At 50.8% G+C, this 57,671-nt stretch carries 40 protein-coding genes and 2 tRNA genes (2 of these 42 only partly in view); 18 read left to right on the forward strand and 24 right to left on the reverse strand.

Features of this window, described 5'->3' with window-relative positions:
* The 3 genes in view from ATL17_RS01290 to ATL17_RS01300 are tightly spaced (each overlapping or abutting the next) and all read right to left on the reverse strand, a layout consistent with a single transcriptional unit that may run on beyond the window.
* Window positions 1-6,688, reverse strand: the 5' portion of a protein-coding gene (locus tag ATL17_RS01290; RefSeq protein ID WP_133570973.1) for a non-ribosomal peptide synthetase. 3,539 nt of this gene lie to the left of the window's left edge; only the first 6,688 of its 10,227 coding nucleotides appear in the window; the start codon lies at window positions 6,686-6,688; the stop codon falls past the left edge of the window.
* On the reverse strand, window positions 6,685-13,062 hold the full coding sequence (locus tag ATL17_RS01295) for a non-ribosomal peptide synthetase (RefSeq protein WP_133570974.1): 6,378 nt from the start codon (window positions 13,060-13,062) through the stop codon (window positions 6,685-6,687). The genes ATL17_RS01290 and ATL17_RS01295 overlap by 4 nt, the downstream gene beginning before the upstream one ends.
* Window positions 13,062-17,942: a non-ribosomal peptide synthetase gene (locus tag ATL17_RS01300; protein WP_133570975.1), complete on the reverse strand. Its 4,881-nt coding sequence runs from the start codon at window positions 17,940-17,942 to the stop codon at window positions 13,062-13,064. The genes ATL17_RS01295 and ATL17_RS01300 overlap by 1 nt, the downstream gene beginning before the upstream one ends.
* A 619-nt stretch (window positions 17,943-18,561) precedes the next feature.
* Here ATL17_RS01300 and ATL17_RS01305 point away from each other — a divergent pair.
* The 3 genes from ATL17_RS01305 to ATL17_RS01315 are packed head-to-tail and all read left to right on the forward strand — an operon-like array spanning window position 18,562 to window position 21,464.
* Window positions 18,562-19,806, forward strand: a complete 1,245-nt coding sequence (locus tag ATL17_RS01305) for an MFS transporter (protein WP_166638851.1) — start codon at window positions 18,562-18,564, stop codon at window positions 19,804-19,806.
* A complete protein-coding gene (locus ATL17_RS01310) occupies window positions 19,793-20,815 on the forward strand; it encodes a GSCFA domain-containing protein (protein WP_166638852.1) in 1,023 nt (340 codons plus the stop codon). The genes ATL17_RS01305 and ATL17_RS01310 overlap by 14 nt, the downstream gene beginning before the upstream one ends.
* Window positions 20,802-21,464 carry a hypothetical protein gene (locus tag ATL17_RS01315; protein WP_133570978.1) on the forward strand — a complete coding sequence of 221 codons (663 nt, stop codon included), beginning with the start codon at window positions 20,802-20,804 and terminating at the stop codon, window positions 21,462-21,464. The genes ATL17_RS01310 and ATL17_RS01315 overlap by 14 nt, the downstream gene beginning before the upstream one ends.
* Here the strand turns inward: ATL17_RS01315 and ATL17_RS01320 are convergent.
* From ATL17_RS01320 to ATL17_RS17040, 6 genes are all read right to left on the reverse strand, one after another.
* On the reverse strand, window positions 21,461-22,336 hold the full coding sequence (locus tag ATL17_RS01320) for a TauD/TfdA dioxygenase family protein (protein WP_027835361.1): 876 nt from the start codon (window positions 22,334-22,336) through the stop codon (window positions 21,461-21,463). The genes ATL17_RS01315 and ATL17_RS01320 overlap by 4 nt on opposite strands.
* A gap of 39 nt (window positions 22,337-22,375) precedes the next feature.
* The gene (locus ATL17_RS01325) at window positions 22,376-23,032 is read right to left on the reverse strand and encodes a hypothetical protein (protein ID WP_133570979.1); all 657 of its coding nucleotides are present in this window, start codon (window positions 23,030-23,032) and stop codon (window positions 22,376-22,378) included.
* A 78-nt stretch (window positions 23,033-23,110) separates the two neighbouring features.
* On the reverse strand, window positions 23,111-23,815 hold the full coding sequence (locus tag ATL17_RS01330) for a 4'-phosphopantetheinyl transferase family protein (protein WP_166638853.1): 705 nt from the start codon (window positions 23,813-23,815) through the stop codon (window positions 23,111-23,113).
* Window positions 23,802-24,566, reverse strand: coding sequence for a thioesterase II family protein (locus ATL17_RS01335; RefSeq protein ID WP_133570981.1), 765 nt, complete (start codon window positions 24,564-24,566; stop codon window positions 23,802-23,804). Before ATL17_RS01335 ends, ATL17_RS01330 begins: the two co-directional genes overlap by 14 nt.
* A 141-nt stretch (window positions 24,567-24,707) precedes the next feature.
* Window positions 24,708-24,783: transfer RNA gene (locus tag ATL17_RS01340), tRNA-Lys, on the reverse strand.
* A gap of 92 nt (window positions 24,784-24,875) precedes the next feature.
* A complete protein-coding gene (locus tag ATL17_RS17040; RefSeq protein WP_246028609.1) occupies window positions 24,876-25,799 on the reverse strand; it encodes a hypothetical protein in 924 nt (307 codons plus the stop codon).
* Between the two features lie 137 nt (window positions 25,800-25,936).
* On the opposite strand from ATL17_RS17040, the gene glmU reads away from it, so the two are divergent.
* From glmU to ATL17_RS01365, 3 genes are all read left to right on the forward strand, one after another.
* Window positions 25,937-27,274: a bifunctional UDP-N-acetylglucosamine diphosphorylase/glucosamine-1-phosphate N-acetyltransferase GlmU gene (glmU, locus tag ATL17_RS01355; RefSeq protein WP_133570984.1), complete on the forward strand. Its 1,338-nt coding sequence runs from the start codon at window positions 25,937-25,939 to the stop codon at window positions 27,272-27,274.
* A 9-nt stretch (window positions 27,275-27,283) separates the two neighbouring features.
* Window positions 27,284-29,110 carry a glutamine--fructose-6-phosphate transaminase (isomerizing) gene (gene glmS, locus ATL17_RS01360; RefSeq protein WP_133570985.1) on the forward strand — a complete coding sequence of 609 codons (1,827 nt, stop codon included), beginning with the start codon at window positions 27,284-27,286 and terminating at the stop codon, window positions 29,108-29,110.
* Between the two features lie 78 nt (window positions 29,111-29,188).
* Window positions 29,189-29,923, forward strand: coding sequence for a DUF502 domain-containing protein (locus ATL17_RS01365; protein ID WP_133572160.1), 735 nt, complete (start codon window positions 29,189-29,191; stop codon window positions 29,921-29,923).
* A 5-nt stretch (window positions 29,924-29,928) separates the two neighbouring features.
* On the opposite strand, the gene recG is transcribed toward ATL17_RS01365, so the two are convergent.
* On the reverse strand, window positions 29,929-32,037 hold the full coding sequence (gene recG / locus ATL17_RS01370) for an ATP-dependent DNA helicase RecG (RefSeq protein ID WP_246028610.1): 2,109 nt from the start codon (window positions 32,035-32,037) through the stop codon (window positions 29,929-29,931).
* A 148-nt stretch (window positions 32,038-32,185) separates the two neighbouring features.
* On the opposite strand from recG, the gene ATL17_RS01375 reads away from it, so the two are divergent.
* The 3 genes from ATL17_RS01375 to ATL17_RS01385 all read left to right on the forward strand — a co-directional run bounded on the left by ATL17_RS01375 (window position 32,186) and on the right by ATL17_RS01385 (window position 36,802).
* Complete coding sequence (locus ATL17_RS01375) at window positions 32,186-32,491, forward strand: FAD assembly factor SdhE (protein ID WP_133570987.1); 306 nt, start codon at window positions 32,186-32,188, stop codon at window positions 32,489-32,491.
* A 2-nt stretch (window positions 32,492-32,493) separates the two neighbouring features.
* Window positions 32,494-35,985 carry a transcription-repair coupling factor gene (gene mfd, locus ATL17_RS01380; RefSeq protein ID WP_133570988.1) on the forward strand — a complete coding sequence of 1,164 codons (3,492 nt, stop codon included), beginning with the start codon at window positions 32,494-32,496 and terminating at the stop codon, window positions 35,983-35,985.
* 163 nt (window positions 35,986-36,148) lie between these two features.
* Window positions 36,149-36,802: an invasion associated locus B family protein gene (locus ATL17_RS01385; RefSeq protein ID WP_133570989.1), complete on the forward strand. Its 654-nt coding sequence runs from the start codon at window positions 36,149-36,151 to the stop codon at window positions 36,800-36,802.
* 57 nt (window positions 36,803-36,859) lie between these two features.
* Here ATL17_RS01385 and ATL17_RS01390 read toward each other — a convergent pair whose 3' ends face one another.
* Window positions 36,860-38,032, reverse strand: coding sequence for an FAD-dependent monooxygenase (locus ATL17_RS01390; RefSeq protein WP_133570990.1), 1,173 nt, complete (start codon window positions 38,030-38,032; stop codon window positions 36,860-36,862).
* A gap of 165 nt (window positions 38,033-38,197) precedes the next feature.
* Here ATL17_RS01390 and ATL17_RS01395 point away from each other — a divergent pair, with 165 nt between their 5' ends.
* Both ATL17_RS01395 and ATL17_RS01400 read left to right on the forward strand, forming a co-directional pair.
* Complete coding sequence (locus ATL17_RS01395; RefSeq protein WP_133570991.1) at window positions 38,198-39,166, forward strand: quinone oxidoreductase family protein; 969 nt, start codon at window positions 38,198-38,200, stop codon at window positions 39,164-39,166.
* A gap of 70 nt (window positions 39,167-39,236) precedes the next feature.
* A tRNA-Ser gene (locus ATL17_RS01400) sits at window positions 39,237-39,327 on the forward strand.
* Window positions 39,328-39,536: 209 nt separating this feature from the next.
* Here the strand turns inward: ATL17_RS01400 and ATL17_RS01405 are convergent.
* The 6 genes from ATL17_RS01405 to ATL17_RS01430 form a co-directional block, all read right to left on the reverse strand.
* A complete protein-coding gene (locus ATL17_RS01405) occupies window positions 39,537-40,808 on the reverse strand; it encodes a hypothetical protein (protein WP_133570992.1) in 1,272 nt (423 codons plus the stop codon).
* Between the two features lie 109 nt (window positions 40,809-40,917).
* Entirely contained in the window at window positions 40,918-42,090 is a 1,173-nt protein-coding gene (locus ATL17_RS01410) for a serine hydrolase domain-containing protein (protein WP_166638856.1), read from the reverse strand.
* Window positions 42,091-42,157: 67 nt separating this feature from the next.
* Entirely contained in the window at window positions 42,158-42,466 is a 309-nt protein-coding gene (locus tag ATL17_RS01415; RefSeq protein WP_166638857.1) for an ArsR/SmtB family transcription factor, read from the reverse strand.
* Entirely contained in the window at window positions 42,463-42,882 is a 420-nt protein-coding gene (locus ATL17_RS01420) for a helix-turn-helix domain-containing protein (RefSeq protein ID WP_208111095.1), read from the reverse strand. The genes ATL17_RS01415 and ATL17_RS01420 overlap by 4 nt, the downstream gene beginning before the upstream one ends.
* A gap of 57 nt (window positions 42,883-42,939) precedes the next feature.
* Window positions 42,940-43,566: a Pr6Pr family membrane protein gene (locus tag ATL17_RS01425; RefSeq protein ID WP_133570995.1), complete on the reverse strand. Its 627-nt coding sequence runs from the start codon at window positions 43,564-43,566 to the stop codon at window positions 42,940-42,942.
* Between the two features lie 50 nt (window positions 43,567-43,616).
* Entirely contained in the window at window positions 43,617-45,143 is a 1,527-nt protein-coding gene (locus ATL17_RS01430) for a cryptochrome/photolyase family protein (RefSeq protein WP_133570996.1), read from the reverse strand.
* A 175-nt stretch (window positions 45,144-45,318) separates the two neighbouring features.
* Here ATL17_RS01430 and ATL17_RS01435 point away from each other — a divergent pair, with 175 nt between their 5' ends.
* From ATL17_RS01435 to folD, 5 genes are read left to right on the forward strand one after another with little or no spacing between them, the layout of a single operon-like run.
* On the forward strand, window positions 45,319-46,995 hold the full coding sequence (locus ATL17_RS01435; RefSeq protein ID WP_133570997.1) for a formate--tetrahydrofolate ligase: 1,677 nt from the start codon (window positions 45,319-45,321) through the stop codon (window positions 46,993-46,995).
* A gap of 7 nt (window positions 46,996-47,002) precedes the next feature.
* Complete coding sequence (locus ATL17_RS01440) at window positions 47,003-47,707, forward strand: 5-oxoprolinase subunit B family protein (protein WP_166638858.1); 705 nt, start codon at window positions 47,003-47,005, stop codon at window positions 47,705-47,707.
* On the forward strand, window positions 47,700-48,608 hold the full coding sequence (locus ATL17_RS01445) for a 5-oxoprolinase subunit C family protein (protein WP_133570999.1): 909 nt from the start codon (window positions 47,700-47,702) through the stop codon (window positions 48,606-48,608). Before ATL17_RS01440 ends, ATL17_RS01445 begins: the two co-directional genes overlap by 8 nt.
* The gene (locus ATL17_RS01450) at window positions 48,605-49,381 is read left to right on the forward strand and encodes a 5-oxoprolinase subunit PxpA (protein WP_133571000.1); all 777 of its coding nucleotides are present in this window, start codon (window positions 48,605-48,607) and stop codon (window positions 49,379-49,381) included. The genes ATL17_RS01445 and ATL17_RS01450 overlap by 4 nt, the downstream gene beginning before the upstream one ends.
* Complete coding sequence (gene folD, locus ATL17_RS01455; protein WP_133572162.1) at window positions 49,381-50,283, forward strand: bifunctional methylenetetrahydrofolate dehydrogenase/methenyltetrahydrofolate cyclohydrolase FolD; 903 nt, start codon at window positions 49,381-49,383, stop codon at window positions 50,281-50,283. The genes ATL17_RS01450 and folD overlap by 1 nt, the downstream gene beginning before the upstream one ends.
* Window positions 50,284-50,315: 32 nt before the next feature.
* Here the strand turns inward: folD and ATL17_RS01460 are convergent, their stop codons facing one another.
* Window positions 50,316-50,690, reverse strand: a complete 375-nt coding sequence (locus tag ATL17_RS01460; protein WP_133571001.1) for a hypothetical protein — start codon at window positions 50,688-50,690, stop codon at window positions 50,316-50,318.
* Window positions 50,691-50,794: 104 nt separating this feature from the next.
* Between ATL17_RS01460 and ATL17_RS01465 the strand changes: the two genes are divergently transcribed.
* Window positions 50,795-51,346 carry a TetR/AcrR family transcriptional regulator gene (locus tag ATL17_RS01465; RefSeq protein WP_246028611.1) on the forward strand — a complete coding sequence of 184 codons (552 nt, stop codon included), beginning with the start codon at window positions 50,795-50,797 and terminating at the stop codon, window positions 51,344-51,346.
* Here ATL17_RS01465 and ATL17_RS01470 read toward each other — a convergent pair.
* The 6 genes from ATL17_RS01470 to bmt are packed head-to-tail and all read right to left on the reverse strand — an operon-like array spanning window position 51,343 to window position 56,956.
* Window positions 51,343-53,376, reverse strand: coding sequence for an ASKHA domain-containing protein (locus ATL17_RS01470; RefSeq protein WP_133571003.1), 2,034 nt, complete (start codon window positions 53,374-53,376; stop codon window positions 51,343-51,345). The two genes, ATL17_RS01465 and ATL17_RS01470, sit on opposite strands and share 4 nt — an antisense overlap.
* A 9-nt stretch (window positions 53,377-53,385) precedes the next feature.
* Window positions 53,386-54,303, reverse strand: coding sequence for a dihydropteroate synthase (locus ATL17_RS01475; protein WP_133571004.1), 918 nt, complete (start codon window positions 54,301-54,303; stop codon window positions 53,386-53,388).
* A gap of 9 nt (window positions 54,304-54,312) precedes the next feature.
* The gene (locus ATL17_RS01480) at window positions 54,313-54,609 is read right to left on the reverse strand and encodes a virulence factor (RefSeq protein ID WP_133571005.1); all 297 of its coding nucleotides are present in this window, start codon (window positions 54,607-54,609) and stop codon (window positions 54,313-54,315) included.
* A gap of 1 nt (window position 54,610) precedes the next feature.
* Window positions 54,611-55,243, reverse strand: coding sequence for a DUF1638 domain-containing protein (locus ATL17_RS01485; protein ID WP_246028612.1), 633 nt, complete (start codon window positions 55,241-55,243; stop codon window positions 54,611-54,613).
* Window positions 55,244-55,930, reverse strand: a complete 687-nt coding sequence (locus ATL17_RS01490) for a corrinoid protein (protein WP_133571007.1) — start codon at window positions 55,928-55,930, stop codon at window positions 55,244-55,246.
* 27 nt (window positions 55,931-55,957) lie between these two features.
* A complete protein-coding gene (gene bmt, locus ATL17_RS01495) occupies window positions 55,958-56,956 on the reverse strand; it encodes a betaine--homocysteine S-methyltransferase (RefSeq protein ID WP_133571008.1) in 999 nt (332 codons plus the stop codon).
* 242 nt (window positions 56,957-57,198) lie between these two features.
* On the opposite strand from bmt, the gene ATL17_RS01500 reads away from it, so the two are divergent.
* Window positions 57,199-57,671 carry the beginning of a septal ring lytic transglycosylase RlpA family protein gene (locus ATL17_RS01500; protein WP_208111098.1) on the forward strand. The gene runs 655 nt beyond the window's last position, so the window shows 473 of its 1,128 coding nt (coding positions 1-473); its start codon is at window positions 57,199-57,201; the stop codon falls past the right edge of the window.

The following is a 57,671-nucleotide window of genomic DNA, read 5'->3' on the forward strand; positions in this document are numbered from 1 at the left end:
AAACCTGATGCGACAAACGATTACGGTTCGCATCTAACGCGCGCTCTTGCGCTTCTGATCCCTGATCCGAAATGTCGTGAACAGCAATCTTATAGGCCGGAACCTTTGCCAAAATCTGCTGCTGCCCATCATCGGTGAAGATGGCTCGCAACATGTCATGGCGGGCAATCACCTTGTTCAGCGCGTCTTCAAACCGCTCGACATCGAAGTTCCGAATACGCAGTTCATTGTAGGAGTGAGCGCCAACGCCACCCAAATCAAATTCATCATTACGGCCAACAAGATAGGCTTGCTGAATATCGCCGAGCGGGAAGGGCGCGTAACGATTATCTGGATCTGGGGTAAGCGTAATCTGCGTTGAAACAATGCCTTTGTTCGCTTGCCGATCAATATGCGCAGCCAAATCCTCAAGTAAAGAATGTCCCATCAAATCAGATAGTTTCAGATCGATCTCGAAATGCTGATTGATGCGGAAAACAAGTTTGGCCGCCAACAATGAATGGCCACCCAAGGCGAAGAAATCATCATTCGCGCCAATTTCATTAACGCCCAGCACAGCCGACCAAATTTTGCCTAGCGCTGTTTCAGTTTCTGTCCGCAACGGCGTCTTGTCGGCGGTCGTCTCTTGCCAATTCGGCGCGGGTAGCGCCTTGCGGTCAATTTTACCGCTCGAATTCAGCGGCATTTTATCGAGGTGTTGCCACGCAGTTGGCACCATATATTCAGGCAGTTTTTCTTTCGCCAGCGCCCGCAATTCCTCTGCGGAAATGGCACCTGTGAAATAGGCAGCCAGCGCCAATGGGCCATTGGGCCGTGGACGCGCCAGCACCACACAATCTCGCACATTGGGGTGCGCACGTAGCGCAGTTTCAATCTCTCCCGGTTCCACCCGGAAACCGCGTATTTTCACCTGATCGTCAGCGCGTCCCAAATAATGAAGCACGCCATCTTCATCGCGCCACACCAAGTCGCCGCTCTTGAACATCTTCGCGCCTTCGCGTGGCGAAAATGGATCATCTAGAAAACGTTCAGCGGTGAGGTCGGGCCGATTGAGATAACCCAGCGCCACATTATTGCCGCCCAAATAGAGTTCGCCTACAACACCATCTGGCACAGGATTTTGGACCTCATCCAAAATATAAAGATTGGTGTTGGCAATCGGTTTCCCGATAGGTGAAACATGCGGCCAATCGCTGATGCTGTCCAATGGCAAACGATGGTGGGTCACCACATGGGTTTCTGTTGGACCATAATGATTGTTCAACGCATATTTGCCGAGCTTTGGCAGGTTCTGACGCACGGCATCGGTGATTTTCAGTGCTTCACCAGCAGTGATAAATTCACACCCGCCAAACTCATCTAAATCGCCACATGTCTCCGCAATAATATGCAGCACCGCAACAGGCAAAAACGCCCGGTCAATTTTCTGCGCGGCAATAAAGCCAGCCAAATTCGCAACGTCTTTCGCTATGTCTTGCGAAATCAGCACCACGGACGACCCAGCGCACAACGATGTGAAAATCTCCTGCATCGACACGTCGAATGTCAGCGATGCAAACTGCAGCACGCGTCTCGGCGTGATCCCATCGGTAAACTGCCAGTTGATCACATTGTCCAGCGTGCGGTGCGATTGAACCACGCCTTTCGGTGTCCCCGTGGTACCTGATGTGTAGAGTACATAGGCAGGGTCCAGCGGAGAGGGCACCGCATCTTCAAAATCCACAGGCGCTTCAGAATCCAGCAAACCTTGCAGATCCACCTGATGGACCTGAACATTAGCATCAATCGAAGCATTGGTCGCTTTTGCGTCAGATGACAAGATCAACTGAGCTTGCGCGTCGCGCAAAATAAAATCAAGTCGGTCGCGCGGATGCGACGGATCGAGCGGCATAATCGCGCCGCCAGCTTTCAATATAGCGAAGATCGAGATGACGGTTTCAATCGACCGGTCTGCCCAAATCCCCACTGGCTGATCAAATCTGTAACCTGCATCAAGCAGATCGTGGGTCAAACGATTGGCACAATGCTCCAATTCGTCAAAGCTCAGCTGACGACCATCTTTCTCAATCGCCATTTCGTTGGCATGCGCCGCACAAACGGCTTTAAAACGCGGCAATGTGCGCAACGCTTCATCATAGTCCGAAACAGGTTGCAGCCATCTTTCAAGATCAGCCTGCGCGCGTTCCTTCGGCGCAAGTCCAATCTGGACCAACTCTGCGTTCGGTTGCTGCACAAACGCCGTTAAGATATGTTCGAAATATCGCGCGTATTTCAGAATTGTTTGGCGGGAAAACAAACTGGTCGCAAACTGCAAACTGCCCGCAATATAGTCATCAAATTCCGTCGCTTCCAACAGTAAGTCGAACTTCGCATTATCGAGTTGCAGTGGCATGGGCTCAAAGTCTGATGGGCACGTTTCACCAGATGCACCGCGCGCATTTTCCCAAGCCAGCATGTTTTGGAAAATTGGGCTATAGCTCCGCGAACGCGCAGGGTTCAAGCGTTCCACAACATGATTAAACGGAATATCCGCACGCTGCTGCCCCTCTTGCAAGGTCTCAGAAGCCAGCTTAATCAACGCCGACGGCGTAGCAATTTCAGTTTGGTCCAGACGCAATGCGAGCGTGTTGACGAAAAAGCCAATAATATCTTCAACTTCTTTCGGCTTACGATTGGCAGTCGGCACGCCGGTGACCACATCTTTTTCGCCAGAAAGCTTGGCCAGCATGTAGCTCCACGCGGAAAGGGCAACGCTAAACACCGTGGTGGCGTTTTGCTGGGCGAAGGCACGCAATTGCGTCAGCAATTCTCCTTCAATCTTCACCGGAACGCTATCGCCTCTAAAGTCTTGCACCGCCGGGCGCTGATGATCTGTTGGCAGCGGCAAAAGCGATGGCGCGTTGGCCAACTGTTTTGCCCAATAATCAGCCTGCTCGGTGCGTTTTTCCTCGGTCAAATTCTCCCGCTGCCACGCAACAAAGTCGCTATATTGCAAATCCAGCGGCGCGAGCATATTGGCACTGCCGCGCTTGAACGTCGCGTAAAGTTCGGAAAATTCACGCGCAAAAATATCCATCGACCAGCCATCAGAAATGATGTGGTTCATCGTCACCAAAAGAAGGTCTTGACCATCTTGGTTCCTGATCAAACAGGCACGAAGTAGAGGAGCTTCCTGCAGATCAAATGGACGCGCAATTTCCGCAGCTATTTCTGCACCAATTTGGTCCACCGCTGATGAAATTTCTCTCCAATTAAGCGGCGGGGCCGACATATGAATTTCAAGTTGCGGCGCCCCATCTACCGAAACAAATGAAGTGCGCAGCGCTTCATGGCGCTCCAATAAAGCCGTCAAAGCTTGCTTAATCGCAGCCACATCTGCGTCTGATGTCAGCTGCCACCCCATTGGCATATTATAGGCCGCATTTTGCTCCACATCTTGCGCCAGCAACCACAGGGATTCCTGCCCGAAGGACGGTGGCATATGTGTCACATGTTTGCGTTTTGTCAGCTTCGGCCCAGAAGCATTTGGCTGCTGCACCGTAGCAGCAAACTCTGCCAAAGTCGGATGCGCAAAAACCTGCGTCCCATCCACCTCTAGACCCAACATTTCACCTGCCTTAAGCGCCATGCGCACCGCGAGCATAGAATGGCCGCCACGTTCAAAGAAGTTGTCATGCCTGCCAATGGGCGCACCGCCCAAAAATTCGTGCCAGATGACGGCCAGTTTTTCTTCAATGTCGCCAATAGGTGCTGCGTATTCCTGATTTATCTCAGGTTGCGGAAGGCGGTCGCGATCAATCTTGCCGTTGGTGGTCAGCGGGAAGCTGTCCATCGGCACCAGATGTGTAGGCACCATAAAATCGGGTAATGCAGCCCGCAGATGCGACGCCAGCGCGTCCATATCAGACTGCCCAACCACATAGGCAACCAGTTGCCCATTTCGCTCGCAAACAAAGACTTGCTTGGCCTCGAAACCTAAAATGGCATGTTCCAACTCGCTAGGGTCAATACGATAACCGCGGACTTTAATCTGCTGATCTATCCGCCCAAGAAACTCAATTTGGCCGTCTGCATTTAAACGCCCTAAATCGCCCGTGCGAAACAAAATTTCGCCGTTCGCCTGCCGAACAAATTTGGTTTCAGTCAATTCATCTTGCTGCCAATAACCGCCAGCCAAACATTTGCCCTGTATGCAGATTTCACCCTCCGCACCCTGGGGCAATACATTCAAATTCGGCCCGCAGATCAAGGCGGTGTTTACCCCAATTGGCGCACCAATCGGCAAGCTGCTCGCACCGTCTTCAATTTGACGCACGTCAAAATAAAGCGCATCAACCACCGTTTCGGTCAGCCCATAGGCGTGCACAATTCGGCAGCTTGCAGGGCATATCGCACGCAGACGAAGCGCATGATCCAGCGGCCAATGGTCAGAACCACATAGGATCAGTCGAAACTGACTAAAGCAGTCGCGAGCCAAGTCTTCAACTTCTGTCAAACTGTCCAAAACAGCTGGCACAAAGTCTGCTGCGTTAATGCCTTCACTCTTAATCAGCCCTGCCAACCCGATAGGATCAGACAATGTGTCCTTAGGGCACAAAACCAATTTGCCGCCAAAGCATAAAGTACGGAAGAAATCAGCAATGGCGACATCAAACCCAAAGCTGGCCATCTGCAGCACATTCATGTGCGCATCAAACCCAAACTCGCACCGCCAATTCTGTGCCATTTGCGCCAAGGCATCATGGCGCACAAAGACGCCTTTCGGCGTGCCAGTGGAGCCAGATGTATAGATGATATAGGCCAATTGATCCTGCAACGCCTCAGCAGCAGGCAAATCAAGTCCACCAGGATCAACACACTCAGCAAATTGCACCATGGGCACATCAACAAAAGCAGATGAATCTGCATCACCCGCAATGACAGCTTTCGCATTACAATCCTGCACAATGAAGGCCTTGCGGGCTTCAGGATAGTAATATTCAATCGGCACAAAGCAGGCGCCAATTTTCAAAATGGCCTGTGCCGCAATAAACATTTCCGATGATCGCGGCAGACAAATCGCAACCCGATCGCCAACGGAAATGCCTTTAGCCCGCAACAAATTTGCCATCTGATTGGCACGATGCTCAAATTCCGCATATGTAATGGAACGTTCACCGTCTCGCACAGCAATTTGATCAGGTCGATTTTCGGCTTGCTGAGCAACCAATTCATGCACCAATGGCGCATTATCTTCAGTTTGGCCCAACCCCATTAAGCGAGAAGGTTTGGCAAACAAACTTGCCGATATATAGGCAAACTCATCACCAGCATGCTCAACCAGCTGCTCCAAGATGTGCTGATAGCGATTAGAAAGCGCCTGAACCTCATCAGGTGAAAACAGCGCCGTCGCAAATTCAAATTCGCCTTTTATCTGATTGCCCCGCAGCACCAGATCCAAAGTCAGGTCTAATTGCGCTGTCTGGCCGCCAAGTGAGTTTGGGGTAGCCACACAATCACCAAACTTTAACCTGCCATCATCATCAGATTGCGCCCAAGAAAACATGGTTTGAAATAGAGGGCTATGCGATGGATGTCGCGGCGGATTTACAGTCTCAATAATCTGGTCAAACTGTATATTTTGGTGGTTCTGCGCCTCCAAAAACACAGACTGAACCTGCCGCACCAATTGGTCGGCTGATTGATCAAACAGATTGCCAAAGCGCAGCGGCAATGAATTGACCAGCGGGCCAAAACTATTGCGCAGTTCCGGCAAATTGCGCAGCGAAACCGGGGTACCTGTGACAACATCATATTGATGGGCCTGCGTTTGCAGTAAAATCACCCATGCGGCGACGGCAGTTGTAAAATCAGAGACACTAGCCTGGCGTGAAAAGGATTGAACCTTCGCGGTGACGTCCGCGTCGAGCGTAAACGCCTGCGTTTGCCCCTCAAATTCAGCCACCTTGGGTCGCTTCTTTTCAGAGGTTGGAGTAGAGAGCGCAGGGCAGTTCGCCAGATTTTGTTGCCAGAATTGCTTTTCACGCGCCAGTTGAGTTTTTACAATTTTGTCCTGCTCCCATGCAGCAAAGTCGGCATAAGGCAAGGCATCAACTTTTGCAGGCGCTTGAGCACCAGCAACAAGCGCGCTGTACTCACCAGCAACGTCTTGCAGCATAAAGCCCAAACTATCGCGGTCAGCCACTGTATGGTGCGCCAACACAAGCAAAATATGGTCATGATCGCCAACGCTAAACAGATGCGCCTTCACCAACCCACAGTGGCCCAAATCCATCGGTGCGGCGACAGCTTTGCTGATCTGCTTGTCGCGCTGAGCAATGCTTTCCGCACGTTCAAAACTCAGCGGGAAGGGCGTACCAACCGCCCCAATATGTTGCACCAATCCATCGCTCGTCATGTCGAATGACGTGCGCACCGCTTCATGGCGGTCAGAAAAAGCATGGAAGGCTTGAGTTAGAAGCTTCTGATCTATTTGCCCGTCCAACCGCAACATGGCCTGCAAAACATAAGCTGCACTTGCATCTTCGCCCTGAGAGAGCAACCAGAACATCTTTTGCGCAGCAGAAGCAGGCAATGGCTGTCCATCGCGCGGCAAACGAGGAATGCCGGCATTGGCCTTCACCTGCTTCAAACGATCGCGCGAAAACCGTGACTTTTTTGATGGTGCTGAAATTGTTTGCCCACTCATTGTGTCGTCCCGTCCAATTGATCTTGCAGGTAAAATTCTTCGATATATTCCGCCAGACTGGCGATGGTCGGCCGTTCAAAGATCACCTTCACATCCACATGCTCTTCCAGCATTTCGCGCAAAATGGTGATCACCCGAATGGCCAACATGGAATGACCGCCAATGGTGAAAAAGTTCGCATGACGACCAATATTTTCCAGCCCCAAAATATCGGTCCAAATCTCCGCCAAAGTGGCTTCAACTTCACCCTGCGGCGGCTCATCCGAAGGCGCGGGCACCGTGCCAATCTCAAGCTCTGCCAGTGCGCGCCGATCAATCTTGCCATTGGGGGTAAGCGGAAATTGTTCAAGCTGAATAATTAAGGAGGGCACCATATAGTCCGGCAGCACCTGCGCCAGCTCAGCGCTCAAAGCACTTGGCTCTCCATTGGAAACAAAGGCGATCAGCCGATTGTCACGCAGTTGGCACACAGCATGCTGCACCCCAAGTGCGTTTAACCGCGCCTCAATCTCCCCAAGTTCAACACGATAACCGCGCACCTTCACCTGACTATCGGTGCGCCCCACAAAGGCCAGTGTGCCGTCCGGCTGCTGCTGAACCAAATCACCTGTCCTATATAGCCGCTGTGTAGAACCCGGAATTTGAACAAAAGCCTTTTGCGTCAACTCACCTGCATGCAGATAGCCAAAAGCGAGCGCATCGCCGCCAATATAAAGTTCGCCCTTGTACCCCGCAGTCACAGGGCGCTGATTTTGATCCAGTACATACAACGAGATATTTTGCAGCGGCGTGCCAATGGACACGGTGCCATCAGTTTCTTCGCCGCTAAATTCATAAGCGCTCGCCCAAACAGTGGCCTCTGTCGGGCCATACACATTGGTCAATTTCGCGTTAGGGAAGGTCGATTTTGCCGCGTGAAATAGTGCCGTTGAGCTTGCTTCTCCACCGCAAAGGACATGCCGGACACCAGCAAGATGCCTATTCTGATCCACCAGTAGCGACAGCATAGATGGCACCATCTGCAAAAAGCTAACGCCTTCTGCCTCCACCAACTCAGCAATAGATACCGCATCAAGTTCTTGCCCCGGCGCGGTGAGAACGACACGCGCACCAAGACGCAGCGGCGCAAGAATTTCCGTCACCGCAATATCGAAACTAAGTGAGGTTACCTGCAAAACGCGATCATCGCGCGTCATCTCAAATTGCGTGGCAATTGCGTCGAGATAATTGCACAGGCTCTGATGTCCAACTTCCACGCCTTTAGGCACTCCAGTTGAACCCGACGTATAAATGACATATGCCGCATCGGTGGCAATTTGCACAGGCGTTTGCACATTTGATGCCGAATAAAACTGCTGATCCCGAAGCGAAAATTGATCAGCGAATAAGCCACTATTGACCTCTTCGGTAATGATCAAATGCAGGCGCGCATTCTCCACAATCTGCGCCAATCGCGCAGCCGGATAACCCGGATCGAGCGGCAAATACGCTGCGCCAAGCTTATGAACAGCAAGGATCGCCTCAATCATGCGCGGTCCACGCGCGACATGAATTCCCACCAAGCTACCAGAGCCAACCCCATGAGAGGCTAGATTCTTCGCCAATTGGTCCGCTGCCGCATTTAACTCAGCATAGCTGATGCTTTGGCCTTCAAAGCGAATGGCCGTTGCGTCGCCATCTATTTGTACCCAATGGGCAAACCGCTCGATAAATGAGGTCGCATTGATGTCGGCTTTGGGCCCAACGAGGGCGGGGTCCAACTTCGCTAGCGGCAATAATTGATCAAGTGACGCTTGCGGTTCTCCCACCGCTTTTTCGAGAAAATCAATAAAACCGTCGGCTAGCTTTTGAATTCGCGCTGCGTTAAAAATATCAGTCGCATAATTGATATTGAAGCTGATCACATCACCGCGCCGAACGCCCACTGACAAATCAAATTTAGCCTCAGTCTCAACCGGATCAATCATCCGCATTTGAGCGGCGCCCAAATTAATAGGGCCGCTTTCGCTATTGTCCTGCACCATCATAATTTGGAAAATCGGACTATGTGCGAAGCTGCGTTCAGGTTGAAGACGGTCAACCAGCTTTTCAAATGGCAGCGATTGGTGCGCCATATCTTCTTGAAATTGAGAATGGGTGGCATGCAGAAAATCATTGAAAGAAGTGGAAAAATCAGGTTGCACCCGCAACGCGACAGAATTGACAAAATTGCCAATCACGGCCTCAAACGCGTCACGCTCACGGTTTGCTACAGCCGTACCGATCACAATGTCAGCTTGCCCTTGCACATTGCAGAGATAGGCCGCGAAAGCGTTAAACAGGGCGGAAAATTCTGTCACACCAAGTTGCGCAGCGAGAGCGTCAAGCTTGCTCGAGACCTCCTCATTCAGTGCGGCGGAAATCGTTTGCCCCTTATGCGAAGGCTGCGCAGGCCGCGGCGCATCCAATGGCAGTTGATGCAATTGCGGCGCGTCTTCCAACCGATCTAACCAATAAGCAAGATCCTGGTCGCCATCATAATGTTCATGCTGCCAAACCGCGATATCCGCAAAATTCAAACTGGCGACAGCTTTTGGTTGGGAGCCGCCAAAAAACGCCTGAAGCTGGTCAAAGAAAATACCAACAGACGTGCCATCAAACGCAATATGGTGCACCGCAATAAACAAACGCGATTTATGATCATTCAAAATAGCCAGCGCCGCCCGGAAAACCTGCCCCGAAGACAAGTCAAATGGCGCGTTTAAAATCTGATCTTCAAAATCAGTCAATTGCGATGGAATATCTTGGCTCTGGCGCAAATCTGAAACGCTTAGAACGCCAGCTTTAAAGGGCACTACTTGCTGATAGGCTTGATCAGATTTTTGCAGATAGGCAGTCCGCAAAATCGGATTTTGTTCGACAAACTGATCAAAAAATATCGCTAATTTTTCAACATCAATTTCGCCATCAATCTCAAACACCAAGGGTATGGTGTAGAACCGACCATGGGCATCAATCTGGTCAATTGCCCACATGCGTTCCTGAGAAAAGGAAAGGGGCAATGGTTGCGACAAATCTTGCCGTGCAATTGCAATCGGCACCGCGCCAACATTCGTTTGCTTGGCATCCAATGCTGAGGCGATCGCCTCAATGGTTAGATTTCTGATCACATCGCGCAGTGCGAGCTGACTGCCAAAATACTGATTGACCTGATTGAGCATCTTGATGGCCAGAAGCGAATAACCGCCAAGAGCAAAAAAGCTGGCGCGTACGTCAACCACATCGCGATCTAGCAGCTTGCACCATAACGCGCACAAATCTTGCTCAGCCTGATTGCGCGGCGCGGTGCCTTGTTGCACCTCTTGGGTAATATCCGGTGCGGGTAGGGCTTTCCGGTTAATTTTGCCACTGCTGGTCAGAGGCACGTCATCCAGCACAATATAGTGCGCGGGCATAAAGCTCGGTGGCAAATGCTCAGCAAGAAAATTAGCCAAAACGCCACTTGCTTGCCCCGATTCTAGCGACGTTTGAACATAAGCCAGCAATTGCTTGCTGCCATCTGGCAGGGCATTTGCAACAACCGCTGCTTGGCTCACGGCTTCATGCTGCAGGAGCGCAGTTTCAACTTCTTCCAGTTCAATGCGCACACCGTTGATTTTAACTTGGAAGTCACGGCGACCAACAATTTTGATCGTTCCGTCAGCACAACGCTTCGCCACATCACCCGTGGCATAAGTCCGCACAGTCCGCCCACCAACATTAAGCTGACCAAATCGTTCTGCCGTCAGCATTTCATTGTTAAGATAATGCAGGCCTACTTGCGCGCCCGACAAAACCAATTCGCCTTCGCAATGCGCAGGACAAGGGTTGCCATATGCATCAAGCACATGAGCGCCAGTGTTCGGCAGCGGCTGGCCAACATGCACTTCATCACCGTCGCAAAGCGTGGCCGCCAAAACATAGCCAGTGCATTCACACGGGCCGTAAATATTGATCAGATTTAGGTCTCGATTGGCGGCAAACAGTTTAGATTTAAGCTGGTCAGAAAGGGCTTCACCGCCAGAAATGATGGTCTGTTGCGCCTTAGGGCGCCAGCCATCATCAAGCAGAAATTGCCAAGTGGTTGGTGTGGCGAACAAATAATCAACGGCCAGCCGCTCTTGATCTTGGTTCAGCAGTTTTCCGTCACGAAACCGCGTTGGTTCGAACAGCGCAATGGATCCGCCAAAGGCCAGCGCAACATAAATCTCAAAAAGATGGGCATCAAAAGTGAGGGTGGACGCCACGCCGAAACATTGTTCGGAGGCAAAACCAAACCGTTCTTGGCTGGCAAAAATCAAATTGGTCAGTGCACTGGCGGGCAACGCCGCGCCCTTCGGTTTGCCAGTCGAACCTGACGTAAACACAAACATCGCTGGCATTTCACTGTGCCACCCATCGCCAGTTCGGTTTGGGTTTTTCGCTTCAATGCGCCCATCAGGCTCAACGCAAATAAGTTGTGCGAACTCGGCACATTGCCGTGCGGTGCCAATCAAATGCGTGCATTCCGTATCCTGAATAATCTGCTCATTGCGTGTTGCCGGATTATTGCTATCCAGCACCACATAGGCACCACCGATTTTCTGCACGGCGATCAAAGCAATCAGATTGTCGGCTTCATCGCCAATAAAAACGCCCACGCGACTGCCGACTTGCACACCATTCGCGATCAGTTGAGCTACCAGCCCATTGGCACGCGCGTTCAAGTCGACATAACTCAGCTGTTGAACAGCACCATCTTTGCTGAGCCAAGCGCAAGCCTTAGCGTCTGGTGTTTTCTCAACCTGCTTTTCAAACAGATCGGCAAAACCTAGCTCAAGCGGATAGGGGACCGATATGCTGTTGAGTGCATCCCAGTTTTCCTGAACTTCAGGCGCAGCCAGCGCCACATTGGCGAGCTTCTGGTCAGGTTCGCTTGCCAAACGATCCAAGGCATAAGCATATGTTTTAGCGATAGATTCAACGGTTTTCTGCTCAAAAAGCTTGTCAGCATAAAGCCAATTGGCAACCAGACCACCGTCAGACGTGCCAGTCAAATGCAATTCAATTTCAAATCCAAGATGATGCGCGTCGAGATCAATTTTTTCGCCTTTTTTCCCATCCAATGTAGGACAAGATTCGGCTTCCTCCGCGAGAGAAAAGATCAATTGGGTGAGGGGGGTAAAACTCGCTTCACCTGCAAAGCCAAGCTGTTCAATAATCTGCTCAAAATGCAAATCTTGATGGGCCTGCGCGGCCAAATTACTGTTGTGCACCCGGTTAACGAACTCGCGAAAACTTAACTGATGATCCGCCTGCACCCGCAGCGGCACCATATTGGCGAAAAAGCCAATCAGATTATCAAGCTTTGCACCCTGTCGGCCCGCCACCGGCGTGCCGATCACGCAATCTTCCGTCTGGCTATATCGCGCCACCACCACATAAAACGCAGCCAACATCACCGAATATAGGCTGCATTCGCACGCACGGGCCAAATCGCGCAATCTTTCCAAAGTTGCACGATCAACTGGCATGGATAAAAGCCGACCAGAAAAACTCGCCCGAGACGGACGTGCATGGTCAGGCTTGATGGTGTTGAGAATTGACGCACCGTCCAGTTGCTCGCGCCAAAACATGCGGCTTTTTTTCGACCAATCTTTGCCGCCTTGCCACCGCGCAAAATCCCCATATTGAAAAGGAATGTCCGGCAAGTTCTGACCTTCGTCGGCGTTGTAAAAAGCCGCCAGTTCTTTGTAAAAACAATCGAACGACCATCCATCAAACACCAAATGGTGAAAGGCAAAAAACAGATAGCTCGTATCTTGCTGCTTTTGCAGTCCAGCGTAGCAAACCGTGCCCTTGCCAATATCCAACGGCACGGCCATTTGCTTTGCGATCCAGCTGTCAAAGTCTACTTCTTCTTGAACATCAAAAGCGAATTCCACATCAGCAATGGGCGTTTGCATTGCTTCGCCTGCATCATCAATCGAAAACTTTGATCGCAAGATTGTGTGTCGATCCAAGATCGCGTTGAGCGCCCGTTTCAGCCTTGTGGCGTCCAACTGCCCATCAAAGCGATAGGCGGCGCGCATCACATATGTATCTTGCAGATCAAACGCTGTTTCTTGATAAAAAACACGTCGCTGCGTTTGGGATAAAGGCGCGGCAGAAGTCGGGTCACCAGCTTGCGGGCCGCCATTTTTCTGTGCGGGCGCTCGTTCTTCAAAAAAAGCAATCAAGTCCGATTTGCGACCCATAATGGCTTGGCGTAAATCATCGCTTGGCGGCTGAGTGCGCGCGCGAAACTTGAGTTTCCCAGCTTCCACATAAAGCTGAATGCCTTCCGCCTTGGCTTGCCGCAAAAGCTCAAGAACCATCAGAACTCACCATCAAATTGATAGTCAGCTTTTGGTTCGGCGAGGCTGCCCTTTATCAGATCAATATATTCCGCCAAATCCTGCACAGTCGCATGGTCGAAAAAGTCATTCACTTTAAGTTCGACATTAAACTGATCGCGAATGGGTCCAATCAACCGAATGGCCAAAAGCGAATGTCCACCCACTGTGAAGAAATTATCGGCAATGCTGAGTTTTTCGACATTTAGCGCCGCACACCAAAGTGCATGCAAATCTGTTTCAGTTTGCGTTTCTGGCGCAACATATTGAGCGGCATGGGCAATTGATTCTGGCAGCGCTTTAACGTCCACCTTGCCCTGTGGTGTCAGTGGTAGGCGATCCAACACGATGATCGTGTTGGGCACCATATATTTCGGCAACACCTTGGCAAGTTGTGCTTTCAAATGACGTGTTAGCTTGTCTTCATCAACGCTGCTCGTCACAGTCACATAAGCGCAAAGCGCGCTGTTTTTCACCGCAACCGCAGCCTGCGCCACATCAGAATGGCTTTGCAAACTGCTCACAATTTCTGCAGGCGCAATCCGGTAGCCGCGCAGTTGAATTTCGTCATCAATACGACCCAAAAATTCCAACTGCGCATCATGGCGCCAACGTACTTTGTCGCCAGTCCGATAAAATCTTTCATTCGGCCAATCCGCCAATTGCACAAAGGATTTGGCGGTTTCTTCCGGCAGATTAAGGTAACCCTTGGCAATGCCAGTACCACCGATCACTAATTCTCCAGGTGCGCCAACCGGGCATAGCCGTTCATCATCCATCACCAAGGCACTTGTGTAAGCCGCTGGTCGACCAATGGGCGGCGCCTCAGGCCCATTGCGCGGCACTTCATAAAACGTGGCATCAATGGTAGTTTCTGTCGGGCCATAAAGATTGAGCAGTTTCGCACTAAATCCGTCAGGCAAACGTACTGCTGACAGGCGGTCACCGCCCGCGGCCAAAACCTTCAAACTATCCGGCCAAGTTACATCGCTGTTGAATGCTTCTTCCAGTAGTCCAGTCGGCAAACAGGCCACACTGACCAGTTGCTCCCGCATCAATTGCATCAAACCGCCCAAATCATCACGTTCCTGATCCGCAATCAGTGAAACGCTGCCACCTGCGAGCAGCAGAGGCCAAATTTCGCCGTGATATGCATCGAAACCCGTGTGAGAAAGGCTAACACCGCGCGATTGCGCATCAAGCTCCATAATCGACATGAGATGAGCGCATTCGTCCAACAAGCTATTCGCGTATATCTCCACGCCCTTAGGCTGTCCGGTAGAGCCTGATGTGTAATTCACATAAGCCAAATGCCCATCTTGCAACGGACGCTCGTAAAAGCTTGTGTCTGATGCACTCGCCTCATTGATCTCCACACAGTCGAAAGACTGTGCTTGCGGCGGAAACGCATTGTCCCAAAGCACAATGCTTGGTGCGCTGTCGCGCAACATATGTTCAATGCGGGCATCGGGCAGGGAGGGATCGAGGCAAACAATAGTTCCCTGAAGTTTTTGCACCGCAACCATCGCCACAATTTGCGCCATGCCCCGCGCCGCATAAATCGCCACGCGATCATTCGGCTGCACCTTGTGTTCGAGTGTTGCCGCAAGAGCATCAGAACGCTCATCCAATTGGCGATAGCTCATCACCTCATGGCCAGCCCTCAAAGCAATATGGTCGCCTTGGGATTTAAGCTTCGCGTTGAGCGCTTCGACAAGGCTCTTGCCATCAAGTTGCGCACGAACAGGCGCCGGCACATCATAGCCCCGTCCCCAATCAAACAACAGAACATCTCTTTGTTCTGTCGTCAGGCTCGGCACGTCAGCAATGGTCATATCCCGCGTTTCACACAGGGCCAAAAACACCTGTTTAAAGCTCTCAACAAAATGACGAATTTCATCAGCATGATAAATATCGCTGCGATATTCCCAGAGAAACGAGACCATGTCATTGTCTGTGAAATGCTTGTCGCGGTTCACCACCAAACAGTCCAAATCAAACTTGGTGGTTTTGGAAATCACCGTTTCATCTTTGCGCCAGCGCAGCCCGTCAATTTCATCCACATCAATCGGCGCATCATGGAAGCCAAGCAAAACATTGAATAGTGGATTCTGCCCGCCAAACCGATCTGGGTTAAGCGCCTCAACCACAGCACCAAAAGGCATTTCCTGGTTGGCATAGGCAGCATCAATTGTCTTTTGCGTTTGTTGAACAAATGAAAGCGCGTCTTGATCAGGATCAATTTTGGCACGAAGCACCAGCGTGTTCACCAACATGCCGAGGATTGATTGGCTGTTCAGCCAATTTCGGTTAGCAAATGGCGCACCAAAAACAATGTCTTGCTCGCCTGAATATTGCCAGAGCACCAAGTTGAGCACCGCTGAGGTGAAGCCAAAAGGCGTTACACCAATTTCGCGGCACATGTCCTCACATCTTGCCCACTCAGCGCGGGTGAAATCGATGCGCTCATAACCGCCTTCAAAGCCCAATCGCGTTGACTTCTTACCAAATATCGGCACCGCACGTGGCGCATCTGCAAGTTGCTCAACCCAATAGGCCTTTTGCCGCTCCGCATCTAGTGAGGCGAGCCATTCGGTTTGTGTGAGCAAAAAGTCCGAATATTGCGGCACATCTGCGGGCGCAAATTCGTAATCGGGCGAAGCAAAATGATGATACCAACCCATTAATTCTGCGGTGAATTCTGAGCCGCCCCATCCATCATGCACAATATGATGTTCCTGATGCAGCAGAGCATAGTGCTGATCAGAAAATTTGATCAATGCAAACCGTGCCAGTGGCAGTTTGCTCAAATCAAAAATACCCGGCAGCACTTCTGCAAATGTCTGCTTGATAAAATCCTGGCGCGCATCTGCTGAAACATGCGTGGCATCGATGCTCGGATATTCAACCTGATGATGCGGCAAAATCTGCTGAACCGGTTCACCCTGATCTTCGAAAAAGACTGTGCGATAAATCTCGTGCCGATCAAAAATCTTCTGCGCCGCGTTCAGCATCGCTTCAGGATTAAACGCGCCTTCAAAGTGATGTACAGCTTCAGCGAGATAGGCTTTGCTGGTCGGGTCTTGGTTGAACATATACCAAGCCGCATTTTGCTGCTGCGACAGCGGCAAAACATCTGTGTCACGTTGGTTCAGCTCAATCTGTACAATATCGGTCGCATCGCGCTCCAGCAGATCAATCAATTCGGCAAGTGTCGGCGCTTTCCGAAAGTCGCCAACTGCAACCTTACGGCCAGTTAGCTTCGATAGTTTGGCCAACAGCCGCATCGCGCCAACTGAATCGCCACCAAGCTGGAAAAAATCTTGATCCAACTCGACATGCTCGCGTCCAACTTCATGCAAGAAAGCCGCACGCGCCACACTTTCCAAATCATCGTCTGAATACACAATTTCAGCATCAGCAGTCGCAAGCGCCGCCAGAGCTTTGCGATCAACTTTGTGATTCAATGTATAAGGCAAGCGATCCAAAAAATTGAAATATTTAGGGAAATGAGACTCGGGCAGCCGCTTAGACAATACGTCTTTCAACTGCGGCGTTAACTCATTCTCGGCGGCATCCGCCACCACGAACGCCACAAGATGACGGTCACTGCTATTGTCGCCAACAGCAATCACAGCCGCCTCACGCACCTCGTTTTGCTCCAACAACACAGTTTCAATGGCGCTGGTCTCAACGCGCGCACCGCGAATTTTCGCTTGAAAGTCTGTCCGGCCAACAAACTTGAAATTACCATCTGGAACTACTTGAACTTCATCGCCCGTAAAATATCGAACGATGCCATCTTCGCCTTCGATAAAGCGTTCAGCGGTTTGCTCCGGCGCGCCCATATAGCCTTTCGCTAGCCCAAAACCACTAATCACCAATTCAAGGCTTTTCGGGTCTTGCGACAATTGGATATGCTTAAGTGGAGCGCCCAAACTGATCGGCAAGTTCGGTTCAATTTTGCACAGGCTGGTGCAAACTGAAGCTTCTGTTGGTCCATATCCATTGAATGTTGGGCAAACCGCCGCCCAATCCCACAGCAGCTGATCATCAAGCTTGTCGCCAACGCAAATTAACGCGTCCAGCGCATAATCTTGCCGTTGTGGCAAATAGGGGGCGAGGGCAGCGGGCAACGTCAAATGTGTTATCTTTTCCGCAACGAGAAACGATGCCAGTTCCTCCGGGGCTAACCGAGCGGTTTCCGGCACAATCGCCAATTCGGCACCATGCAAATAGGCCTGCAAAAATTCCAGCACCGCAGAATCGAAGGAAAGGCCCGTGAATTGCGCAATGATTGAATTGGCATCCATCCCGGTACGCGCACCGAAATCTTTTGCCGCCATCAACATGGCATCCAGCGCCAACATCACGCCCTTGGGTTTGCCTGTTGTGCCAGACGTAAACAACACGAATCCCACATCGCCAGCCTCCAGCGGGGCAGGTGTCGTCTCTTTTTCCGCTTTGACTGAATCTAGACTTTCAAGTGTCTGGAATTGTGTGTCCGCCCATCCTTCAGGCTGATCGGTAATCACCAAACTACATTGCGCAGTTTCAACCAGATCTCGTTTATATTCTGCACCATGTGCTGGATCGATCGGCACCACAACGCAGCCCGCTTTAAGGCAGGCCAACATGACAACAAATACATTCGGCCCTCTGTGTAGAGAAATGCCGATGGTGGGGCGTCCAACTTCTTGCGCGATGGGAAGGTTTAGGCCGCCAATTGCCGTCGCCAGCGCGGCAGCTCTTTGCTCTAAGCTGCCATAATCCATTCTCATCCCTTCAAAAGAAAGGGCGATCCGGTTCAAATCCAAATGGTTGGCCGGGGTGGTGCGAAATGGATTTACAAAATCTGGCATCTTTAAAGATCTCAAATGCTATGAATAAAGCGCCAATTGCTTGGCGATCCGGGCAATCAAATAAGCGAATAATGTCGCTTTTATGCTGCTGATGCCCACGGATAAAATGATCGAACCTCGCACCGTACGCCTAAAACTTTAGTCGCGAAAGCTAAAGCGAGGGAGATGAAGTGCGAGATTCGATCGAATAGGGTGCAATGCGAAAAGGCTATAAACGCACCAACTTGGTTGCGCCGAAGTGCATGGACACACAAATGATCATCGGCGTTTTTAAGTTTGTTCTTAAAATGTTTTTTTCGCCCATAATGCTAGTCCCTCCCAGAGCATAATTGGCAACCAAGTCATATGTTTTGGTCTCACATATGGCACCTGATATTATCGTTTTTGGTCACCGCCATTTTATGGTTCGGCAACTCGAATAAGCTAATTCCGATTTTTGCATCAATCCAATGCTGAATCTGCATACCCTATGCATCTCTTGCAATGGATATCCGATCCATATGACGTTACGCTGTCAAACTTGTGGCGTAAAAGAACGTATCAATACGCAGGGACAAAATCCCACATCGCCGATAAAGATAAGAACGATCCAATAATGGACGTTTGGGGGGAGAAGAGCGTGGCCAATGAAAAGAAAGCAGGGGGCTTTGTCGCAACTTTGCGCAGCTTGCCGCCTCACGCACAATTCTTCATTGTCGCGATCACTTTGACCCGATTGACCAGTTTTATGGTCTTTCCGTTTTTAGCTGTCATTTTGAGTGAGCGCTTGGGGGCAACCGTTTTTCAAATCGGCTTTCTGTTTACCTTGGGCGCATTTGTCGGTCTGGCGGCATCGCCTATTGCTGGCTTCATTGCCGACGGGATGCGGAAAAAGAATTTGATGCATGGCGCCAACCTGCTGACCATCATTTGCTTTCTGATTTTAGCATTCCTGCCCAATTTACAGGCTTATTTCATCGCGATCACCTTGTTCTCGGCTGCTGGAGGGGTGCTGGAGCCACTTTTGCGCTCATCTTTGGGCGAATTGGCCGAAAATGAAGAACAGCGCCCAGCGCTCTTCCATGTGCGATATTACATTGTGAACATTGCAGGCGCCGTAGGGCCATTTATTGGCCTGTGGTTTATTCAAAACGGAAACAACTCAATTTTCCTCATCGCTGCCGCAAGCTATATACTCTTGGGCTATGCGATTCAGTTCAAATTGCCTGAAATTGAAGACACACCGACCGCCAAAGAACGTGGCTCAAGCCTTTCCGTCTTAAAAGAGGCATTCAAACATCGTCTATTTGTCGCCTTGTTCATCTCCAACTTGCTGTTGGTCTTTATCTATGCACAAACCGACGAGCCGTTGACCTTGCATATGATCAATCTGGGTGTGCCCGATCTGGCGGCGATCATCGCCATGCTCACCGTCACCAATACCGTCGTTGTGCTGGTCATCCATGGCCTGTTTATGAAGCAGATTATGGAAATGGGGGAACGGACAGCCTTTCTGGTCGCCATTGCCTGTTTGGGCTTGTCGCTATTGATGATTGCCATCAACCAACAGCAATTTGTCTGGCTTTGGGTCTTGGCCATCGGGGTTTCAACACTCGGCGAAATTATTGCTTTGCCTATGTTTCTCACGATTGTGGATCGTGTCGCGCCAAAAGATCAGCGAAATTCCTTTTTCGGCATCTACATGTTGTCCAATCTCGGGGGCGCCGTTGCGCCTTTGTTGGCCGCACAATTGATCATCACATTGGGCGGGCCAGTTTTGTTTTATGCCGCAACGGCCTTGTGCCTGCCGTTGGCATGGATCGGCTATATCGCTTTGAAAGAAAAACAACCAATTGCGGAGGAGGGGGAGATTGAATCCGTATGAAAAACTGGATGATCGCGCATTTTGGAAACTCGGCGTTGCCGAGCCCAAACAGGGCGAACTCACCCAAGTCTGGCTTCCCAAGTTTAAAATAGAAAAGCAACATGCCGTTGCCACTGCCGGCTCATGCTTCGCGCAAAATATTGGGCGCGCACTGCGTAGCCGTGGCATGAATTGGTTGGTCACCGAGAAGCCACCGCAATCTTTGCCGCGTTCACTGCACACCGCGCATAATTATGGACTTTTCACCTTTCGCACGGGCAACATCTATACGCCTGCTTTGTTGGCGCAATGGGTGCGCTGGGCATTAGATAGATCCAGCATGGACCAAGAAGTGTGGGAAACAGACGGTCGATTTTTCGACCCGTTCCGCCCATCAGTTCGGCCTAATGGTTTTGAAAGTGTCGAAGAGGTGTTAGCCTCTCGACACATCACCGCCGATGCAGTCAAAACAGCAATCGAGCAAGCCGATATCTTTCTGTTTACACCGGGCCTTACCGAGGCTTGGGTCAACACAAAGTCAAAATCCATTTATCCAGCTTGTCCGGGCACAGTGCAGGGTACCTTCAACCCTGATGAGCATCAGTGCATCAATTTCGGTTTTGAGTCGGGCAAAAAAGCCTTGGCGAGCGCGTTCGACGCCATGCAAAATCACAATCCAAACATCAAAATGCTGCTTACCGTTTCGCCTGTGCCGATCACGGCAACGGTAACTGGCCATCATGCGCTCACCGCCAGCACCTACACGAAATCGGTGCTGCGTGCCCTTGCTGGCGAATTTGCCAATGCCAGTGAGCATGTGGACTATTTCCCGTCCTATGATTTGGTGTCGCCAGCCATGTTGGACCAGTCCTATTTCAACGAAAACAAGCGAACAGTTTCCCCCAGTGGCGTCGATTATGTGATGAAGCATTTCTTTGAGGGCTTGGGGCAAGAGAAACAATCCAGCCCGGTTCCAATGGGCGATATTGTCTGTGAAGATGAGATTTTAGAATATTATGGCAAAGCATGAATTTGCACTGATTGGTGACTCGCACGCAGGCACCATTGGCCGCGCTGCGCGGGAACGGGGCATCGAATTTGGCGGCGGCCCCATCGCGTCCGGCAAAGAGTTTTATTCAGAATTTTTCGAGGTTGAGCAAGGCAAACTCAGCTTTGTTGTAGAAGATACAATCCGGGTATATGGCGAACTGTGCCAGCTTTGGGGTGTAGATTGTATTGAAGATGTAGAGATTCCAATTGTCTCCACCATTGGCTCTGGATTTCATTTCCCAGCGGCACGCGCCGTTTGGGCAAACTTCCGAGATGAGAACCTTGGCTTTCCCCAAGACTTCATCGCTGGCCCCATGTGCCAATCCATCTTTCAACGCATGCAAGCACCCATGTTGGCCTTTCATCAGCACCTAGTCGAGCAGGGCAAAACCGTGTTTTTCGCCCTGCCACCACAACGCATTCCAGACAGTGCATGGGGTGAACTGTTCCGTGCACTGCAAAATCGTGCCGTTAGCGAACTCACAAAAATTGGCTGTTCAGTCATCGATGTGCGCAATGACACGTCGGATAAGGAAGGCAATCTTCTGGCTGAATATTGCCAGGACAATGATCCAATTCATGGAAACACCGCCCTAGGCAAAAAGATGTTAGAGGTCGCTGGCCTCTAAATTTTCTCGTAAGGCTTTTCGCCCACAAGCGTCACCCGCTCACCAAAGCGGGAATAGGGGTAATAATCCCAAATGGCCCGGTGTTGCGTGCAACGATTATCCCAAAACACCACGGTGCCAGCTTCCCACTGAACACGGCAGCTCAACAGCACTTCATGCTCAATCTGCCGGAACAGCATTTCCAAAATGGCACGGCTCTCAAACTCAGTGAGCTGCAAAATGCGCGTTGTAAAACCGGGATTGATATAGAGCATTTTTGCGCCCGTTTCCGGATGCTTCACCACAATCGGGTGTTCAATTTTTGGCAAATTGGGTGGCGCTTCATAGCCAGCCCATGGCAACGCTGCATCGTGGATCGCCGTCATGCCTTCCAGCATTTCTTTCATGCCTGGCGAAAGCATTTCATAGGCCAAATGCATATTGGCAAAAACCGTATCGCCACCGCATCCGATTTCGGGGATTTGATGAATGTGCAGCATCTGCGCCCATGCGGGCTGTTCCGATGCAGTGCCGTCTGTGTGCCAAACTTCACCCGCCACAAATTGCGAAGCGTCCGATGCTTGGATCAATACAATCTCGGGATCATCGCCATCAATATCTTCAAGTGCCATTTTCCGCAGCGTACCAAAATTGCGAGCAAACTCTTTTTGCTGCTCCGTATCAATTTTTTGATCGCGGAAAACCAACACATGATATTCATTCAGCGCCTGCCGCAATTCAGCAACCTGCTCTTTGCTGATCGGTTGTGACATGTCGATGCCACTCACTTCGCCACCAATAACCGGATTGAAGCGCTTTACATTGATGGTCTTAAAGTCAGTCTTTTTGGCTGTGGCGATCTTTTTGATCGCTTCTAAATTGGTGTGATCCATTTCTCTCTCCCAGATGACAATTCTTCTTGTCCGTTTGTTTTAATTGATGGCCTGCTGCAGTTTTTCCTGCAATTCTGTTGCCAATTCTGCTTGGCTTTTTGGGCCCAAGGCATTCTGATAGCTGCGCATCAAGCCACGTAAAAATGCGTCAGGGCAACTATTCAAAAATTCGTCGACGCTTCTTGTCTCAAAGCTTTTTGCAATGCCTTCGCCCATCGCCGCACTCACCGTGCGGTTGAAAAAGGCGAGCATCGCATTGGTGTCAGTTTCGGCATAATATTCCGCATAATTCTCCGCACTGCCGAAATGCTCATTGATCATGTCTTGATTTTTGCCAGCAAATTCCATGGCACTTTCATGCGCCGCATCATAAGTCGCATCATAGGCAAATGATTGGCCTGTTTGCTGCTCAAACATGTCCCGTAATGCTGCCGCCCAAAGTGTGCCAACATAAGTGCCGTCTGTTTTCCATTGCTGCGCCAAAGCTTCAACGCGCTGAAGGGGCGACAAATCCTCAGCCCGCAATTGCGAAACAGTTTTCGCCACGGGCAATAGCCCATCGCAAACCCATTTAATCACCGCGTCAAAATCATCTCTTTCGACATTATCAGCCGTAAGCGGCGGAACATTTTCCGCGGCTGAATTGGCGCTTAAAATGTGTGAGAGGGTGAGGGCCCAATGGGGATCATTGTTCATTATTTTGGGCCTCATTTGATGCAGTATCGCTTTTCAAAAATCTGGTGATCGTGCGCATCAATTTTTGACCCGCAAAATCTATGATAAACCTAGCAATTCTGCGCTATTGAGGCAAGTCAGAACGCAGCCATTTACAGCTGAATTTACCGCTAAACAGCCAATTATTTCGGCCTGTGGATCATCAAAATCCAACAAGCGAAAAGAACCAGAAAACTCAACAACTGGATTATGCGTATTTAGCCGTACATCAATAGTGTTGAGCTCATCAATCAACCCCGTTGCCGTCACCTTCAACAGCGCTTCTTTGCGCACCCACATACGCAAAAAACCAATGCCTTGTTCAGCGGTAGCTTTTTGGGCAATCCAATCTTTCTCATTGGCGTGACACACCATATCGATCAAACTGTCAGCTTCTTTTTTGCGCGACATTGTTTCAATATCCACGCCCACAGAATGGTGCCGATGAAAGGCAACCGCAACCGCTTGTTGTGTGTGGGAAATATTGAAATGCATGCCCGGGAAAGTTGGTTTGCCATTTTCAGTCAGATCAAAGTCAATTGTAGGCAAGTCCAAGAAATGCCTGACCAAACTACGTCCCAAAATGTGCGCTTGGCGTTGTGCGGGGACTAAAACACGACCAAATTTCGCCGTTTCGTTCGGCGTAATTTGAGGCGTCAACTCCTTGAGTTCGTCAAGCGACGCATAAAAAATGGCTGCTTGATCGGCATCTAACGCCTGATTTATCCGCGACCTACATGCATCAAGTTGCTCATGCAGTGACATGGGTTTTTCGCGCCACGAAGTCATTGACGATATTTTGCAATTCCGGGCTGGGCGCCTCATGCATACTGTGCTCACCGTCAATTTGCTGAAGGTCAAATTGCCCGCTTGTAAACTGAGCCCAAGGTTGCATAGTCTCAGGGCGCGTAACACTGTCCTGATTCCCAGCAATCGCCAGAATATCGGTGGAAATGACCCTTCCGTTCACTGGCTTATAGGCTGCACACATCCGAAAATCGCTGATAATTGTTGGCAGCAATAATTCCAACAATTCAGGATATTGCATAAGTTCTTTAAAGTTTGGGTTGAACGCCAACAAATCATCGGTAATCCGCGCCTCATCTTCAAGCGTTGGCAAATGCCGCGGCTGGTCGGGTGAGGGCGACGTTAGCGCGATGATGAACTCAGGCGCTTGACCTGCCTGTTCAAACCGCCACGCTAATTCATACGCAATCCATCCGCCCATGCTGGAGCCCAGAAATGCAAAGCGGTTCATTTGGCTGGCACGTAGCTCTTCGAACACATCATCACATAGGCGCTGAAAATCGCTTGGTGGTACATCATCAAGCCGCACACCGCGGCCCGGCAAGGTGACTGGGGTCACCTGCACATCATTGCTCAGAAAACGCTCCCAGCTCTTAAATATGGCCGCGTCAGCGCCAGCCTGTGGAAAACAGAACAGCTGCAATGCGGAAGTAGCGGCAGGCATAAAAACAAGCTCCAAATCACTGCGCAAATCATCATTGGCATGCATATAAGCAGACCTGTTTCAGATTCACAAATGATTGGGAGAAAACAAGAAATATCGGGTGCAAGCGCAAAAGCTCGCGCAAAAACACAACAAATTTACCGAAGCAATCTGCGTGAAGAAACCGAGATAAGTCTTTGAAGGGAATGGTGTGCCCGGAAGGATTCGAACCTTCGACCGTCCGATTAAAAGTCGGATGCTCTACCAGCTGAGCTACGGGCACAAGAGCGTTGTTCATCAGCGAACAGCGCGGACAATAGTTTTATTCGCGTCTGTGTCAACCAGAATATTTCAACTTTTGAAATTTTTTCTAAATCAGCTCAAATCTTCCAGCGGAATCCCATCAAAACTGCCTGCTTCACACACATAGCCCTGACGGATAATTTCTTTGCACAAACGCAGCGCATCGTTCTCTTCTTCCAAAGGACCGACCACAAGTTGGATTTTATCTGATTCATTCACCACTGGAATCATCTTTGGTTCCAGCCCCAAAAGCAGCGTGCCCACATTGGCTTTGATGTTCAACCAGTTGAGCTCTGCTTTGTTTTTCTCGATTCGCGGTCCCAGAATCACACCGTAGATGGTTTCAGCACTCGGCAATGCGTCCATCGCATTCACGCTGGCGGTGGTCATCGGATCAGTCTGCGCGCCCGCCGCAGCATCAATTTCCGGCAACGCGGCCATATTGGTGATTTCGGTTGGCACCTCGTTGCCATCAATATTGGCCACAATTTCTGGCAATTCCTGTTGCAGCTCCGGTGGCGCGCTCTCGGCCAAGGGCAATGTTTCAAACAGGTAAGAGCGGGCAACCTTCAAATCATCATCAACGCGAATAATCTCTTCGCCGTTGGCTTCGTTGATAGAAGCCGTGATCAAGCTCTTGTCCAATTGCGCGCCAGGTGGCAAAGCTTCAAGCAAAATCGGAATGCTGGCTTCCAGCGCCCGCACACGTTTTGACACAAAACTGTTGCTCTCTTCGCCTAACGTAAGGCGGCTGTCTGCCACATTGGATTCGCGCTTCATTGCGGCAAATTCAATGCGCATGGCCCGCAATTCAGATTGCACTTGTGCGATTGTACCAAGATTGTTTGGTGTTTCTTTCAGCATGTTGCTCCAACCTTGTGGCAACAACAAGCTGGCAGAAGAAAAGACCAGCATGGTTGTAAGTGAAGCAATCGCAACAAGACCCCACAATCGCATATCTGATTGTGTAAACTTATTGAGTTCTTGTTCCGTCATCACTAGTTTTCCCCAAAAGAGCTGCGAATCAAACTGTTAACTAAGAATAATAATGCAGATATAATTTACCATTTTGCCAACACATTCGTGGCATATGCCCAAATACAGGACTTAAAAGGGGTGGGGACCTTTATTTTATGACCGAAATTTTGACGATTATTCTGGGTGCCGGTGAGGGCACGCGCATGAAGTCTGATCAACCGAAGGTGCTGCATAAGGTTGGCGGACGCCCGATGATTGGCCATGTTTTGGCCGCTTGCGCCGAAGCTGGAGCCAAATCACGACATATTGTTATCGGCCCAGATCATGATCATGTGCGCGATTACGCTAAAACTGTGGATAGCCACATCACGACCTCCATCCAAAAAGATCGCTTGGGCACTGGGCACGCAGTGCGCGAAGCACGCGAAGCGTGGAAAGATTTCGATGGCTACGTGCTCGTGCTGTTCGCGGACAACCCGCTCATCTCACCAGCGGTGATCGCTGATACGGTAGCTTGTTTGAACGAAGGGGCTGATTTGGCCGTCGTTGGCTTCCAAACGCCAGAACCGTTCGGCTATGGCCGCATCCTTGTCGAACATGGGCAAGTCAAAGCCATCCGCGAAGAAAAAGACGCTACCCCTGAAGAGCGCAAAATCAAATTCTGCAATTCCGGCATTATGGGCTTCAAGGCGGATTGCCTGCGCGCTGTGATTGATGAAATCAAAAATGACAATGTGAAGGGTGAGTTTTACCTCACCGATGCAGTGGAAATCGCCAATGCACAAAACAAGCATGTGCGTGGTGTTGAATGCCCATTCGTCAACGTACTCGGTGTGAATGACCGGGCCCAACTGGCTGAAGCTGAGCATATTTTCCAGCAGGAAAAACGGTCCCACTTCATGAAAGAAGGCGTAACTCTTGTTGCGCCAGAAACTGTATTTTTCAGCTATGACACCAAAATCGAAAACGATGTGGTGATCGAACCAAATGTTGTGTTCGGTCCCGGTGTCACCGTGGAAAAAGGCGCGCACATTCAAGCCTTCTCTCATTTGGAAGGCGCATATGTGGGAGCCAATGGCCAAATTGGTCCCTATGCGAGGTTACGTCCCGGTTCCAATCTCGGAGCTGGCGTTAAAGTGGGCAATTTTGTCGAAACCAAAAAGGCAGAGATCGGCAAAGGCTCTAAGGTCAACCATCTTAGCTATATTGGCGACGCCAAAATTGGTGAAGGCACCAACATTGGGGCAGGCACCATCACCTGCAATTATGATGGTAAGAACAAATTTGTGACCGAAATTGGCGATAATGCCTTTATCGGCTCAAACAGCGCATTGGTGGCGCCTGTGTCTATTGCAAACGGCGCATATGTGGCGTCTGGCTCTGTGGTCACCATGAATGTTGAAGAAGATGCCCTGGCGATCGGTCGTGCACGTCAGGAAAATAAAGAAAACTATGCCGCGCGCATCCGTGCCCGGTGGGTTAAAAGCGAATAGGATCAAAATATGTGTGGGATCGTAGGTATTGTCAGCACGACACCTGTGGCTGAACGAATTGTGGATGCGCTTAAGCGGCTTGAATATCGCGGCTATGACAGTGCAGGCTTGGCCACGTCTGTTGGCGGCGAAATTGACCGCCGTCGTGCACCGGGTAAGCTGACCAATCTGCGTGAACGGTTGGAACAATCGCCGCTTGATGGCACCATTGGCATTGGCCACACACGCTGGGCCACACATGGCGCACCGACTGAGGAAAATGCCCACCCGCACACCACAAATCGCGTTGCCATTGTCCATAATGGCATTATCGAAAATTTCCGCGAACTGAAAAAAGAGCTGGATAAGGACGGCTATCAGCCTGTTTCTGAAACAGATACCGAAATCGTGGCGCTCATGGTCACCCGCGAGCTAGATCGTGGCGCGGCGCCTTTTGATGCGGCGGCCAACGTCATCAAGCGGCTCGAAGGCGCATTTGCCCTCGCCATGATGTTTAAAGGTGAAGACAATCTGATCGTCGGCGCCCGTCAGGGCGCGCCATTGGCCATTGGTCATGGCGACAATGAGATGATTTTGGGCTCTGATGCCATCGCCATCGCGCCGTTTACCGACAAGGTGACCTACTTGGAAGAAGGCGATTGGGTCGCCATCACCAAAGACGATGCCCGCATCTTCAATCGCGAAGGTCAGCCTGTTCAGCGCGCTATGGCGCAAACCCAATTGGGTGTGAACATGGTGGATAAAGGCAATCACCGCCATTTCATGCTCAAAGAAATCTATGAGCAGCCAGACGCGATTTCTCACACCGTTTCGCATTATTTGGATTTGGCCAACGGCAAGGTGAAGCTGCCAGCTAAATTGCCATTTGATTTCAAGTCGCTCAATCGCTTGACCATTTCTGCCTGTGGCACTGCATTTTATGCGGGCTTGGTCGCCAAATATTGGTTTGAGAAATACGCGCGCTTGCCAGTTGAAGTCGATGTGGCGTCTGAGTTCCGCTATCGCGAACCGCCGATGGATGCAGATGGCCTGGCGCTATTCATTTCCCAATCAGGTGAAACGGCCGACACGCTAGCTGCATTGCGCTATTGCAAAGCACAGGGCCAGCACATCGCCTCCATCGTGAACGCGCAGGAAAGCACAATCGCCCGCGAGAGCGATATTGTTTTCCCCATCCAGTGTGGTCCTGAAATCTCTGTAGCCTCCACCAAAGCCACAACGGCGCAATTGTCTGTATTGGCCTCATTGGCCATTGCGGCAGGCCGTCAGCGCGGCACCATTTCAGAGGCAGAAGAGTTTGAACTGGTCGACATGTTGGCCAAACTGCCCGGCGCCATCACCAAAGCTCTCGCATCTGAAGATAAGATCGACCAAATCAGCCACGCCCTGTCAAAAGCAGATGATGTGCTTTACCTTGGCCGCGGTTCACTCTTTCCAATCGCATTGGAAGGCGCACTCAAACTCAAGGAAATCACCTATATTCACGCCGAAGGTTACGCCTCAGGCGAATTGAAGCACGGTCCGATTGCCTTGATCGATGAGACCTTGCCAGTGGTTGTGGTCGCGCCATCTGATCAATTGTTTGATAAAACCATCTCAAATATGCACGAAGTTGCAGCGCGTGGTGGTAAGATCATTTTGATCACCGATGAGGCAGGGGCCAAATCTGCCGGTGATGATGTAAGTGAGATCATCATCGTGCCCGACGCCCATGAATTTGTGATGCCCATTATCTGTGCGATTCCAGTACAATTATTGGCCTATCACACAGCGGTCTTTATGGGCACAGATGTGGATCAGCCGCGAAATCTCGCTAAGTCTGTTACGGTTGAGTAAGCGGCAGACTTCGTATTCGCGATAAAATGCGCTAAAGCCGTTGTAATGCGGATTCGGCGGTCTATATAGGTTTCTATGATGAACGATAAAAACGATAAAAAGCATAGTGACGATAGCGCAGAACCTGTTCACCACACAGGCCCTGGTCGTCGGCTGACGAATTACTTTTTGACAGGCTTGGTCATCGCGGCGCCTATCGGCCTCACGATCTACATCACATGGTCAATCATTCGCATTGTTGACGATTTCGTCAAACCGTTGATCCCGTCACAATATAATCCGGACACATATTTACCGATCACAGTGCCCGGATTTGGCTTGGTCATCGCTTTTATCGCAATCGTTTTGCTCGGCTTCCTCACCGCCAACTTGGTGGGCCGCACGTTGGTGCAGTTTGGCGAAAGCATTTTGCACCGCATGCCGTTCGTGTCCGTGCTTTATCGCGGATTGAAACAGATTTTCGAAACTGTGGTCAGCCAAAGCCATTCCAACTTTAAGCAGGTCGGCTTGATCCAATATCCGCGTGAGGGCCTGTGGGCATTGGTGTTTATCTCCACCAGCGCCAAGGGCGAAGTGGCAGACAAAGTGCGCGGCGATGACATTATCAGCGTTTTCTTGCCCACCACGCCGAACCCAACATCCGGCTTTTTGCTGTTTGTCCCACGTAAAGACATCATCATTCTTGATATGTCTGTGGAAGATGGCGCAAAACTGGTGATCTCCGCAGGTCTCGTTTCACCTGAATATCAGGCGAAAATGGCAGAGCTGGCCGAAGAGGCTGAAGAAGTCGTCCACCAAAAAAACACCAAATAGGTACGCTAGCCCGCCTTGATCAGCGGGATGGCGAGATCTTTCCGGAACAAATAGAGCAGGGTGCGCACCGCATCCCCCTTCGGGCCAGTCAGGCCCGGATTGCTTTCAATTATATTGGCTGCATCTTCATGCGCCATATCCAGAAAATCCCGATGAAATTCAGGTATGGCAATGCGATAACCTGGCATGCCCGATTGCCGCGTGCCCAGCAGATCGCCTTCACCGCGCAACTCCAAATCGCGTTCGGCAATCTTAAACCCATCCTCAGTTTCCTTGATGGTCTCCAACCGTTTTTGCGCAATCTCGCTCAGATTTTCCCCATGCAGCAGCAGGCACGCCGATTTTTTGCTGCCCCGGCCCACGCGGCCGCGCAACTGATGCAATTGTGACAGGCCAAACCGTTCCGCATGTTCAATGATCATTATGCTGGCGTTTGGCACATCGACGCCCACTTCAATCACGGTGGTCGCGACCAAAATTTGCAACTCGCCAGCCGCAAATTGCTCCATCACTGCCTGTTTGTCCGCAGCCGCCATGCGCCCATGCACAAGCCCAACACGCCCCGGAAATGCTTGGTTGAGCGCTTTGAACCGATCTTCCGCCGAAGTGGCATTTAAATGTTCCGATTCCTCAACCAACGGGCACACCCAGAAAGCTTGAACCCCTTCATGCATCCGCTGTCCCAACCGCGCGACAACCCGGTCATAGTCTTTTTCTGAAAGAATGGCCGTATCAATCGGTTGCCGCCCTTTAGGCTTATCGGTCAGCAAACTCACATCCATGTCGCCAAAATGGGTAAGCACCAAGGTGCGCGGAATGGGCGTTGCGGTCATCACCAACAATTCGGTCTTGCGGCCCTTATCAGACAAGGCCAAGCGCTGATGCACACCAAATCGGTGCTGTTCGTCCACAACGGTTAGACCCAACTGCTGAAACTCAATGCTGGATTGAAACAGGGCATGAGTGCCCACCACAATATCAATCTCGCCATCTGCGATTTTCGCTTGGATCGCGCGGCGTTCTCCTTGTGGCATTTTCCCGGTTAGCAAAGCGACTTTCAGTCCAACTTGATCACAAATGGCCGAAATGGAATGGAAATGCTGGGTCGCCAAAATCTCCGTGGGCGCCATCAACGCACTTTGCGCACCACTTTCGGCCATGGCCGCCATCGCCAGCAGCGCGACGACTGTCTTGCCAGCCCCCACATCGCCTTGGATCAACCGCGCCATTTTCCGCTTTTGCCGCAAATCGGCGTAAATATCGGTAAGGGCAGATTCTTGCCCCGGCGTCAGGCTAAAGGGCAGGGCGCCTCGCACCTTTTCTGCCAGTGCACCGCTAAACTCGCGAGCAATGCCGGTTTCCCGCGTCAGGGTTGAACGCACGATTTGCAAGGTCAATTGGCCGGCTAAATATTCATCATAGGCCAGCCGCGCCCGCGCAGCGCCATCCAGCGCCGCTTCGCCAGGTGTGCCGGGCATATGGGTTTGCCGCATCGCATCTGCAAAGCTTGGCCAGCCATTTAAGGTGAGACGATTTTCGGGCACCCATTCAGGCATCTCCGGCATTTGCGCCAAGGCATCGCGCACCGCACCTTGAATCTTTTTCGCACTCAACCCTTGCGTCAGCGGATAAATCGGCTCAACCAAAGGCATTTCGTCAAATTGATCTGGCTTCACCACAAAATCAGGATGGTTGATCTGCTTTTGCCCCTGAAACGCCGTCACCATGCCAGAGACATAGCGTTGCTCGCCTTCGGGCAGCGTCTTTTCCAACCATGCGGCGCGTCCTGCAAAATAGGTCAACATCATCTCGCCTGTGTCATCATGGGCAATGATGCGATAAGGCACACGCTTATTGCCGCGAGGCGGTGCACGATGTTGATCAATGGTCAGCAAAAAAGTGGAAATGGCACCCGGTTGCGCAAATGCCGCTCCCGGTTGGTGACGCCGATCCACCAGCCCCGCAGGCATATGCATCAGCAAATCCAACAGAATCGCGTCTTGCCCTTCCGGCGCGCCGAAAAAGCGAGCCATGGTTTGGGCCAATTGCGGGCCGATTCCCTTTAGTTTCTTGACCGATGCAAAAAGCGGGGTGAGTTGTTGCGGCCGCGCCACGCCATATCCTTCCATAAATGTTCATAAATCAGAACAAGTGCGTCTACATCAGCCTAAAGGGGCAAAAAAATCAATCAGCCTGCTGACAAATCCAACGATTGATAATATTGAAGGCGTCACTTCCTTTCGCGTCTTCTAAGGTGATGCCATGACCAGCACCAACATGAACAACCCAACCGACCAAGCCCATCTCGACCGCTTGAAGCGCATCAAATATCGCGCCAACCATCGCGGCACGCAGGAGATGGACATCATTTTGGGTGGTTTTGTTGATCAGGAAATCCGGAACTTTGACGCAGAAATGCTGGATCGTTTGGAAAATCTGATGAACGAGACAGACGCAGATCTATATCAGTGGATCATTGGCCAACCCGGTACCACGCAATGTCAGGATGTTGAATTGCTCGACATGATCATCGCCTATCAGCGCGACAAAGTGCGGTCGGGAGACTAGCAATGGCCGAGCAGGGCGACAGCTTCAGCCTAATCCCCAGCACCTATTTGTGCGGTGTGCCAGATGGCATGCAGCCAATTGTGGTCAGCCAGCAACTAGAGCAATTGCAGCAAGATGCACCCAATGCACCTGCCGCTGTATTTGTGGCACGTGATGGTCGGCGGATGCAGAAAATGGCTGAACATCTGCGTCGGCTTTGCCCAAATCATGATGTGCTGCTGTTCCCCGCGTGGGATTGTTTGCCTTATGACCGTGTGTCGCCAAATGCGGGCGTGTTGGCCGAACGGATGACCACGTTGGCGCAATTGGCTTCTGGCAACAATGCGGGCAAAATTGTCGTCACCGCCGTCAATGCAATTGTTCAGAAGACCTTGCCACCAGAACTGGTGCAGCAATTTGCACTGTTCTTTAAGGTAGGCGAAAATATCGGCACTGAAAAGCTGATCGAATGGGCCAGCGTCAATGGCTATCTGCGGGTCCCAACGGTGCGAGAAGAAGGCGAGTTTGCCGTGCGCGGTGGCCTTGTTGATCTTTACCCGGCTGGCGCTGAAGCGCCGTTGCGGTTCGATTTTTTTGGCGCATCGCTGGAAACAATCCGGACTTTTGATCCTGAAACACAGCGCACCTTGGCGCAGCAAAAATCTGCGGCTTTGGTGCCCATGAGCGAAGTGGTGCTCACGCCAGAAGCAATCTCAACCTTCCGCCGTGCCTATACCCGCCAATTTGGCGGCGACACGGCAAATGATCCGCTTTATGCCGCCATCAGCGCTGGGCAGCGCTTTGCGGGCATGGAACATTGGCTACCCTTCTTTTATGAAGATATGGGCAATTTCCGCGACTTCACAGGCGAAGCGACTTGGATATTGGACGATCAGGTCAGCCAGGCCATTTCGGAGCGCATGGCACAAGTTGCTGATTATTACGAAGCGCGCTTTGAGGCCCTAAGCGAACCGCAAACAGGTGGCGCACCCTATAAGCCACTACCGCCAGATCTGCTTTATGATTTGCAGGACGACACAGCAGAATGGCTTGGCACCAAGCTGCTTCAAATCACGCCATTCCATTCGCTGGAGCGTCCTGATGCGGAAGTGAAGTCTCTGGATGGCCAATTGGTCGCCAACTTCTCGCAAGAACGGCAAGCCAAAGACACCAATGTGTTTGAGGCCGTGATCAACCGCATTAAAACCAAGCAGGCAGAAGGCAAACGCACCATCATTGCCTGCTGGAGTGAAGGCACGCGCGACCGCATGGCGCAAGTGCTCAAAGATCATGAATATGAGAATCTAAACCTCATTCAGTTCTGGCAGCAAACCCAAAAATTGGGCAAACACACAATCGGTCTGATTGTCCTTGGCCTCGAATCTGGTTTTGAGACCGACAGCCAATTTGTCCTGTCAGAGCAAGATATTCTGGGCGAACGGATCATCCGATCGCGCAAACGCAAAAAGGGCGCTGATGCCATCACGGAGGCCAGCGGTTTGGCGGCGGGTGATTTGGTGGTGCATGTGGATCACGGCATTGGTCGCTTTGTAGGCCTTAAGGCCATTGAGGTGACGGGTGCGCCTCATGATTGCGTTGAAATCGAATATGCCAAAGGCGATCGTCTTTATCTGCCTGTCGAAAATATCGAACTTTTATCGCGCTATGGGTCTGAAGGCGGCGCGGGCGTGTTGGACAAGCTGGGCGGCGTTGCGTGGCAAGCCAAGAAGTCTAAGCTCAAGCAACGCATTCGGGAGATGGCCGATCAATTGATCAAGGTCGCCGCCGCACGCGAATTGACCAAAGGCGATGTGATCGAGCCAACAACAGGGCTTTACGAAGAATTTTGCGCGCGCTTTCCGTTTGAAGAAACTGACGACCAACTCAACGCCATCGATTCTGTGTTTGAAGATTTAACCAGCGGCCGTGCGATGGATCGCTTGGTCTGTGGAGATGTGGGCTTCGGCAAAACCGAAGTGGCGTTGCGCGCTGCCTTTGCCGTGGCGCTCACTGGCAAACAAGTTGCAGTCGTGGTGCCCACCACCTTGCTCGCACGTCAGCACTTTAAAACCTTCAAAGAGCGCTTTGCGGATTTGCCAGTGCGCGTGCGTCAGGCATCGCGCTTGGTTTCCCCAAAAGAGCTTAAGGCCACCAAAGAAGGCGTGGCCAGCGGTGACGTTGATATCGTTATCGGCACCCATGCTTTGCTCGGCAAAAGCGTTAAGTTCCACGATCTCGGCTTGCTGGTCATCGATGAAGAACAGCATTTCGGTGTCGGCCATAAAGAGCGTTTGAAAGAACTGAAATCAAACGTACATGTGCTCACACTTTCCGCCACACCAATTCCGCGCACATTGCAAATGGCACTCACTGGCGTGCGTGATCTGTCCATTTTGGCAACCCCGCCAATTGACCGTCTGTCCGTCCGCTCCTTTGTGATGCCGTTTGATAGTTTGGTGATCCGCGAAGCCTTGTTGCGCGAGAAATATCGTGGCGGCCAAAGTTTCTATGTGGTGCCGCGCATCAAAGATCAGGCAGACATCGCCGCATTTTTGGACGAGCATGTGCCAGAGGTCAGCTATGTCGTCGCCAACGGCCAAATGTCCCCCGGTGAACTCGATGACATCATGAACGCCTTCTATGATGGCAAGTTCGACGTGTTGGTCGCCACCACCATTGTTGAGTCTGGGCTGGATATCCCAACAGCCAACACATTGGTGGTCCATCGTGCCGATAATTTCGGTCTCTCACAATTGCACCAGATCCGGGGGCGCATTGGCCGCTCTAAAGTGCGTGCCTATGCCTTGTTCACCACGCCAGCGCATCAAAAGCTCACCGACACGGCAAATCGCCGCCTTTCTGTCCTGCAATCACTCGACAGTCTTGGCGCGGGCTTCCAGTTGGCCAGCCACGATCTCGATATTCGCGGCGCAGGCAATATTTTGGGCGAAGAACAGTCGGGCCACATCAAGGAAGTTGGCTTCGAGCTCTATCAGGCCATGCTGGAAGAAGCAGTGGCACAGCTCAAAACTGGCAATGATCAAGATGAGGTGGAAGACCAATGGTCACCACAAATCTCGTTGGGCATGCCGGTGATGATCCCAGAAGATTATGTGCCAGACCTTCAGGTCCGCATGCAGCTTTACCGTCGTTTGGGCGACTTGAGCGAAGCGCAAGAGATTGACGCCTTCGGTGCAGAACTGATCGACCGCTTTGGCCCACTGCCAGAAGAAGTGAAACATTTGCTCAAAATCGTGCTGGTGAAATCGCTGTGCCGCCGGGCAAATGTCGAAAAAGTTGATCCAGGCCCCAAAGGCGCAGTCATCACTTTGCGCAACGGTGAGTTTCCGAATCCTGCCGCGCTTGTGCAACTTATTGCAAATCCAGCAGAAAAAGCTAAAGTGCGTCCGGATCAAAAGCTTGTCTTTGCGCGCAACTGGCCAGACAATAACAAAAAACTGACTGGTGCCGCCCGAATTTTGGCTCAACTGGCTAAGCTGGCAGAGCAGGGATGAGCGGGGGATTTAACAAGACGACGTTAACATTGGGCAGAAACCATTTTTGATAAAAGCGGTTTGATTGAAGTTTTTGTCATGTTATTGCCCGATTTAGAACGTCAATAGGGTGGAACTGAAAACGCGAGCCATCCACGTGCTCGCGAAACAATTAGGGTGCGTTATGCTCAATATTTTTAAGTCAGGTGCAAAACTTGCAGCAGCCGGCATGTTGGCCATGTCACTAGCTGGTGGCGCGTTGGCACAAGACGCTTCACAACAACCAGAGCGCAAGCCAGAAGATAACTGGCTCAAAGTGTGCGACAAGCTCAGCTCAGGTGAGCTGGCCTGTATCGTGCGGCAAGTGGTTTACCAAGGCGGCAACAAAATTGGCGCGTTCACATTGCGCGACGATCCATCAGGCGAAAACCGCTATTTGGCCATCGCCGAAATGCCGTTGGCCGTTCTGTTGCCATTCGGTTTGACATGGCAGGTCGACAACACCAAGCCAATCCGCATGCCGTTTGTCACATGTGACCCAACCAAATGCACAGGCCAATTGGTGGTCAATGAAGCATTCATCGGCGCGTTAAAGCGCGGTGCGAAGCTCAAATTGTCAGCCAAAAACCGCGCCAACAAAGATTTGGTGGTCGACGTGAACCTTTCAGGCTTCACCGCGGTGTATGAAGGCGACACTTATTTCACACCAGCTGAGTTCCAGGCTCAATCTTCTGGCCAAAATGCACTTGAGCAGCAATTGCAAGGTGTGGCGGAAGAATTGCGCAAAGAGAAGTCAGGCGAGGGCAGTGACCAGCCTGCGGAAAACACAGGCAATTAGAGTTTGCTGTAATTTTCTAAAATTATAGCTGAAGTTTTTAGATGTTTGGGGCGCTTTTTAGCGCCCCATTCCTATTTTAAACGCCAATTTTCTTAGCGGCGAAACAGACTTCAACGCCCACAACCCAGACAGCCGCAAAAGCTGTGCGGGCAAAAAGTCCGACAAGAGCGACTTGAACAGCCCATCAACAAAACCACCCGTTTTGATTAAATCCGGCGTACGCTTTGCCGCATAAAGCGCGCTCACTCGATCCGCATCAGCGCGGGTAAGCGGTTGTTTCTGTGGTGAAACCTCATCAATCGCTTCGATCAAAGATTCCACATCGCGCAGACCCAAATTCAGCCCCTGCGCGCCGATAGGTGGAAAAGCATGCGCTGCTTCGCCGACCAGCACCACACCATCCTTGCCCGCAACACGCATATGCAAATTCGACAAGGGGAACACAAACCGTTTGGTCAGCAGCTTAGCATGCCCAAACAGGTGATTTGCCTTATCTTCCAACAGCTTCTCAAATTTCTCATCTGAAAGCGCCAGCGCCTCATTCAGCACTTTATGTTGATCCAACCACACCAGATTGATCTTGTTATTGTGTGCAGGCACAAGCGTGAACGGGCCGTTTTCATAATGGAATTCGATAGAACAGTCGCCAATTGAGCGCTCAAATTCAAAGTCGCACACGAGCGCTGACTGGGCGAACTGTTCCTCATCAAACTCAAAGCTAAACTGCTGGCGCACCATAGATTTTTTACCATCGGCGCCGACCAGCAAACGCGCCCGGTGCTCGTTCTGGTGTGCATCGGTGATCACGAACACACCATCATCCTGGCGGTCAATCAATCCAACCCGAGCCTCCACCTTGGTGATCTCACCCGGCTGATCATCCGCAAAGGCCTGAAACCGCGGCAGCAAGTCCGCATTGGGGAAGTTGTAGCCAAATTGCTCGTGCCCAGCCTCACGGCTGTCAAACAGCGCCTCAGGGCCGCGTAGAAGGCGGTTGGTGGCATCGATGATTCTGATCTGCCGCAGCGGATAGCCTAACGCGTCAGGATCAGGGCAAAGGCCCGAATCTTGCAAAAACTCAACGGTAGGCATCATCAAGGCCGAGGTGCGGAAGTCTTTTTCCATCACCGGTGCAAAATGCACCACCGATTTGCCGCGCGCTTTCAAAAGCCCCGCCAACGCGGCTCCCGTCAAGCCGCCACCCACAATTGCAATATCGTATTCAGCCATAGTTTTGTCCCACAATTTCAAGCGAGTATGTATGATCACACGCCAAATGGCCAATGTGAAATTGTCGCATTTCGCCCATGGACATTCTTTGTAGCTGATCTATTCTCGGTGACCTACAGATGCTGCAAAAATCAGCCAAGCAGAATTGAATCAGGGAGATGCCTCATGCAAAAAATTGTTGTGAACGAAACAGGTGGCGCCGATCAGCTTCACCTTGTCGACTTTGAATTGGGCGCACCCGGCGCAGGCGAAGCGCAAATCAAACATACTGCCATCGGCCTGAACTTCATCGACGTCTATTTCCGCACCGGCCTCTATCCGGCAGAAACACCGTTTACGCCCGGCATGGAAGCCGCAGGCATTGTGGAGCAGGTGGGCGAGGGTGTCACCAACGTGAAACCCGGCGACCGTGTTGTTTACTGCGGCGCCATGGGCTCATACTCCACCCATCGCAATATCCCGGCTGATAAGCTTGTGCCGTTGCCCGATGGCGTTTCAGATGACGTTGCGGCAGCATCACTTTTAAAAGGTCTAACAGCACATTATTTGCTTTTCCTCACCTATCAGTTGAAAAAAGGCGATGCGATGTTTGTGCAGGCAGCCGCAGGTGGTGTCGGCTCGATTCTGTGCCAATGGGGCAAACATTTAGGCGGCTATGTGATCGGCGCAGTTGGTTCTGAAGAAAAAATGGCCCTTGCTGAAGCCAACAATTGCGATGTGGTGATCAACTCATCAAAAGATGGTTTTGTTGAAAAGGTACGCGAGGCCACAAACGGGAAGGGCGTCCGCGTCGTTTACGATTCCCTGGGTAAAGACACTTTTGAACGCGGCTTGGACTGTTTGCAGCCGCACGGCCTTATGGTGTCCTATGGCAACGCAACAGGTCCCGTATCCATTCCTGATCTCGGCATTTTGGCCCGCAAAGGCTCATTACATGTGGTGCGCCCCATGCTCGGCGCCTACACCAGCACCTATGAGGAACTCACCAATAATGCCAAAGCCTTGTTTGATGTGATTCAGAATGGCGTGGTGAAGGTGAATATCGGCCAAAAATTCGCGCTGAAAGATATTGCCAAAGCACATAACGCCTTGGAAAATCGAGAAACTACGGGCTCGACAATTATTTTGCCGTAAAATTTTGAAAGAATGGTCTTTAAGCCCTTGCAACTGATCGCAAGGTGCGATAGATCACCTCTCACATTGCGGGTGGGTGGCAGAGCTGGTTGAATGCACCGGTCTTGAAAACCGGCGAGCGTGCAAGCGTTCCGGGGGTTCGAATCCCTCCCCACCCGCCATGTTACTTTTTTCTTCCGACATTTCAGATAGTTAGATTTCTGAATTGTCTAACCCTTCCAAGGTTAGACAATTTGCGGTCTATTTTTTTCTTTGTAAGCCTTGTCCATAGCGCCTTGTGCCAAGCGTTTTTGGCTTGAAACTATGGTGTATCTACGCGCTTGCTTATCCGCGTCTGGGCCAATGAAGGTAATGAAAAGCCATAGCTAACTCATTTAGACAAATTTTTAGGAACTGGATATCCAAGATAATTTGTTTCAAATCTAGAATCAAATTTTTCAAGTTTGAAACACTCTGTGAATTTAAACGCGTCCTGATTACTGTCTATCACCAAATCTAGGTCGACAACTGTACATCCGTGCAGATGAATAAAAAACGACTTTGGGTTAGGCATATGATGGTAGTGAATTTGCGATACTGTGCACTTATGCATCCGCACATCTTGCCCCTTAAATGCTGACCACCCAAAAAAATTAAACGATAATTCCCCAACCAAACACTCATTAAACTCTATGTTGCAGCCGTCCGAAAAGCTAATGAAACCACCAAAAAAACTTGAGTTGTTACATGTGAGGTATCTTGGCTTACTTCCACCCATATCCACATGGTCCAGATCTACATTTTCAAAAATTATTCGATGGCAGTCCAAATAAAATTTTAACAATCCCAAATCTAAACAGGTTAGGTTTATGGTGGATCCTTGAACCAAAATTGCAGGTATATTGCCAATTCTATCTTTGTATCTACCAGTAATTTTATCGCGATATATATCCCGAACATTCAAGTAGGATTTTTTATCAATTTTACCAATCTCATATTTTTTTATATATCGTAACTTTCCTAGTATTTGAGCAATTGCAAAACGCGTATGTTCATTTGCTTCAATAGATTGGATTATATTTTTTAAATCTGTTGTTTCATTTTCTATTTCGGTTTGGGTGGGGTTTTGATGTTTAGGCGGTTGAATAGGAAAATTCAGATAAGAAGTGTAATCGAAACTGCTTTTATTTAAATCTGATATTTCAGCAAGACGAGATTTAGCGCTTCTCCAGACGCTAATCTGATCATTTGGAGAGTTTTGTAACGCTGAAACTAGAACTTCGATGACAGGATCTAGAAATTTTTCTTTATCTACAATTGCCAGCCTTTCAAGGACAAGGGCACCGGCCAAGGAAGAGCGTTCATCTTTGAAGAGAAGCTCGACACCGTCTTTGAAACGGGCATCAAGTTCACTTCTTTCCTGATGTCCAAGCGTATTTTCAAGCGCTTGCGTGCGTCGATTAAGAAGGACAATTGCATAAAGGCCGACGATAAGTGTAGCAACTGAAGAAAACGTTTCAATTGTTCCCACTCTCGCGCCAAACGGTGGTACACCTTCTCTTATTCCCGCGTGTAATACGACTAAAAAGGCGATGAAAATAGCAATCGCTAACAGGCCATATTTATTCAAGAAATTATAAAAATCAAAGTTGCGTTTCATCATTTACCTTTATTTTGAAAGATAAATATTTCGATGTTCCGCTAATCAGGTCAATCCCAGTATTAGGAATTAAAAATAGTTTTTTACGCCTTCAATCCCATTTATGAATGGTTCACTCCACCTCCAACCCGTCCCCAATCGCCCGGAACAAAGCAATCGCTTCAACCTCATGATCGTGGAAATCAGGGTCTGCCCCGGTTTTAACAATCACCAGCTGTTGCTCTGGGTGGATATAGATCATCTGGCCCCAAATGCCGATGGCGACGAAGTCTTGGGTGTTGCCGTCGGGTAACCACCATTGATGGTGATAGCCCCAGGTATCGTAAATTTGGCGACGCTGTAGATAGGGTTCTGGCGCGGTGCGGATTTGATCGATCCATTTAGCGTCAATGATTTGCGCGCTGCCCACACGGCCCAATTGGCTGATCATCAGGCCAAAGCGGGCAAAGTCGCGTGGGGTGGCGTTGAGGGCCATAAAGCCGAGCTCAGTGCCGTAAATATCAGTGTTCCAAACCGCATCGCTACTCATGCCGAGTGGTTGCCATAATTTGGTTTCAACAAGATCACTCAAACTGGTGCCATATACTGCCATCAGCACCTGTGCCAAGAGTTGCGTATTAATGCTGGCATATTCAAATTGTGTGCCCGGCACATTTTGGCTGCCATAGCTGGCGGTCACCGATTTCAGCGGTTGAAACTGCAGAAACAGGCGCTCAAAAATCTTATAACTGTCCGCACTTTCATCTTCATAGATTTCTGAAAAGGCAATGCCGGACGACATATTGAGCACGTGCTCAAGGCTGGCATGCGCAAATCCGCTTTCGGCCATTGCTGGCAGATATTTCACCACCGGATCGTCAAAGCTGTCGATTTTGCCCTCCTGACGCGCAATTTGCATCAGCGTGGCGACTACAGACTTAGCAACAGAGAAGGACGTTGCGCGGCTATTTTGATCATATCCGTGCCGATATTCCTCATGCACGATCATGCCGTCTTTAATCACGAGCAGGGACGTTGTGTTGGTGCGGGTGAGAAACTCATCGCGGTCGCGTTGAGCGCCTTCGAAGTGATAAGCCGCAGCAACATCCTGCAATGCAACTGCCCATTCTTGCTGATTGCTGCCTGTCTTGATGGTGCGGCTGGGAAATACATTTTCCATATGTGCGAAATGGTGCAGGCGTTTTTCCGGAGAAAATAGAGTGAGCTTTGGTTCTAAATAAAGCGCCCAAATGCCAAAAACAATGGCGGTGATAACCACCAAAGTGCCAACCAACAATCTGCCCATTCTCATTTCCTTCGTAATTTCGGGAAAATACGAAATAATAGATATTTGAACGAATTGCAACCCTAGCTCAGCAACAGCTGAGCCAGGTTTCGATGTGACGAAGAAACTGCGAAATACCTTCTTTATTGACCTTGTAAAACACAACATTGTCCGCGCGGCGAGAACTGAGAATGCCAGCTTTCTTCATCTGCGTCAGATGTTCAGACACCGTGGAAATGGCCAAACCAGACTTCTCCGCAATTTCACCCACCTTATGTTCGCTCTTATCTGTGAAGATTTCGAACAGAATCCGCTGGCGGTTTTTGTTGGCGAGTGCTTGGCAAAATTCCAAGAAGGCGGGGTCAATCCCGCTCGAATTTTTGAGTTTATCCATCATAACTGGCGTCCCGATCTCTGCGTTTGGTGCCGCGATGCGCTGGCCACTTTCATAAGGCGCTGAAATGTTGGGCATTGAAAATGGTCTTCATGAGGGCACTCTGCTGCGTGACGCAATCCGTCGCGCATGGCCTTCAGCTTTTCAATTTTCCGATCCAGTTGGTCCGCCTTATTGTGTAGCTTTTCGCGATCTATCCGTACATTTTCTCCTGCACCAAACATGCCCCTAATCTCATCCAGCGAAAATCCGGCATTCTGTCCCAGCGCGATAAGCGACAGCCGCATTTCTGCGTCTGCATCAAATAAGCGCTTCAAACCTTTTCGCCCGACAGACTGGATGAGTCCCATCTCGTCATAATAGCGCAATTTAGAGGCGGAAAGGCCAGTTTTTTTTGATAATTGGGCAATATCAATCATTTAACACCTAAAGCTCACTTGAAGTTAGATTGATATGATTTGCCCCATTTGGCAAGCCTAAGCCTGTTTGGGCAATCGGTTTTCAATGAAGATAAACAGCGCATAGAGCAGGGCGACGCAGAGAAACAAGCCAACAATATTTCGCGCCAAAAGGGCCGCGCCCAACACATCATAATTCAAAAACGGGTAGGGATATTCCCCCACCATCAGCCCACGCGCCAAGGCCCACACCAAATATAGGACGGGCGGCAAAAGCATAATTGGAATGTCGCTGAACTTTGCGGTTTCACCCCGTGGGGCGGTCAGCCACCATGCGAGATAAAGCAGCGGAGTAACATAATGCAGGCCAATATCGGCAACGGCGAACAGGCCTTGAGGTTGCCAAAGCGGCGCTAAAACAAAATGATAAACCAACATCACCACAAAAATCAGCACAGCAAACATGGCGCGCACATGGGCCTGACGGAACCAGCCTAAGCCTTCAACTGTAGTCTGAGTCGATAGGTGCACCAACACGACACCAATATTGGTGAGGATGGTGAAAAAGGTCAGCAAAAACCACAAAGCACCGAAAAGATTATCGCCATTGGCCAAGCGAAGCGGTATGGAGAGATAAAACTGCAAAACGATAAAAGCACAGCCAAGCGCCAGCCCAGCCCAAGACACAAATTTTGAAATATCCATAACCCGACCAATAAATCTAAAACTGTTGAGATTATTGTCGGTTTTGGCTTCTATTCGTCAAGGCTTTCCAAAAATCGATGCGTATCTGCGCGGATCGCGTCGATCTTTTCATCCTTCATGCGATTGAGGGTGCCATAAGCATTATTCAACCGCGGATTGCCTTTCAGCTTATCTTTGTTGCGCAAGAAGAAATCCCAATAGAGATAGTTGAACGGACAGGCCTTTGGCCCGTTCTTTTGTGTCACCTTATAGGTGCAGTTCTCGCAATAATTCGACATGCGGTTGATATAGGCGCCGCTGGCCGCATAAGGCTTGCTGGCCAACTCGCCGCCATCGGCAAACAAAATCATGCCCGTTACATTGGGCATCTCAACCCATTCGAAGGCATCCGCATAAACGATCAAATACCATTCATTGACCTGTTTCGGATCCAGCCCCGCCAACAAGGCAAAATTGCCAAGCACCATCAAACGCTGAATATGGTGGGCATATGCGTTTTCTTTGGTTTCCAAAATGCACTGGCGCAGGCAGTTCATCTGCGTTTCGCCCGTCCAGAAAAACCAGGGCAAATCGCGCTGAGCATCCAACGCATTCTCTTCCGCATAATCCGGCATCTTTAGCCAATAAATGCCGCGCACATATTCGCGCCAGCCCAATATCTGCCGGATAAAACCTTCCACCGCATTCAGCGGCGCTTGCCCGTCATAAAAGGCAAATTCGGCGCGTTTCACCACTTCACGCGGGTTGAGCAACCCGCAATTGAGATAGAAGCTGATATGGCTATGAAACATCCAAGGTTCCCCCTGAATCATCGCATCCTGATAATCACCAAACTGGCCGAACCGTTCGTCAAAGAACTTATCCAAGGCATAAAGCGCCTGATCACGCGTCACCGCGAAGTAGAAGGGCTCTAGATCACCAAAATGATCACCGAACCGTTCAGCAACCAGCGCGATACAGTCCTGCGTAATCTCATCGGTTTGCCCGCGATAGGGGGCAGGCACATTCATGCCATCACGCGGCGGCTTACGGTTCTCTTGGTCATAGTTCCACTTTCCACCTTCAGGCTTATCACCATCCATCAATATCCGATGGTCCTGCCGCAACTGCCGATAGAAATATTCCATCCGCAAGCTTTTGCGTCCGCTGGCCCATTCTCCGAACCAATCTGGCGACACAAAAAACCGACCATCCTCGCGAATATCGAAATCGACATTGAAGCGTTCTGACCATGATTTGATCTCTTCCAAAACCCGATATTCGCCGGGAAATGTGACAACTAGTTTTTCGGGTGAGAATTGATCTAGAGCGCGTTTAACTTCGCCAGAAAAGGAGCCCGCATTTTCTGCATCATCTAATTTTGTGTAGCTGATGGGCATACCGTCAGCCTCCAATTCATTGGCAAAGTGGCGCATGGCCGAAAATAGGAAAGCAATTTTCTTTTTGTGGTGTTTTACATAGGTGGCCTCATCCCACACCTCACACATCAAAATGTGATCTTGCTTCGGGTCGAATCCCTCTAAACTGCTGATATCGCGAGAAAGTTGATCGCCCAGAATCAAAATGAGGTTGCGCATACAAAGTCCTTGCGGCGGGATTGGCGGAATGAAGATTGTCATATGCTCTACGCAGTGGCGACATATACAGATCAGCCAAGGATTATCCGCAGGATAGGCCGCCGCGCAGATTGGTGGGCTAGACAATTACAAAATGAACGCGTTTAATCGCGGCAAAAAATCTGTGGGGACAGAAATGACTTTTAAATCTGATATTGAAATCGCGCGTGAAGCGCGCAAGCAGCCAATTGCGCAAATTGGCGAAAAACTTGGCATTCCATCTGAACATCTTTTGCCGTTCGGCCACGACAAAGCCAAGATTTCTCAAGACTTTATCAAAGCACAAGCGAACCGGGAAAACGGCAAGCTGATTTTGGTGACAGCAATCAACCCAACACCTGCGGGCGAGGGTAAAACCACCACAACAGTTGGTTTGGGCGATGGCCTGAACGCAATCGGCAAAAATGCCGCCATTTGTATTCGCGAACCTTCGCTCGGCCCATGCTTTGGCATGAAGGGCGGCGCAGCTGGGGGCGGATACGCCCAAGTGGTGCCGATGGAAGACATCAATTTGCACTTCACTGGCGATTTCCACGCCATCACCTCAGCGCACAATCTCTTGTCGGCCATGATCGACAATCACGTCTATTGGGGCAACGCGGAAGATATCGATATCCGCCGCATCACATGGCGGCGCGTGCTGGACATGAATGATCGCGCCTTGCGCTCTATCGTGACCTCTTTGGGCGGCGCCACAAACGGGTTCCCACGCGAAGCCGGGTTCGACATCACGGTGGCTTCCGAAATCATGGCAATCCTTTGCTTGGCTGAAGATCTTGAAGATCTGCAACGCCGTTTGGGCAACATCATCGTCGCCTATCGCCGCGACAAAACACCTGTTTATTGCCGTGACATCAAAGCAGACGGCGCGATGACCGTGTTGTTGCAGCAAGCAATGCAGCCCAATCTGGTGCAAACGCTGGAAAACAACCCAGCCTTTATCCATGGCGGCCCATTTGCCAACATCGCCCATGGCTGTAACTCCGTGATCGCCACCAAAACTGCGCTTAAACTGGCCGACTATGTGGTCACAGAAGCAGGCTTTGGCGCTGACTTGGGCGCAGAGAAGTTCTTCGACATTAAATGTCGCAAGGCAGGCCTGTCGCCAAATGCAGTGGTGGTTGTGGCCACCATCCGCGCGTTGAAAATGAATGGCGGCGTAGCGAAAGAAGATTTGGGCGCCGAGAATGTCGATGCTTTGAAAAAAGGTTGCGCCAACCTTGCGCGGCACTTGGAAAACATCAAAAAATTCGGTGTGCCGGCTGTTGTGGCGATCAACCATTTCGTGACCGACAGCGATGCTGAAGTTGACGCCCTGAAAACCTTTGTTGAAGGCGAGGGCGCGAAAGCCATCCTCTGCCAGCATTGGGAACATGGATCAGAAGGCACCAAAGCCTTGGCCGAACATGTTGTTGATATGATCGACAATTTCAACGGCAAGTTTTCGCCACTTTATGAAGACAATCTGGGCTTGGCGGATAAGATTGAAAAGATTGCCAAAGAAATTTACCGCGCTGACGAAGTGGTGATGGACAAAAAGGTGCTTACCCAATTGAAAAATTGGGAAAAAGCCGGATATGGCGACTTGCCTATTTGTATGGCAAAGACCCAATATTCCTTCACCACCGATCCAAACATGCGCGGCGCGCCCACAGGCCATTCTATCCCCGTGCGGGAAGTGCGGCTTTCAGCAGGTGCGGGCTTCGTTGTGGCGATCTGCGGTGAAATCATGACCATGCCGGGCTTGCCAAAAGTGCCTTCAGCAGAGGCCATCAAGCTTGATGATGCGGGTCAGATCGAAGGGTTGTTCTAAAACACTTATGGTTGAACTGGCATCGCAAAACCGAAAACGCGGGCACGTTAAGCTGCAACCGCTTGGCGACCGCGCCATTTTGGTGGTGTTCGGCACCGAATTGCAGCTTAACGCCAATCGGCAAGCGATTCAGTTCACCAAAATTGTTGAAGAGAAATTGACCCCGCTGATTATTGGGGCCAATTCCAACTTGCTCTCATGCCTTGTGCGATATGATCCAAAACGCGTGGCCTATGCGACATTGCGGCAAGAGTTGCAAATGCTCTTGGCCAGCTTTGATTTGGAAAAGCTGCGCGCACACGAAGGCAACAAAATCCATGAAATCGAAATCACCTATGGCGGCGATGCCGGCCCTGATTTCGAAAATGTGCACAGTAACTTAAAGCTGTCCGCAGCCGAATTTATCGAGCAACACACCGCACTCCCGCTTGATGTCTTGGCTTTAGGGTTTTCCCCGGGGTTCTTCTATCTTGGATTGCATGAAAATTGGCGCGACTTTCCGCGCCGCACAGAATTGCGGGAAAATGTGCCCCCCGGATCAGTTCTGTTTGCCGCCGGGCAAACAGCCATCACCAGCGTGCCCATCCGCACCGGTTGGAGCGTAATCGGCCATTGTGATCTCAACAATTTCGACGTGCACATTGATCCCCCGGTGAAACTACGGCCAGGTGATTTTGTGGAGTTAAGCGCAAAGGGGCAGGGCAATGAATAAAATTGTGCTCCAACGCGTCTCTCCGCATTCCACAGTGCAAGATGAAGGTCGCATCGTCGGCCTTAAATATGGCGTTTCGGCTAGCGGACCGATGGACCGACAATCATTCGCCCACACGCTCGCGCTTCTCGGCCAAGGTGCCAGCAGCGCACTTGAATTCACCATGCTGGGGCTGAAATTCACCTATCATGGCCAATCCATGCCGATGGCAGCCGCAGGCGGTGCATTTAGTTGCACCATCAATGGCCAACCGCAAAGCTGGCCTTTGTCTACCCAACTAAATGATGGCGATGTGGTTGATGTCACGACTGGGCATAGCGGCATGTATGGATATGTGCGGTTCAACGACGAGTTGAATGTGCCCACGCTTCTTGGCAGTAAAGCCACCAATTTGGCGGCGCACATTGGCGGGTTGGATGGCCGCGCCCTCAAAACAGGCGATCAGATTGAGTTGGTGACTAGCGATTCTATTGAGCAAACTGCTCAGAGCATCTCGCCAATTGAAACTGAAGACGAAGCAGTCAATGAAGTGACCCTCCGCATCTTACCCGGTTTGCATGCGGATTTGCTGGGCAGAGAGGCATGGCAAAGCCTATTTGAGGCGCCATTTTCCATTTCATCCTCCACGGATCGCATGGGCCTTCGCCTAAACGATCCAGAACACCGCTTCGCCAAAATCGACAAGCTGCGTCTAGTGTCAGATGCGGTGGTGCCCGGTGATATTCAAATCTTAGGCGAGGGCACGCCTGTGATCTTGATGCGCGACCATCAGCCCACTGGCGGTTATCCACGAATTGCAACTTTAATTGATAAAGACCTTGACCGCGCGGCCCAATTGCGGCCAAACACCCGCATCAGATTTCAATCCATCACTCTAGAGAAAGCGCATCAACTATTATGACGCAACACGGCCCCACCAGCATTGACCTTAATGCGGATTTGGGCGAGGGCGCCGGAACCGACAAAGAGCTGATGCCGCTGATCTCCAGCGCGAATATTGCCTGCGGCGGTCATGCCGGGGATGAGAAAACCATCCGCGACAGCATTCAACTGGCTCTGGCCAACAAAGTCAGCATCGGCGCTCATCCCGGATTTGAAGACAAAGAAAACTTTGGTCGCACCCGCCTTCAACTCAGTTTCGACGAACTGCGCGATCAATTGCTCCGGCAGTTGGAGCGCTTTCAAAAAGTGGCTTCTGCCGAAGGCACGGCCGCACGTTATGTGAAAGTGCACGGCGCTTTGGCCAATATGGCGGCTGAGGAAGCTGAAACCGCCGATCATGTGATGCGCATCATCAAAGAATTTGACCCGGAAATGGCGGTGTTGGCACTCGCCAGTTCCGAGCAAACCATGGCGGCCATCCGGCACGGACTTCCAGTCTATGATGAAGCCTATGCTGACAGGGCATACACTATCGATGGACAATTGGCATCTCGCAAACTGGATGGAGCCGTGCTGCACGACGCGCAAGATGCCATCGCCCACGTGACCAGCATTGTGCAGCGCCAAGGCGTATTGGCCATGGATGGCAGCTTTACCCCGCTGAAGGCGCAATCAATCTGCGTACATGGAGATAGCCCTGACGCAGTGGCAATGGTGAAAGCCATTGTGGATGCCCTCAAATCACAAAATATTGAGATATTGCCGTTTTTAGACGCTCAAGGAGAGAAATGATGACTGCTCAAATCATCGATGGCAAAGCCTTCGCACAGCAATTGCGTCAACGCATCGCCGAACATGTGCAACGTCTGAAAAGCGAACATAATCTGACGCCCGGTTTGGCCGTGGTGATTGTGGGTGAAGACCCGGCTAGCCAAGTCTATGTAAACTCAAAATCAAAGCAGACCAAAGAAGTTGGCATGAACTCATTTAAATATGAGCTGCCAGCTGACACCAGCGAAGCGGACTTGTTGGCGCTGATCGACGAGCTGAACGGGCGCGATGATGTAAACGGCATTTTGGTGCAAATGCCTGTGCCAGATCATATTAGCGGCGACAAAATCATTGAACGTATTTCACCTGCCAAAGATGTGGACTGCTTCACACCGGAAAATGTGGGCAAACTCGCCATTGGATTGCCGGGGCCCGTGTCTTGCACACCATTGGGCAGCTTGATGTTGCTTCGCGATCAATTGGGTAAACTTGAAGGCTTGAACGCCGTGATCATTGGCCGTTCCAATCTTGTGGGCAAGCCAATGTCGCAACTACTTCTACGCGACAATTGTACCGTCACCGTAGCGCACTCGCGCACCAAAGATTTGGCAGGCATTTGCCGTCAAGCGGACATCATTGTTGCCGCCGTTGGACGGCCTGAAATGGTGAAAGGCGATTGGGTGAAGCCCGGCGCAACGGTCATCGATGTAGGTATCAACCGCGTCGACGCACCAGAAAAAGGCGAGGGCAAAACCAAACTTGTCGGCGATGTTGAGACCACAGAAGCTGCGAAAGTCGCTGGCGCGATCACACCAGTTCCCGGCGGCGTGGGTCCGATGACCATCGCTTGCCTGTTGGCAAATACAATCACCACAACCTGCCTCGCCAACGGCCTCACGCCTCCAAGCGATCTGACCGCATAATTATTTTTGGGGCCGCTTAATGCGGCCCTTTTTTATGATCGCCAATGACGGATATTGGCGAAGGCAATGTAAGCGGCACACATCTGCCCAAAAACCACGGCAGGCCAAACCAGCGGGAATTGTGGGTCGATATATTTTTGCGGTCCAAATGAGATCATCGCCAACAACGCGGCGATAAGACCCAGAACGCGACCAGCGCGGCTATGCAGCGGCCCCAGCATCAAAGCACCAACCGCCGCGGAGAGGCTGACCGAGAGAAACGGGCCGATACCTGAGATCGGTATGATGGCAGGTGGATGTGGTTCAATTTGAGCATATAGCGAACCCAACATCACCACTTGTAAAATGATCAGACCTGCAATGGCAGCAGCGACTTGTTTTTCAACTTTGCTTTCCGAGATAGACATATGCGCTCCTTTGGCGTAATTATATGTACGGTTAACAATAAACGTAATGTTGTGTACGGATAAATCAAGAGGCAATCTTGAAGAAGCAAAATAAAGATGCCCGAATGGCTGAAATCGAGGCGACCGCTTATGCACTGTTGGCGGAGCAGGGATATGAAAACATCTCCATGCTGAAAATTGCCAAAGCGGCGAAAGCATCCAACGAAACGCTTTATAATTGGTATGGCGACAAAAAGGGATTGTTTGCGGCAATGATCCGCAAAAATGCCAGCCAAACATTAGCAGAGATCGAACAGGCCATAAGTCGGGATGAGAAACCCGACGAAACACTGCGCCGAGCAGCACATACTTTGCTGACAATGCTGATGAGTGACAACGCCATTGCGCTGAACCGCGCTGCTGCAGCTGATCCGACAGGTGAGTTGGGCAAAGTGTTGAACACAGAAGGACGCGAAACCGTCGCTCCGAAGTTCTTGCCGCTACTTACCGAAGTGGTGGGGCAATCTCAAGCGCAAGGGGGGCTGCAAATCTTTCTGTCCGTGCTGATTGGCGATTGGCAAATTCGCCGCGTGATCGGCGTTATGGATCAACCCGCACCATCAGAAATTGACGTGCGGGTTGAAGACGCCATGACGATTTTAGAACAACTGGCCTAGCGGCGTTCGCGCCGCCGTCCTCGACGCTTTGGCTTTTCGCCCGCCTCGGCCGTCTTTTTCACAAAAGCATCCATGTCAAAATGGGCGCGGGTGAGGGGGAAGGCATCAACGCTGTTTGGAATACCCATCGCATCAACAAAATGTTGCTGGAAAGCAGGTTCCAAGGCCGTCTCAATTTTGGTCACCGTCAAGGCCGTCTCTTCAATTGAACGCCGCTCACCGCGACTCAATAAGGCCCGCAACGCGCCTTGCCCGGCGGCATTGCCGACAGCCCGGACATTCTCAACCGTACAATCGGGCACAAGACCCAACAACATGGCATATGCGGGATCAATGTAAGACCCGAAGGCACCTGCAAGCTTGATTTCACCGAGCGTTTGCAATTCAGCCTTATCCATCAATAGCTTCACACCAGCATAAAGTGCAGCTTTGGCCAACTGAATGGCGCGCACGTCGTTTTGCGTCACCACCAAGCGCGGTGTACCTTCACGCACCACAAATGACCATGTGCGGCCATGTTCAATCAAAACCGCCTGTTCAGCTTCATTTTGCGGCGCACGGATAATGCCATCATCAGTCAAAATGCCTGCAAGGCGCATCTCGCCAATAATCTCGATAATACCCGAGCCGCAAATGCCCGTTACGCCTGTGGTTTGCACACCCTCAACAAAGCCATCTTCATCCGACCATTGCTCGGTGCCGATCACCTTGTAGCGACAGGTGAGGTCGTCTCGATTAATCCGGATTCGTTCAATGGCGCCAGGGGCAGCCCGCTGACCACAGGATGTCTCCGCGCCTTCAAAGGCTGGGCCCGTGGGGGAAGATGCCGCAAAAAGCTGTGTGCCATTCCACAAAGCAATTTCTGCATTGGTGCCCACATCAACGATCAGCGTTGGCTCGGTATTTTCCTGTGGCCGTTCGGCCAACAACACCGCAGCCGCGTCGGCGCCCACATGGCCCGCAATCAGCGGCAGCAAATAGGTTTGCGTGCCTTTGGGCAGATCAAGGCCGATCTCATGAGCCGCTACATGCACGGGGCTAGATTGCACCAACGCAAATGGCGCTTGGCCAATTTCAGTCGGGTCCCAACCCAAAAACAGATGATGCATCACCGGATTGGCAACAAAAACACAGTCCAGCAAATGACTGCGCTTGCGGCCAGACATATCCAGCAATTGCCCAATCAACGAGTTCACAGCATCCACAACTGCTTTATTGAGATCGTCCAAACCGCGATCATTCATCATCACGTATGACACGCGCGACATCAGATCTTCGCCAAAGCGAATTTGCGGATTAGCGACGCCTGCTGAAGCAAGAATTTCACCAGTCGACAAGTCGGTGAGGTGAGCGGCGATGGTGGTGGAGCCAATATCCACGGCGATCCCACTCATTTCATCGCTAAGACCTTCATAAAGTGCCACAATCTGCGGGCGAGCACCGTCCAAATGCACAGCAGCAGTGACTTCCCATTTGCCCCGGCGCAAAATCTTTTGCAGCTCTGCCTTCAAATGATGCTGAATTTCGAGCTGTTCCAGATCGAACTGCTGTTCAATGGCGCGACACAGCCGATCACCATCACCCATCGGGTTGTGCATGTCTGGCTCGTCCAGCTCCACATAGCAAAGCCGAATGGCCGGATCACGCAACATGCCCACCGTGTTTGCATCTTTGCGAATTGTCTGGCCTGCCACGCGGAAGGCATCGGGAATGTCGATAACAATATCGCCCTGTAAGGTGGCTGAGCAGGAAAGGCGCATGCCGGGCTCAAGCCCGCGCTTTTCATCATAGCGCTCTTCTTTAAAGCCTTTTGGCGACAGGCCTTCTTCACTGCTCTCAATGCCAAACTTGGCAAATTTGCCGCTGGCGACACTCACTTGGCATTTGCCACAAATGCCGCGCCCGCCGCACACGCTTTCCACATAAACACCAAGCTCACGCGCAGCGTCCAGAATGGGCGTGCCAATAGGAAAGCGTCCCTTGCGTCCAGATGGCTGGAAAACAAGCAGAGCGTCTTGAGGCGCGGTCATAAGTTTCTCCTATCCGCGAGCACGACGACGGCCTGAACGGCGGCGACGGCCACCAGCTTCGCCATCTTCACCTTCAGGGGCGGCGGGGCGATTGGCGCGAAGCCACTCGCCACAATCCGGATCAAAACCATTCAGCACATTGGCCGCGCGGATCGCGTCCATCTGCTCTTTGTGGGTTGCGCCCATAATCGCAGAGGTCATGCCGTGCCCAGCAGCCATTGCCAAAAAGTGACCTGTCATCAATTGACGGTTCGGAATACCAAAGCCCACATTTGACGCACCGCAAGTAGTGTTCACTTGCAATTCTTCGCGCAAACGACGCAATAGGGCAAACACCTGACGGCCCGCATCATTCATCGCACCAATTGGCATCACCAATGGATCGACCACAACGTCTTCCTTCGGGATGCCATGATCCTGCGCACGCTGAACGATCTTTTTGGCCACTTCAAAACGCACATTCGGATCGGTCGAAATGCCCGTCTCGTCGTTAGAGATCGCCACAACAGCCGCACCATGCTTTTTCACCAACGGCAATACGCGCTCAAGGCTCTCTTCTTCACCCGTAACTGAGTTCACTAAAGCTTTGCCCTGATAAACAGAAAGGCCTGCTTCAAGCGCATCAATGATTGAGCTGTCGATCGACAAAGGCACGTCAGTAAGCGACTGCACCAGCTGCACACATTCTGCCAAAATCTTTGGCTCATCCGCCAAAGGCACCCCCGCATTCACGTCCAAAACATGTGCGCCCGCAGCAACTTGTGCCAAGGCGTCTTTTTCAACGGTGCTGTAATTATGTTCTTTCATTTCCGCAGCCAGCTTTTTGCGGCCAGTCGGATTAATCTTCTCACCAATCACGCAAAATGGCTGGTCAAACCCAATGATCACTTCTTTGGTTGGTGAACTTAAAACAGTACGTACGGTCATTTTTGCCTCTTAGTGATTGCGGCCGCCATTTTGGGCCAATTGTGCAAGAATTTTTGTTGGATATTGCGCCTCAAGCTCGCCGGCAATGCGCTCCATTGCCGCCTCTGGCGCTTCGTCGCCAATTTCAATCTCTTCGCGCCGCCATTCTTCCAAATAGCTGTCATCGTCAGATGCGCCAGAAACCATCGCAGCCTTATCCACGGCCACCATAAAGCGGTCGGCGAGGGGACGTTTTTTCGCTTTGCGCCCTTTGCCAAAACTCAATTGTGTGGGGATGTCGCGCCAATAAATAATGGTCAAACTCATCTCAACTTACCTTGTTTAAAAACGGTTCCAACTCGCCATAACCCGTATCGCGAATTTCCAGCCGCAGCCCTAAACGCATGGCGGCATGCAGCGCTTTTTCGTTCAGCTTTGCATCACGGCTTTGGCGCAGATACATCAGGCGCGTGTAATTGCCGAAATAGGCATCGCGCAATTCTGGATGCCGGTCCAAACCAAGCGGCTTGAACACCAACGTATCAAACTGCCGTACCAAATAATCTGTCAGATAAAACGTGCCTGGCTCGTGATCATGCACCACATCAAACTCATCAAGGCCGAGGAAAAATGCATAACAATGCGCACCTTCCATCCGCGTTGCCCCGTGCTTTTCGATCACGGGGTCAAGTTTGCCTGCGGTGCCACAATCCGCATATCCCACCAAAAGCTGATCACATTCACCAGCCATTTCGGTAAGGGCCGCGTCCACAGCAGCAGGAATTTCTGTCGGCCGATTGTGCAAATCAGCAGGCAAAAACTTCAACTGCCAATGGTCGCCACCAAGCTGTTTTTGAAGATGCAAAATCTCACGCGCCAATGCGCCACAGGAAACTATTCCTACGCGACGTTTCGCACCTTCAACTTTAACATCATCATCTAACATTTTGATATTTTTCAATTAAGCCTGTTGCGTGATCAAACGCTTTGCAGTTTCAACCGCCACAGCAGCGTCTTTACAATAAGCGTCTGCACCAATGGCTTCGCCAAACTCTTCATTCAATGGCGCGCCGCCAACCAACACGATCAACTCGTCCCGAATGCCTTTTTCTTTCAGCGTTTCGATCACGACTTTCATGTAGGTCATGGTAGTGGTCAAAAGGGCAGACATGCCCAAAATGTCCGGCTTATGCTCTTCAATCGCCGTGAGGAATTGATCCACATCGGTGTTGATGCCCAAGTCAATCACTTCAAAGCCAGCGCCTTCCATCATCATGCCGACGAGGTTTTTGCCAATATCGTGGATGTCGCCCTTCACGGTGCCCACAACCATTTTGCCCATTTTGGGCGCACCGGTTTCAGTGAGCAGCGGACGCAGAATATGCATACCCGCCTTCATGGCGTTTGCGGCCAGCAGCACTTCCGGCACAAACAAAATACCGTCGCGGAAATCATCGCCAACGGTTTTCATGCCTTTGACCAAAACTTTGGTCAAAATGTCATATGGCGCCCAGCCGCGCTCAAGAAAGATATTGACGCCTTCTTCAATCTCTTCTTTCAGACCATCATAAAGATCGTCCTGCATCTGCTCGGACAGTTCTTCATCATCCAATTCCGAAAGAATGATATCGTCTTCTTCATCCGCCATATTGTTACCCTCAAGAGTTGACGAAAATTACCCGCGACGCCGACGACGGCTGCTGCGATCTGATGTCTTTGTTGATTTAGGCGAAACCAAAGGCCCAAGCACTTCGATGATTTCATCTGCAGTAGGCGCATCGCCACCATTGTGAGTGCGCAATGCATCGGCCATGGCTTTCACATGAGCCGGGCTGTTGCCGCAACAACCACCAATAATGGAAACACCCAGGTTCATCGCCAATTTGGCATAATCACCCATCAACTCAGGCGAGCCTGAATAAACAACTTGGTCGCCAGCAATCTTCGGAATACCCGCATTAGCTTTGGCCACAACAGGAATACCATCCGCATTGGCCACCATATCGATTGCTGCCACCAGCAAATCAGATGCACCAACACCACAGTTAGACCCAAACGCTTGCGGACGTGGATTTTTGCCTGCCATTTGCTGCGCGAATGCTGTTGGCGTGAGCCCCATCATGGTGTTGCCAGCCGTATCAAAGCTTGCGGTGACCACATAATCCAAGCCAACATTGTTGGCAGCTTCAATCGCGGCATCAATTTCTTCAGGGGAGGACATGGTTTCAATCCATGCCAAATCCGCACCACCTTGTTTAAGGCCTGTCATTTGCTCTTCAAATGCTTCAACCGCACCTTCATAAGTCAGCTCACCAAGCGGCACCAGCAGATCCCCAGTTGGACCGACAGAGCCTGCAATCACAATTTCGCGGCCAGATTTAGCGACCAAATCACCAGCGATTTCGGCTGCGGCCTTGTTGATTTCAACCACACGGTCGTGCAGGTCATGCAAATGCAAACGGCGCGCCGTGCCGCCAAAAGAATTGGTGACCAGAATATCAGAACCCGCATCAATGAAAGACTGGTGCAACTTTTGAATCCGATCCACATGATCGAAGTTCCACGCCTCAGGCGCCTGACCCGAATCGAGACCCATAGGAATAAGGTTGGTGCCAGTGGCGCCATCGGCAAGCAAAATGCCTTTTTCCTTCAAAAGTTTCTGTAGCTTATTCATGCTCATCCTTTTTTGGTCTGCTGCTGTTGGGGTGTCATATCATATTTGGGATATAAAGAAAGCTTTATATCCCGAAAAAGTGAAAATTTCCATCATTTGGCCACATCTGCGCCGCATTCTTTCTAGAATAGGGCGAAATTAAATAATTCGAAACCATGCGCGAAATGCGTGGTGGGCAATTGATCTAAAAATGCGTTATGATATTGCGTACAATTTGAAGTGTTATAATCCGAATGCGCATAATGAATAGACTAAACAAAAAAGCACGTGCCATTGCAGTACTCGCGATCAGCTTGCCTTTGTTGGCAGCTTGCGGCAATAGCGGCGGCTTTCTCAGCAAGAACATCAATACAAAAACGAAGTTCTCATCTTCGGAATATGGCGTTTCCGCTTCTCCGCGTTTGACCACAAGTTCCAATGTGCGCAAAGGCGGCGGGCGTTATCAGGTTGGCAAACCATATAAGGTTGCCGGCAGATGGTATCACCCGAAGGAAGACACCAATTACGACAAGATTGGTCGCGCTTCTTGGTATGGTCCAAACTTTCATGGTCGGTTGACCGCGAATGGCGAAATTTTTGACCAGAACCATCTCAGCGCCGCACACCCAACATTGCCATTGCCATCATACGTACGAGTAACGAATTTGGACAATGGTCGTTCCGTTGTGGTGCGCGTAAACGATCGTGGCCCATTTGCCCATGGTCGTGAGATTGA

This window comes from Maritalea mobilis (assembly GCF_004363175.1).
GTDB classification, from domain to species: domain Bacteria; phylum Pseudomonadota; class Alphaproteobacteria; order Rhizobiales; family Devosiaceae; genus Maritalea; species Maritalea mobilis.

Bases quoted from the DNA above. Each gene is read 5' to 3' on its own strand.
- ATL17_RS01445 (WP_133570999.1), top strand. From the start codon at position 47,700: ATGAATAAAATTGTGCTCCAACGCGTCTCTCCGCATTCCACAGTGCAA.
- ATL17_RS01465 (WP_246028611.1), top strand. From the start codon at position 50,795: ATGGCTGAAATCGAGGCGACCGCTTATGCACTGTTGGCGGAGCAGGGA.
- ATL17_RS01295 (WP_133570974.1), bottom strand. From the start codon at position 13,062: ATGGTTCTTGAGCTTTTGCGGCAAGCCAAGGCGGAAGGCATTCAGCTT.
- ATL17_RS01325 (WP_133570979.1), bottom strand. From the start codon at position 23,032: ATGAACAATGATCCCCATTGGGCCCTCACCCTCTCACACATTTTAAGC.
- folD (WP_133572162.1), top strand. From the start codon at position 49,381: ATGACTGCTCAAATCATCGATGGCAAAGCCTTCGCACAGCAATTGCGT.
- ATL17_RS01395 (WP_133570991.1), top strand. From the start codon at position 38,198: ATGCAAAAAATTGTTGTGAACGAAACAGGTGGCGCCGATCAGCTTCAC.
- ATL17_RS17040 (WP_246028609.1), bottom strand. From the start codon at position 25,799: ATGACGGAACAAGAACTCAATAAGTTTACACAATCAGATATGCGATTG.
- ATL17_RS01450 (WP_133571000.1), top strand. From the start codon at position 48,605: ATGACGCAACACGGCCCCACCAGCATTGACCTTAATGCGGATTTGGGC.
- ATL17_RS01410 (WP_166638856.1), bottom strand. From the start codon at position 42,090: ATGGGCAGATTGTTGGTTGGCACTTTGGTGGTTATCACCGCCATTGTT.
- ATL17_RS01330 (WP_166638853.1), bottom strand. From the start codon at position 23,815: ATGTCACTGCATGAGCAACTTGATGCATGTAGGTCGCGGATAAATCAG.
- glmS (WP_133570985.1), top strand. From the start codon at position 27,284: ATGTGTGGGATCGTAGGTATTGTCAGCACGACACCTGTGGCTGAACGA.
- ATL17_RS01430 (WP_133570996.1), bottom strand. From the start codon at position 45,143: ATGCGCAACCTCATTTTGATTCTGGGCGATCAACTTTCTCGCGATATC.
- ATL17_RS01425 (WP_133570995.1), bottom strand. From the start codon at position 43,566: ATGGATATTTCAAAATTTGTGTCTTGGGCTGGGCTGGCGCTTGGCTGT.
- ATL17_RS01375 (WP_133570987.1), top strand. From the start codon at position 32,186: ATGACCAGCACCAACATGAACAACCCAACCGACCAAGCCCATCTCGAC.
- ATL17_RS01390 (WP_133570990.1), bottom strand. From the start codon at position 38,032: ATGGCTGAATACGATATTGCAATTGTGGGTGGCGGCTTGACGGGAGCC.
- ATL17_RS01315 (WP_133570978.1), top strand. From the start codon at position 20,802: ATGGCAAAGCATGAATTTGCACTGATTGGTGACTCGCACGCAGGCACC.
- ATL17_RS01440 (WP_166638858.1), top strand. From the start codon at position 47,003: ATGGTTGAACTGGCATCGCAAAACCGAAAACGCGGGCACGTTAAGCTG.
- mfd (WP_133570988.1), top strand. From the start codon at position 32,494: ATGGCCGAGCAGGGCGACAGCTTCAGCCTAATCCCCAGCACCTATTTG.
- bmt (WP_133571008.1), bottom strand. From the start codon at position 56,956: ATGAATAAGCTACAGAAACTTTTGAAGGAAAAAGGCATTTTGCTTGCC.
- ATL17_RS01335 (WP_133570981.1), bottom strand. From the start codon at position 24,566: ATGCATGCCAATGATGATTTGCGCAGTGATTTGGAGCTTGTTTTTATG.
- ATL17_RS01475 (WP_133571004.1), bottom strand. From the start codon at position 54,303: ATGACCGTACGTACTGTTTTAAGTTCACCAACCAAAGAAGTGATCATT.
- ATL17_RS01480 (WP_133571005.1), bottom strand. From the start codon at position 54,609: ATGAGTTTGACCATTATTTATTGGCGCGACATCCCCACACAATTGAGT.
- ATL17_RS01365 (WP_133572160.1), top strand. From the start codon at position 29,189: ATGAACGATAAAAACGATAAAAAGCATAGTGACGATAGCGCAGAACCT.
- ATL17_RS01415 (WP_166638857.1), bottom strand. From the start codon at position 42,466: ATGATGGATAAACTCAAAAATTCGAGCGGGATTGACCCCGCCTTCTTG.
- ATL17_RS01385 (WP_133570989.1), top strand. From the start codon at position 36,149: ATGCTCAATATTTTTAAGTCAGGTGCAAAACTTGCAGCAGCCGGCATG.
- ATL17_RS01470 (WP_133571003.1), bottom strand. From the start codon at position 53,376: ATGACCGCGCCTCAAGACGCTCTGCTTGTTTTCCAGCCATCTGGACGC.
- ATL17_RS01490 (WP_133571007.1), bottom strand. From the start codon at position 55,930: ATGGCGGATGAAGAAGACGATATCATTCTTTCGGAATTGGATGATGAA.
- ATL17_RS01320 (WP_027835361.1), bottom strand. From the start codon at position 22,336: ATGGATCACACCAATTTAGAAGCGATCAAAAAGATCGCCACAGCCAAA.
- ATL17_RS01300 (WP_133570975.1), bottom strand. From the start codon at position 17,942: ATGCCAGATTTTGTAAATCCATTTCGCACCACCCCGGCCAACCATTTG.
- ATL17_RS01460 (WP_133571001.1), bottom strand. From the start codon at position 50,690: ATGTCTATCTCGGAAAGCAAAGTTGAAAAACAAGTCGCTGCTGCCATT.
- glmU (WP_133570984.1), top strand. From the start codon at position 25,937: ATGACCGAAATTTTGACGATTATTCTGGGTGCCGGTGAGGGCACGCGC.
- ATL17_RS01405 (WP_133570992.1), bottom strand. From the start codon at position 40,808: ATGATGAAACGCAACTTTGATTTTTATAATTTCTTGAATAAATATGGC.
- ATL17_RS01435 (WP_133570997.1), top strand. From the start codon at position 45,319: ATGACTTTTAAATCTGATATTGAAATCGCGCGTGAAGCGCGCAAGCAG.
- ATL17_RS01420 (WP_208111095.1), bottom strand. From the start codon at position 42,882: ATGATTGATATTGCCCAATTATCAAAAAAAACTGGCCTTTCCGCCTCT.